This is a genomic window from Aquimarina hainanensis (assembly GCF_042684685.1).
GTDB lineage: Bacteria > Bacteroidota > Bacteroidia > Flavobacteriales > Flavobacteriaceae > Aquimarina > Aquimarina hainanensis.
The window spans coordinates 1-57,671 of sequence record NZ_JBHULX010000039.1; the positions used below are offsets into that span (position 1 = coordinate 1).

The 57,671-nt window shown below is 35.2% G+C and carries 52 protein-coding genes (1 of these 52 running past the window's edge); 32 read left to right on the forward strand and 20 right to left on the reverse strand.

Annotation, left to right across the window (positions count from 1 at the left end; translation table 11 throughout):
- A partial coding sequence (locus ACFSTE_RS16005; protein ID WP_378298289.1) for a PKD-like domain-containing protein occupies positions 1-3,671 on the reverse strand: 3,671 nt, incomplete at its 3' end.
- A gap of 450 nt (positions 3,672-4,121) precedes the next feature.
- Here ACFSTE_RS16005 and cobW point away from each other — a divergent pair.
- The 11 genes from cobW to ACFSTE_RS16060 all read left to right on the forward strand — a co-directional run bounded on the left by cobW (position 4,122) and on the right by ACFSTE_RS16060 (position 15,032).
- A complete protein-coding gene (gene cobW, locus ACFSTE_RS16010; protein WP_378254315.1) occupies positions 4,122-5,210 on the forward strand; it encodes a cobalamin biosynthesis protein CobW in 1,089 nt (362 codons plus the stop codon).
- A gap of 6 nt (positions 5,211-5,216) precedes the next feature.
- Positions 5,217-5,801: a cob(I)yrinic acid a,c-diamide adenosyltransferase gene (locus tag ACFSTE_RS16015; protein ID WP_176030647.1), complete on the forward strand. Its 585-nt coding sequence runs from the start codon at positions 5,217-5,219 to the stop codon at positions 5,799-5,801.
- Between the two features lie 5 nt (positions 5,802-5,806).
- A complete protein-coding gene (gene cobI, locus ACFSTE_RS16020; protein ID WP_378254317.1) occupies positions 5,807-6,499 on the forward strand; it encodes a precorrin-2 C(20)-methyltransferase in 693 nt (230 codons plus the stop codon).
- Positions 6,496-7,854, forward strand: coding sequence for a precorrin-3B C(17)-methyltransferase (gene cobJ, locus ACFSTE_RS16025; protein WP_378254319.1), 1,359 nt, complete (start codon positions 6,496-6,498; stop codon positions 7,852-7,854). The genes cobI and cobJ overlap by 4 nt, the downstream gene beginning before the upstream one ends.
- 1 nt (position 7,855) lies before the next feature.
- Positions 7,856-8,515 carry a 5,6-dimethylbenzimidazole synthase gene (gene bluB / locus ACFSTE_RS16030; RefSeq protein ID WP_378254321.1) on the forward strand — a complete coding sequence of 220 codons (660 nt, stop codon included), beginning with the start codon at positions 7,856-7,858 and terminating at the stop codon, positions 8,513-8,515.
- 30 nt (positions 8,516-8,545) lie between these two features.
- Complete coding sequence (locus ACFSTE_RS16035) at positions 8,546-9,196, forward strand: hypothetical protein (RefSeq protein ID WP_176030643.1); 651 nt, start codon at positions 8,546-8,548, stop codon at positions 9,194-9,196.
- A 53-nt stretch (positions 9,197-9,249) separates the two neighbouring features.
- On the forward strand, positions 9,250-10,431 hold the full coding sequence (cbiE, locus tag ACFSTE_RS16040) for a precorrin-6y C5,15-methyltransferase (decarboxylating) subunit CbiE (RefSeq protein WP_378254323.1): 1,182 nt from the start codon (positions 9,250-9,252) through the stop codon (positions 10,429-10,431).
- 100 nt (positions 10,432-10,531) lie between these two features.
- Positions 10,532-12,385, forward strand: coding sequence for a precorrin-4 C(11)-methyltransferase (gene cobM, locus ACFSTE_RS16045; RefSeq protein ID WP_254884049.1), 1,854 nt, complete (start codon positions 10,532-10,534; stop codon positions 12,383-12,385).
- A gap of 99 nt (positions 12,386-12,484) precedes the next feature.
- Positions 12,485-13,228: a precorrin-6A/cobalt-precorrin-6A reductase gene (locus ACFSTE_RS16050; RefSeq protein ID WP_378254325.1), complete on the forward strand. Its 744-nt coding sequence runs from the start codon at positions 12,485-12,487 to the stop codon at positions 13,226-13,228.
- A complete protein-coding gene (locus tag ACFSTE_RS16055; RefSeq protein ID WP_176030640.1) occupies positions 13,225-14,322 on the forward strand; it encodes a cobalt-precorrin-5B (C(1))-methyltransferase in 1,098 nt (365 codons plus the stop codon). The genes ACFSTE_RS16050 and ACFSTE_RS16055 overlap by 4 nt, the downstream gene beginning before the upstream one ends.
- The gene (locus tag ACFSTE_RS16060) at positions 14,319-15,032 is read left to right on the forward strand and encodes a hypothetical protein (RefSeq protein ID WP_176030639.1); all 714 of its coding nucleotides are present in this window, start codon (positions 14,319-14,321) and stop codon (positions 15,030-15,032) included. Before ACFSTE_RS16055 ends, ACFSTE_RS16060 begins: the two co-directional genes overlap by 4 nt.
- Positions 15,033-15,035: 3 nt before the next feature.
- On the opposite strand, the gene ACFSTE_RS16065 is transcribed toward ACFSTE_RS16060, so the two are convergent.
- The 3 genes from ACFSTE_RS16065 to ACFSTE_RS16075 all read right to left on the reverse strand — a co-directional run bounded on the left by ACFSTE_RS16065 (position 15,036) and on the right by ACFSTE_RS16075 (position 17,084).
- Positions 15,036-15,443, reverse strand: coding sequence for a DUF7079 family protein (locus ACFSTE_RS16065; RefSeq protein ID WP_176030638.1), 408 nt, complete (start codon positions 15,441-15,443; stop codon positions 15,036-15,038).
- 89 nt (positions 15,444-15,532) lie between these two features.
- A complete protein-coding gene (locus tag ACFSTE_RS16070) occupies positions 15,533-16,747 on the reverse strand; it encodes a DUF6596 domain-containing protein (RefSeq protein ID WP_378298291.1) in 1,215 nt (404 codons plus the stop codon).
- The gene (locus ACFSTE_RS16075) at positions 16,737-17,084 is read right to left on the reverse strand and encodes a YciI family protein (RefSeq protein WP_176030636.1); all 348 of its coding nucleotides are present in this window, start codon (positions 17,082-17,084) and stop codon (positions 16,737-16,739) included. Before ACFSTE_RS16075 ends, ACFSTE_RS16070 begins: the two co-directional genes overlap by 11 nt.
- Positions 17,085-17,392: 308 nt before the next feature.
- Here ACFSTE_RS16075 and ACFSTE_RS16080 point away from each other — a divergent pair, with 308 nt between their 5' ends.
- Both ACFSTE_RS16080 and ACFSTE_RS16085 read left to right on the forward strand, forming a co-directional pair.
- A complete protein-coding gene (locus ACFSTE_RS16080) occupies positions 17,393-17,950 on the forward strand; it encodes a hypothetical protein (protein ID WP_378254330.1) in 558 nt (185 codons plus the stop codon).
- Between the two features lie 150 nt (positions 17,951-18,100).
- A complete protein-coding gene (locus ACFSTE_RS16085; RefSeq protein ID WP_378298292.1) occupies positions 18,101-18,805 on the forward strand; it encodes a hypothetical protein in 705 nt (234 codons plus the stop codon).
- 4 nt (positions 18,806-18,809) lie between these two features.
- Here ACFSTE_RS16085 and ACFSTE_RS16090 read toward each other — a convergent pair whose 3' ends face one another.
- Positions 18,810-19,436 (reverse strand): LysE family translocator, encoded by a 627-nt coding sequence (locus tag ACFSTE_RS16090; protein WP_378254333.1) that lies wholly within the window; start codon positions 19,434-19,436, stop codon positions 18,810-18,812.
- Positions 19,437-19,465: 29 nt separating this feature from the next.
- Positions 19,466-20,617, reverse strand: a complete 1,152-nt coding sequence (locus tag ACFSTE_RS16095; protein WP_176030633.1) for a diaminopropionate ammonia-lyase — start codon at positions 20,615-20,617, stop codon at positions 19,466-19,468.
- A 104-nt stretch (positions 20,618-20,721) separates the two neighbouring features.
- On the opposite strand from ACFSTE_RS16095, the gene ACFSTE_RS16100 reads away from it, so the two are divergent.
- From ACFSTE_RS16100 to ACFSTE_RS16110, 3 genes are all read left to right on the forward strand, one after another.
- The gene (locus ACFSTE_RS16100; protein ID WP_176030632.1) at positions 20,722-21,183 is read left to right on the forward strand and encodes an Lrp/AsnC family transcriptional regulator; all 462 of its coding nucleotides are present in this window, start codon (positions 20,722-20,724) and stop codon (positions 21,181-21,183) included.
- Between the two features lie 147 nt (positions 21,184-21,330).
- Positions 21,331-21,702 (forward strand): VOC family protein, encoded by a 372-nt coding sequence (locus ACFSTE_RS16105; protein WP_176030631.1) that lies wholly within the window; start codon positions 21,331-21,333, stop codon positions 21,700-21,702.
- 61 nt (positions 21,703-21,763) lie between these two features.
- Positions 21,764-23,224 (forward strand): S41 family peptidase, encoded by a 1,461-nt coding sequence (locus ACFSTE_RS16110; RefSeq protein WP_378254335.1) that lies wholly within the window; start codon positions 21,764-21,766, stop codon positions 23,222-23,224.
- Positions 23,225-23,288: 64 nt separating this feature from the next.
- Here ACFSTE_RS16110 and ACFSTE_RS16115 read toward each other — a convergent pair whose 3' ends face one another.
- On the reverse strand, positions 23,289-25,676 hold the full coding sequence (locus ACFSTE_RS16115; protein ID WP_378254337.1) for a TonB-dependent receptor domain-containing protein: 2,388 nt from the start codon (positions 25,674-25,676) through the stop codon (positions 23,289-23,291).
- A gap of 149 nt (positions 25,677-25,825) precedes the next feature.
- Between ACFSTE_RS16115 and ACFSTE_RS16120 the strand changes: the two genes are divergently transcribed.
- Together ACFSTE_RS16120 and ACFSTE_RS16125 are read left to right on the forward strand one after the other, a co-directional pair.
- A complete protein-coding gene (locus tag ACFSTE_RS16120) occupies positions 25,826-27,505 on the forward strand; it encodes a histidine kinase (RefSeq protein ID WP_378254339.1) in 1,680 nt (559 codons plus the stop codon).
- A complete protein-coding gene (locus ACFSTE_RS16125) occupies positions 27,506-28,207 on the forward strand; it encodes a LytR/AlgR family response regulator transcription factor (RefSeq protein WP_378254341.1) in 702 nt (233 codons plus the stop codon).
- Positions 28,208-28,211: 4 nt separating this feature from the next.
- Here the strand turns inward: ACFSTE_RS16125 and ACFSTE_RS16130 are convergent, their stop codons facing one another.
- Positions 28,212-29,066, reverse strand: a complete 855-nt coding sequence (locus ACFSTE_RS16130) for a DNA alkylation repair protein (protein ID WP_378254343.1) — start codon at positions 29,064-29,066, stop codon at positions 28,212-28,214.
- Between the two features lie 124 nt (positions 29,067-29,190).
- Here ACFSTE_RS16130 and ACFSTE_RS16135 point away from each other — a divergent pair, with 124 nt between their 5' ends.
- Positions 29,191-29,535 (forward strand): winged helix-turn-helix transcriptional regulator, encoded by a 345-nt coding sequence (locus tag ACFSTE_RS16135; protein WP_378254345.1) that lies wholly within the window; start codon positions 29,191-29,193, stop codon positions 29,533-29,535.
- Positions 29,536-29,550: 15 nt separating this feature from the next.
- A complete protein-coding gene (locus ACFSTE_RS16140) occupies positions 29,551-30,114 on the forward strand; it encodes a GNAT family N-acetyltransferase (RefSeq protein ID WP_378254347.1) in 564 nt (187 codons plus the stop codon).
- Between the two features lie 13 nt (positions 30,115-30,127).
- On the opposite strand, the gene ACFSTE_RS16145 is transcribed toward ACFSTE_RS16140, so the two are convergent.
- On the reverse strand, positions 30,128-30,904 hold the full coding sequence (locus ACFSTE_RS16145; protein WP_176030623.1) for a hypothetical protein: 777 nt from the start codon (positions 30,902-30,904) through the stop codon (positions 30,128-30,130).
- A gap of 379 nt (positions 30,905-31,283) precedes the next feature.
- On the opposite strand from ACFSTE_RS16145, the gene ACFSTE_RS16150 reads away from it, so the two are divergent.
- Both ACFSTE_RS16150 and ACFSTE_RS16155 read left to right on the forward strand, forming a co-directional pair.
- The gene (locus tag ACFSTE_RS16150; RefSeq protein ID WP_176030622.1) at positions 31,284-32,414 is read left to right on the forward strand and encodes a vWA domain-containing protein; all 1,131 of its coding nucleotides are present in this window, start codon (positions 31,284-31,286) and stop codon (positions 32,412-32,414) included.
- 12 nt (positions 32,415-32,426) lie between these two features.
- Positions 32,427-33,890 (forward strand): sigma 54-interacting transcriptional regulator, encoded by a 1,464-nt coding sequence (locus ACFSTE_RS16155; protein WP_176030621.1) that lies wholly within the window; start codon positions 32,427-32,429, stop codon positions 33,888-33,890.
- Between the two features lie 153 nt (positions 33,891-34,043).
- Here the strand turns inward: ACFSTE_RS16155 and ACFSTE_RS16160 are convergent, their stop codons facing one another.
- The 5 genes from ACFSTE_RS16160 to ACFSTE_RS16180 form a co-directional block, all read right to left on the reverse strand.
- Positions 34,044-34,802, reverse strand: a complete 759-nt coding sequence (locus ACFSTE_RS16160; protein WP_378254350.1) for a LytR/AlgR family response regulator transcription factor — start codon at positions 34,800-34,802, stop codon at positions 34,044-34,046.
- Between the two features lie 142 nt (positions 34,803-34,944).
- Positions 34,945-35,253: a 2TM domain-containing protein gene (locus ACFSTE_RS16165; protein ID WP_176030619.1), complete on the reverse strand. Its 309-nt coding sequence runs from the start codon at positions 35,251-35,253 to the stop codon at positions 34,945-34,947.
- A gap of 13 nt (positions 35,254-35,266) precedes the next feature.
- A complete protein-coding gene (locus ACFSTE_RS16170; RefSeq protein WP_176030618.1) occupies positions 35,267-35,593 on the reverse strand; it encodes a 2TM domain-containing protein in 327 nt (108 codons plus the stop codon).
- The gene (locus ACFSTE_RS16175; protein WP_176030617.1) at positions 35,586-36,938 is read right to left on the reverse strand and encodes a 2TM domain-containing protein; all 1,353 of its coding nucleotides are present in this window, start codon (positions 36,936-36,938) and stop codon (positions 35,586-35,588) included. Before ACFSTE_RS16175 ends, ACFSTE_RS16170 begins: the two co-directional genes overlap by 8 nt.
- 157 nt (positions 36,939-37,095) lie before the next feature.
- The gene (locus ACFSTE_RS16180; RefSeq protein ID WP_176030616.1) at positions 37,096-37,731 is read right to left on the reverse strand and encodes a hypothetical protein; all 636 of its coding nucleotides are present in this window, start codon (positions 37,729-37,731) and stop codon (positions 37,096-37,098) included.
- Positions 37,732-38,515: 784 nt separating this feature from the next.
- On the opposite strand from ACFSTE_RS16180, the gene ACFSTE_RS16185 reads away from it, so the two are divergent.
- Positions 38,516-39,538 (forward strand): hypothetical protein, encoded by a 1,023-nt coding sequence (locus tag ACFSTE_RS16185; RefSeq protein WP_378254353.1) that lies wholly within the window; start codon positions 38,516-38,518, stop codon positions 39,536-39,538.
- A 122-nt stretch (positions 39,539-39,660) separates the two neighbouring features.
- Here ACFSTE_RS16185 and ACFSTE_RS16190 read toward each other — a convergent pair whose 3' ends face one another.
- The 3 genes from ACFSTE_RS16190 to ACFSTE_RS16200 all read right to left on the reverse strand — a co-directional run bounded on the left by ACFSTE_RS16190 (position 39,661) and on the right by ACFSTE_RS16200 (position 43,825).
- Complete coding sequence (locus ACFSTE_RS16190) at positions 39,661-40,083, reverse strand: DUF2141 domain-containing protein (protein ID WP_176030614.1); 423 nt, start codon at positions 40,081-40,083, stop codon at positions 39,661-39,663.
- Between the two features lie 76 nt (positions 40,084-40,159).
- Complete coding sequence (locus tag ACFSTE_RS16195; RefSeq protein ID WP_378254355.1) at positions 40,160-42,319, reverse strand: TonB-dependent receptor; 2,160 nt, start codon at positions 42,317-42,319, stop codon at positions 40,160-40,162.
- A 210-nt stretch (positions 42,320-42,529) separates the two neighbouring features.
- Entirely contained in the window at positions 42,530-43,825 is a 1,296-nt protein-coding gene (locus ACFSTE_RS16200; protein ID WP_378254357.1) for an NAD(P)/FAD-dependent oxidoreductase, read from the reverse strand.
- Between the two features lie 181 nt (positions 43,826-44,006).
- Between ACFSTE_RS16200 and ACFSTE_RS16205 the strand changes: the two genes are divergently transcribed.
- The 7 genes from ACFSTE_RS16205 (at position 44,007) to ACFSTE_RS16235 (ending at position 49,690) form a co-directional block, all read left to right on the forward strand.
- A complete protein-coding gene (locus ACFSTE_RS16205; protein ID WP_378254359.1) occupies positions 44,007-44,900 on the forward strand; it encodes a MerR family transcriptional regulator in 894 nt (297 codons plus the stop codon).
- Positions 44,901-44,946: 46 nt separating this feature from the next.
- A complete protein-coding gene (locus ACFSTE_RS16210) occupies positions 44,947-46,413 on the forward strand; it encodes a phytoene desaturase family protein (RefSeq protein WP_378254361.1) in 1,467 nt (488 codons plus the stop codon).
- Positions 46,414-46,416: 3 nt separating this feature from the next.
- Complete coding sequence (locus ACFSTE_RS16215) at positions 46,417-47,256, forward strand: phytoene/squalene synthase family protein (protein WP_378254363.1); 840 nt, start codon at positions 46,417-46,419, stop codon at positions 47,254-47,256.
- Positions 47,257-47,274: 18 nt separating this feature from the next.
- The gene (locus ACFSTE_RS16220) at positions 47,275-47,724 is read left to right on the forward strand and encodes a sterol desaturase family protein (RefSeq protein ID WP_378254365.1); all 450 of its coding nucleotides are present in this window, start codon (positions 47,275-47,277) and stop codon (positions 47,722-47,724) included.
- A gap of 4 nt (positions 47,725-47,728) precedes the next feature.
- Positions 47,729-48,409, forward strand: a complete 681-nt coding sequence (locus ACFSTE_RS16225) for a lycopene cyclase domain-containing protein (protein WP_378254367.1) — start codon at positions 47,729-47,731, stop codon at positions 48,407-48,409.
- Between the two features lie 157 nt (positions 48,410-48,566).
- Complete coding sequence (locus ACFSTE_RS16230; protein WP_176031179.1) at positions 48,567-49,061, forward strand: RNA polymerase sigma factor; 495 nt, start codon at positions 48,567-48,569, stop codon at positions 49,059-49,061.
- Between the two features lie 2 nt (positions 49,062-49,063).
- Positions 49,064-49,690, forward strand: coding sequence for a hypothetical protein (locus ACFSTE_RS16235; protein ID WP_378254369.1), 627 nt, complete (start codon positions 49,064-49,066; stop codon positions 49,688-49,690).
- 4 nt (positions 49,691-49,694) lie between these two features.
- On the opposite strand, the gene ACFSTE_RS16240 is transcribed toward ACFSTE_RS16235, so the two are convergent.
- Positions 49,695-50,879 carry an LETM1-related biofilm-associated protein gene (locus ACFSTE_RS16240; RefSeq protein ID WP_176030605.1) on the reverse strand — a complete coding sequence of 395 codons (1,185 nt, stop codon included), beginning with the start codon at positions 50,877-50,879 and terminating at the stop codon, positions 49,695-49,697.
- Between the two features lie 115 nt (positions 50,880-50,994).
- On the reverse strand, positions 50,995-51,747 hold the full coding sequence (locus ACFSTE_RS16245; protein WP_176030604.1) for a superoxide dismutase: 753 nt from the start codon (positions 51,745-51,747) through the stop codon (positions 50,995-50,997).
- A 462-nt stretch (positions 51,748-52,209) separates the two neighbouring features.
- Here ACFSTE_RS16245 and ACFSTE_RS16250 point away from each other — a divergent pair, with 462 nt between their 5' ends.
- Positions 52,210-55,614 carry a M36 family metallopeptidase gene (locus ACFSTE_RS16250; protein WP_378254372.1) on the forward strand — a complete coding sequence of 1,135 codons (3,405 nt, stop codon included), beginning with the start codon at positions 52,210-52,212 and terminating at the stop codon, positions 55,612-55,614.
- A 21-nt stretch (positions 55,615-55,635) separates the two neighbouring features.
- Here ACFSTE_RS16250 and ACFSTE_RS16255 read toward each other — a convergent pair whose 3' ends face one another.
- Positions 55,636-56,496 carry a hypothetical protein gene (locus ACFSTE_RS16255; protein ID WP_378254374.1) on the reverse strand — a complete coding sequence of 287 codons (861 nt, stop codon included), beginning with the start codon at positions 56,494-56,496 and terminating at the stop codon, positions 55,636-55,638.
- 195 nt (positions 56,497-56,691) lie between these two features.
- Here ACFSTE_RS16255 and ACFSTE_RS16260 point away from each other — a divergent pair, with 195 nt between their 5' ends.
- Positions 56,692-57,671: the start of an InlB B-repeat-containing protein gene (locus tag ACFSTE_RS16260; RefSeq protein ID WP_378254376.1), read on the forward strand. The gene runs 1,909 nt beyond the window's last position; 980 of the gene's 2,889 nt are visible here — the first part of the coding sequence; its start codon is at positions 56,692-56,694; the stop codon falls past the right edge of the window.

Below are 57,671 nucleotides of genomic sequence, written 5' to 3' on the forward strand. Positions count from 1 at the left end.
GTTGTTCCTGTTTCAGTCACATCAAGAGTCAGGTCTCTGCTAAGTGCTACATCACTACAGCTGGTGTTAGTTAGATCTGTTGCATCCAGAGTTGGTTCCGGTTGTACAGTTACTGTTACTGTATAGGCATCGGCAGTACATCCGTTACTTCCACTGGGAGTTACCGTATAGGTTACTGTCTGATCTGTTCCACTGGTATTGGTCAGTACATCATTAATGGTTGTTGTTGTTTGCAGGGAAGTTGATTCTCCTGTTACATTGGCATTATCCGCTGCAATCCATGTAAAGGTTGTTCCTGTTTCAGTCACATCAAGAGTCAGGTCTCTGCTAAGTGCGACATCACTACAGCTGGTGTTAGTTAGATCTGTTGCATCCAGAGTTGGTTTAGGTTTGACTTCTAAAGATGCTTCAGAGCTAGTTAAACTACTACACGAATTTTTAGTACTCGTAATGATACAACGATATTTGTTAGTAGAAGAGCTTAATGGAGGGCTTGTAAGGGTTAATGTAGCAGTTGTTGTATTACTATATATTCCGGTATCAGTTAAGTCATTCCAACTTCCTGATCCGCTTACTTGTTCTTGCCATAGGTATACTAAGCCTGAAGTAGTAGAGGTACTTCCACTATAATCAGGAGTTGTACTTGGAGCTGTTCCGGTATAGGACGTAGTGCTTAGAGAAGAGGCTATTATTGTGAATGTAGCATTATTATCTAAGCAGATACTTGAATTTTCAGGTTGTGTGTCTATTTGTATTTTGGTCGCTTCAGTTTCATTACCGGTGGTTTCCTGACCTTGATCATTTCCTACATCTGCAGCCCCTGATGAGTTAACTAAATTGGGAACTCCATCACTATCGATTCCTCCTTGTGCGGTAATATTAATTCGTCCATTCGCATCTAATTGGCTAGAGGTAACATTTTCGCTAGCTTCTAAGGCATCATAGCATCCATCATTATCAGAGTCTAGATCCAGATAGTTAGGAATACCATCTCCATCGGTATCATCACAAGTGAAGGAGAAGTCAACAATGAATCCATTGTCTTCCCATCCAAAGGTAAATGTTCCGGAACCGGTTAGCTCAATCTCTTTAATTCTAAATTGGGATACGTCTAATTTTCCAAATTTATTATTTTGACCTCCTCCGCCATTAGGGTAATTTGTACGAAGTCCAGTACCACTAACAATAAAATCAGTTTCAGCATCGCCGAGCCCGAAACCATCTTTATCTTTAAAACCAGACCATCCATTAGTATTATTATATTGTAAAGTACTTCCATCTTCAAGAGTTAATGTCAATCCGGTAATTGTTTCGGAACCTTCCCAATCTGAAAATGTAAAAACAAATCCCTGGAGCGATACCGGATTTGATGTTCCTGAATCAAAAAAGCGAATAGTTTGACTTCCTGAATTAGTCATTTGATGTACCCCGTCTAGAAGAAGATATCCTCCGGTACCTGACATTTGTACATCAAACTGCCCTCCATTTGTGGTGTCGAATGGTCCTTGAGTCGCTGTGCTACCGATCAATACTTCTCCGTTACTGGTGTTAGAAACATTTGATAACCTGAAACTTTGTATTTCTCCATATTCTACTTTTCCTCCACACTCATCAACGTCTAATATCCCGTCATTATCACTATCTAAATCAGCAACCCCTGTAATTCCATCTCCATCATTGTCAATAAATATAATTTCGAATGGATCATCAGTTGTCATATTCGAATCTATTTGATCCTGAGTATTAGAAACTGAATTAATAATAGTGTTTGATAAACCGGGACTATCTATTGTTGCCTGAATTGTCAATGTATGTTTTTCACCAGAATTAATTGTTCCAATAGTCCAATTAGGAGCACTCCAACTACCAAAAGAAGGAGTTGCACTGATTAATGTTAAACCATCAGGGAGGTTATCGGTGACTACCAGGTTGGTAACGGGATCTATTCCTAAACTTTCAGCAGTAATAGTAAATGTAACAGTATCTCCTTCGTTGAAAGTTGTAGCATTAGCAGTTTTGGTTAACACAATATCAGGATCACAACTATATACTGAAATAGGGTCAGAATCAAATGTACAGGATCCTTGGGTTACGCGTACAAATAATTCAGCAAATACAACAGTAGGAGGAGGAGTGTAGGTAGCGGAGGTAGCTCCAGCGATGGCTACTCCATCCATGAACCACTGATAAGCGTCGAAAGCTCCTGAGGTTTCTTGAACTGTTCCTCCAGGGAGGCACCCACCACCAGTTACTTGTAGATCAACAACAGGAGCAGTGTCAAATCCGGAAAAATAACCTGCGATTCCTGCTGAGGAATTAGCTCCTAAAAAACCAACAGAGATAGGTCCCGTAGATTGTACGGAAACATCTCCGGTTAGTCCCGCAATGAAAAATGTTTTCCAGTCTGAAGTTCCGGCAACGGGAGTTGATGCCGGTAATGTTACAGATCCTGTCCCGTCCGTTACTGTTATATTTGCATCTGGAGTACTAGTTGAAGCGATGATGGTTACACCTCCTGTAAAGTTTAATCCAGCTACGTTTCTGATATTAGGAATATTGTCAAGTATTTTTGGCATTAAACAGTTTACTGGAGCAACAAAATTGAGTCCTCCAGTCGCTTGAGATGAAGAACCTGCCAAGGCTTGGTATGCATATGCACTTTTAGAAGTTGTTACCAGCATATTGGCTCCTGCAGAAGTGCCAGAATAATTAGAAGAAGGAATATCAAAATAATCTCCATTGTTTAGAGTGGTTATTGGTGTTGCAGAGCCATTAACAAAAACCTCTGTATTATCCTGAGTAGCTATAATAATAGGTTTTTCCATTCCATCAACTCCATTTCCCCGTACAAATACATAATCTCTACCTACAATTTCTTCAGGAACTGGTTGATCTATTCCGGCATCTCTTGACGCAGATCCTGCTAAGACCATACATAATAACCCTCCGTTACTAATGACAATATCTTTATCAGATTCTACACTAGCACCGATCCACCCATCAAGGTTGACAGCTGCCTGAGCCAGAATAGCTTGGAGTACATAGGATTGTCCTGAGTTTAAGCTAATGGTAATACTGTCGTTAGTAATGCCATCAGGGTCACCTCCCAGTCTAAATTCACAAGCAGGGTCATATCCGGAAATTGTTACCGTAGTATTGTCTTCCGTGGCCATGATACCTAATGTAGCTGATTGAGATGCTGTATTTGTGGATCGCAAAGGCATCCCTCCCCATTTAAATTTCGTTCCCATGGCACTTCGTCCTTTAGAAGTTAAGGATGCGGCCTGAGCAGATTGACGTCCCCGGTAATTAACATAAAAAGACTGTCCCCCGGCAGACTCAAAACGAAGTCCGGCATTACTTAATACTACTCCTGTATTAGCGTCAGTAACTAATGTAATATTATTATCTCCATCGGCTAAGTCATATTTGATAGAGTTTGTATTGGATAAACCAGTAAGAGTCGTTAATGGAGTAGCGCTATTTCCCCTGTATACAGTTACATTAAATGCTGTTGTTTCTGGGGTGGATAAATAAACAGATTGCTTTTGAATTGCATTGTTGTTGCTGTATTGTTTTAAAGGTGGTAAGTAATGTAAATCACTTAATTGTGCCTGACTCGTATAGGAAAAGAATACTAAGAAAAGGTAGAATACGTATTTTTGTTTCATTTTTGATAAAATTGTTGATAAGGGGGCTTGTAAGTGTAAGATTACAAGTTGATTAGTTGTTTTTAAATGATTCATTTGGTCGATCTCCTAATTTAAGACAAAAAGTAATTGTTTTCATGTGGTTAAACCATACACTTTTAGAGGTTTAACGTCTTTTTTTGATGAAAAAACAATTCTTTTTGATTGGTAGTAAGAAACGTTATGTTTTTTTTAAAAAAAGAAAAACAAACTGTTAATAAATATGTATCCTTTTACGATTTTCGAAAAGCATATTTAAAGAGAAAGAAGGAAGCTGAAGGGTATGTAAAATATTCAGCTTTATGATGATACGTGAAAAAAGATTTTTTGAAAAGAATTGATATACGGGGTAATTGTTAAACTTCGCAAGATTTCCTTTTTCTTTTAAACTTTAATAGATAGCTTTGTTGGTAAACAAATTAGGAAAATACGATGGCATTAACAACTCAAAAAATACCCGTAACAATTATAACAGGTTTTCTCGGATCTGGGAAGACAACTTTAATCCACCAAATCGCAAAAAATGCAAATGGCAGAAGGATTGCTATAATTGTTAATGAGTTTGGAGAATTGGGAATGGATGGAGAAATATTAAAAGGAAATGATTGTGGATGTGAGGAAGAGAATATTTTAGAGCTGAGTAATGGTTGCTTATGTTGTACTGTACAAGAAGAATTTTTACCTACAATGTTGCAGTTGATGGAGCGAAAAGAAGATATAGATCATATCATTATAGAAACTTCTGGGTTGGCATTGCCTAAACCCTTGTTAAAAGCATTTAACTGGCCGGACTTGAAACCACAAATTACAGTAGATGCTGTAGTGACTGTAGTTGATAGTGTAGGGCAAGCTACCGGAGAAATATGTGATAGAGCAAGAGTTCAGGCACAGCGATTAGATGATGAGAATTTAGATCATGAATCTTCTATAGAGGAGTTGTTTGAAGATCAGCTGTCCTGTGCAGACTTGATTCTGATGACCAAATCAGATTTGATAGATAAAGAAGCTTTTGAAGAAGTCAGAAGTATTATCCAGAATAGAGTAGGAGCAGGAATAAAAATCATATCAGCAGTTAAGGGAGATGTTTCTGTAGATGTGTTATTGGGTGTAGGTGCTCAGGCAGAAGACCATGTAGATGAAAAACACTCTCATCATGAGACACATCACCACCACCATGATGAGGATGGACATCATCACCATGATCATGATCATGATGAGACAATTAATTCCATTGTTATTACGATTAGCGAACCACATACGCCAGCGGCATTGATTGCAGGATTAAAACAACTTGTTACTACTTATGAAATATATAGGGTTAAAGGAATTATTAACGTGGAAGGAAAGCCAATGCGTATGATTGTACAGGGAGTAGCCAGTAGGTTTGAAAACTATTTCGATAGAAGGTGGAACGCAGAAGATACACGTGCTACCCGTCTGGTAATTATTGGAGAGAAATTAGAGGAAAAAGTAGTATTGGAGACATTGGAATCCTATTTAAAAACAGCAGCCGTAGTATAGTCAACAATGAAAATTTACACCAGAAAAGGAGATACCGGAAAAACAGGAGTTTTTGGCGGAAAAAGAGAATTTAAAGATTCAGCTCGTATAGAGTGCAATGGAGCTATTGACGAAGCTAATTCAACGATAGGACTGTTAAGAGCTAAATTAGGGAATAGTCACGAATGGCAAACAAATTTACATCGAATTCAAAAAGATTTAATGGATATGATGTCTCATTTAGCCAGACCTTCGGATTCTAAAAAAGAAAACCCTAATCCCAAACCTGTTGACGGAGCTGATTTTTGCGAAAAATGGATGGATGAATTAGAAGATTCGATCAGCTCTCCTTCAGATTATTTTTTGTTACCAGGAGGGAATGAAATATCTGCTTTATGTCACATGTGTCGTACACAGATACGAAGAGGAGAAAGACGATTAGTAACATTGATGCATGAAGACCCTGAATCGGTAGAAGAATATGTGGTAGCCTATATCAATAGATTATCTGATTTGTTTTTTACGCTGGCACGTGCCGAAATGGATAAAGCAGGAGTCGCTGAAGAGAAATGGCAGCTATTTTTATATAAACGAAAAAAGAAAAAGAAGTAATAATTTTGCAAAAAATATATGGAGTAGCATTGGGCCCAGGAGACCCGGAACTCGTAACATTAAAGGGGCTTAGAATCTTACAGGAATCGGATGTCATTTTCTACCCAGGATCAATACATCAGGGAGTAAAAAAGAGTTATGTACATTCAATTTTGGAGTATCATCGATTAACAGATAAAGAAACTGTAGGTTTTTATCTGGAAATGTCTGATAACAGAACTTCTGCAGAAAAGGTGTATATAGACACAGCCCAGAAGATAGAACAGGCATATACCAAAGGAAAGAAAGTAGCTGTTGTATGCGAAGGAGATATCAGTTTATATGCTTCTTTTTCTTACATACTTACTATTCTGGAAGAACGTTCCTTACCAGTACGGTTAATTCCTGGAGTGAATTCATTTTCTCTTGGTGCTGCACAGCACAAAGTTCCCTTAAGCTTACTGAATGATAAATTAGTGATTATTCCCAGAGCAAAACATATTGAAGAGATCTCGCATTATTTCGAAAAATTTGACACCATTGTTTTAATGAAAATAAGATCGGGGTGGAAAAACTTTCATCAGCAAATACTTCAAAAACACTGGGAATGTTATTATTGCGAACGTTTAGGAACAGAGAAAGAGTTTATTACTACAGATTTGACAATACTAGAAAATAGGGTGATTCCATATTTTTCATTATTAATAATACGAAAATGATTAAAGTTGTAGGGCTTGGTCCCGGACACGTAGATTATATGATTCCTATGGCAACAAAGGCAATAACAGAAGCTACAGTTGTTATTGGGTATCATTATTATTTTCAATTTATAAATCATCTGATTCAGGAAGATGTTTTATGTATTGGGAAAGAACTAAGCGAGGAAGAAAAAAGAGCAGAAATAGCGATTAAGCATGCTTCAGAAGGAGAGAATGTTGTTGTGATAGGTTCTGGCGATGCAGGGATCTACGCCATGGCATCTATCGTATATCAAAAAGTAGCAGAACAAGAGTTGGATATTCCTGTAGAAACAGTTCCCGGAATCTCTGCTTTTGTGACAGCCGGCAGTAAACTAGGAGCTATTTTAGGACACGATTTTTGTTGCATTTCACTGTCTGATTTAATGACTCCCTGGACCACCATAGAGAAAAGAATTCATGCAGCAGCAGCAGGAGATTTTGTGACAGGACTATACAACCCCAAAAGCAAAAAAAGATATTGGCAATTACAGGCATTAAAAGACACCTATCTACAATACAGATCCCCGATGACACCTGTTGCTATCTGTAAGCAGTTAGGGCGTTCAGAAGAAACGATCAAGATAACTACATTAGGAACTCTGAATGTAGAAGATGTAGATATGTTTTGTGTCGTAATGATAGGAAATAGCCAAACATTCGAATACAAAAATAACCTCATTACACCTAGAGGATATTTAAATAGAAAACCAGAAACAGGGGAAGAAATTCAGCAGGCAAGTTTTAAGGAAATTCTACAAAATATTCCGTCGAATACATTGCCTAAAGATGCTTTATGGGCTGCGATACGATGTATTCATACCTCTGGAGACTTTGCGTATATTCATTATATCAAAACTTCGAACGATGCTATAACAAAGTGGCATAAGTATTTAAAGAATGGAGGTACGATAGTGACTGATGTAACAATGGTACAGGCAGGGATTACCAAAAGTTTTACAGCGAAATATGGAAATGAGGTAGTTTGTTTGTTGAATGATCCGGAGGCACTCTCAATAGCAGCTGCAGAAGGACTGACAAGATCTCAGGCAGGAATTAAATTGGCAGCAACAAAATACCCAGATGCTTTGTTTGTTATAGGTAATGCCCCAACGGCCTTGATAGAAATAGTAGACCAGGTATACGAAGGGAAACTAACCCCAGCAGGTATCGTAGGAGCTCCGGTAGGTTTTATAAATGTAATAGAATCCAAAGAACGATTAAAAATGATTTCAAAGACTCCATATGCTCTTATAACAGAAAAAAGAGGAGGAAGTAACTTTGCCGCAGCTATCGTTAATGCTGCATTTACATTAACAGAATCAGAAAAAATATAAGATGAAAGAAGAACATTCGCAGCGAATATTTATGCCTGAAGAGCAAGAACTGTTAGAAGAAATTATGTTGCATCGAAGAGATGTTCGAGGAAATCATTTTTTAGATAAACCCATTCCTTCTTTTGCTATAGATAAAATTATTCAGGCAGGTTTAAAAGCTCCATCTGTTGGTTTTTCTCAGCCATGGGAGTTCGTTCTTATAGAAAACAAAGAAACTAAAAAAGCGATAAAAGAAACCTTCTCAGAAGAAACTAAAAAGGCTGCTTTGCTTTTTGCAGATGAGAAACAAAAACAATATATCGCTTTAAAACTCGAAGGAATTACGGAAGCCCCCTTGAATATGGCAGTGTTTTATAAACCTAAAGACGGTCCTGTGTTAGGACAGACCAGTATGCCTAACATGGGAAAATACAGTGTGGTATGCGCTGTACAAAACATGTGGTTGATGGCAAGGACACTGAATATTGGTATGGGGTGGGTAAGCATTCTGGATCCTGAAAAGGTAAAAAAAGTACTTCATGCCCCGCAGGAAAATCAGCTGATAGCATACCTGTGTTTTGGGTATACGGATATGTTTTACAACAAACCGGAACTCGAAATCAAAAAATGGGAACAAAAGAAAATACAACAAGATGTAGTTATAAAAGAAAAGTATGGATAAATAAAAAAATTGCTGATAAACCCCTAATACATGAAATACCTTGGAATACCGCTATGTTTGCTGTTTCAATTTGGAATAGCACAGATAGATGAAAACTCGTTGCTAAACTTACCCATAGCATCAGCAACAGAAATTAATGCAATTAGCACAAGTGCTATTAAAGAAGGAGCATTGATTTTTAATAGTGATGATAAAGAAATTTACCAATTTGACAGCTCCCAATGGGTCCCAGTTTCCAAACACCTGAGCAGCACTATAATACTGAATAGAGAGGAAAGTACATCCAATACGCTGTTATCCAATGCAACTAATACTTATTATGATTTACCCATTAATGCGAGCCATATACAGTCAAATACCGGAAGCACTTATGCCGTAGTCGGAAATGGAAAAATACAGGTCAACACTGCAGGAACTTATATGATTTCTGCATCTTTATCCACTAGTAATATGCCGGCGGGAACAACCAAATATATTTTGGCCGCTTTTGTTAACAATACCTTGGTAGGATATCTTACCAGAGGTTTTGTATCTCTGCCTGGTACTGATTGGTGGGGAGGCAGTGGAGTATTGATGTATAGCTTGCAAAGCAATGATGTCATCAGTATACGATATGTATTAAATAATGGAGGTGTTCCACTAAGTGCCAGATACCTCAATATTGGAGTTACCAGAGTTTGAAAAATTAATTCAAAATAAAAATCTATTTACTATAAAATTATGTACACTTGTACATGCGTTTTAATATAATAGGTATTGGTAATAAAATTCCTGATTTCAATAACAGAGAAAAGGACCTGATCTCAAAAAACAGAGTTTTTAGTGGAGGAAAGAGACATTACAATTTGGTAAAAACATTTCTTCCGGAAGGTCATCATTGGATTTATATTCAGGGGGCTATGGCAAATGTATTTGAGCAATATGAAAAAGCAGAAAATACTATTGTAGTTTTTGCATCAGGTAATCCATTGTTCTACGGGTTTGCTAATACATTAAAAAATAGATATCCAACAGCACATTTCACGATCATATCTCATTATAGCGCTATCCAGTTGTTAGCAGACAAGATGGCTTTAAACTCGAATTCTCTTCAGACAGTGAGCGTACACGGAAGATCATGGGAAGCTCTTGATAATTGTATTATAAAACAACCCTCGCTTATAGGCGTATTAACGGATAAAAATAAAAGCCCGGATAAAATAGCAGCACGTCTTTTACGGTATGGTTATGATAATTATACAGTGATTGTAGGTGAAGAATTGGAAGGAGACAAAGAACGATTACGAACACTTAGTCTGGAGGAAACCTCTAAAGAAAGTTTTTATCCCCTCAATTGTGTAATTCTAGTAAAAAAGAAACATAGAAAGGTAGATTTTGGTTTAAAAGATCAATCTTTTAGAGGTTTAGCAGGAAGACCAGGAATGATTACCAAAATGCCTGTCCGTCTGACAAGCCTTCATTTATTAGAAGTTCTGCATAAAAAAGTATTATGGGATATCGGATTTTGTACTGGATCTATAAGTATTGAAGCACGATTAAAAAACCCCAACCTGAAAGTAATTGCTTTTGAAAAAAGAGAATCCTGCCAATTGATCATGCAAGAAAATGAAGAGAGGTTTGGAGTCTTCGAGATTGAAAAACGAATAGGTGACTTTTTTGAACAAGATATAGAAGAGCTTCCAGAACCGGATACTGTTTTTATCGGAGGGCATGGAGGAAGGTTAGCAGAATTGTTAGAACGATTAGTATCGATACTTCCCGATGAAGGAATTATCGTTTTTAATGCAGTACGGGAAGAAAGCAAAAAGACTTTTAGTACAGTATGTAGTCGATTAGGGTTGCTCCTTGTAGAGAATATGGCAATGACAATAGATAATCATAATACAATCCATTTATTCAAGGCAATAAAAAAATAGAAATACAAAAAACTGAATCAAGATTACTAATTAACTATTTTGTGAGGTATCTTTGTATGCTGTTATATGTACAACTAAATAGCTCTAAATAAAGAATGCCATGTCAGAATCCATACATAAAGTTGCGATAGTCAGTTTTACAGATCAGGGAGTTGCAATCGCTCAGAAATTGCAAAAAGAATTTTATAGAAGTAACGTTTTTACGACAAGGGATACAGTATTCTTTGGTGAGGTCACTCATGTAGAGAAGATTGGGGAAGTAATAGAAACATCTTTTCAGCAATATAATGTTTGGATATTTGTAGGGGCTTTGGGTATTTGTGTCAGGAGTATTGCTCCCTTTATAAAAAATAAGAATACTGATCCGGCAGTTATCAATGTAGATGATCAGGGAAAGTTTGTACAAGCCGTATTAAGCGGACATGTAGGAAAGGCAAATGAAATTACGAAACAAATAAGTAGAATTCTGACAGCTACTCCGGTAATTTCTACTTCCAGTGATTTACAGGAGTTATGGGCATTGGATCTACTAGGAAGTACCTATGGCTGGCAAATGAGAAGTTCAGTCCCATTAAATACGATTATTTCTTTATTCGTAAATAGAAAAAAAACAGCCTTGATTCTAAAGGTTAAAAATAAAGGAACCGAATTTTTAGAAAAGACATTACCCAATTTTGTGGATGTTTATTATACAGAACAAGGATGGGATATGCATGCATATAAACTTGTTATTTATGTAGGATATCAGGTACTACAAACTGGTATTCCAACCATATCGTATTACCCTCCTTGTTTGGCGATGGGTACAGGCTGTGCCAAAGATATAGAACCTTCTCTGTTTATAGAAGGGATAAAACAAGCACTAAAAGAGCACGGGATAGCGATAGAAAGCTTATATGCGTTTGGTTCTGCATCAATAAAAGAAAAAGAACAAGCCTATTTGGATTTTTCTGCTCACTATGGAATCCCATTTGTAACATTTAGCGGAGAGGAGTTAAATACAATAGAAGTACCAAACCCCTCCGAGGTAGTGAAGAAAAAAGTAGGAGTATATGGAGTATCTGAAGCTTCTGCAGCCTTAATTTCCGGGCAAGAATCCTGGATTGTAGAAAAAACAAAAGCTGTCACTGTTTCAGGAAAGAAATTTACGTATGCGCTCAGTTTGTCGAATCGGTATGAGCGCAGATCTGCAATTGCTATTGTAGGAGCAGGATCTGGAGATCCGGAACTGCTTACGATAAAAGGACAGTACCTGTTAGAGCAGGCAGATTGCATTTTGTATGCAGGAAGCCTGGTACCAGAGGCACTGACGCATATGGCAAAGGAAGGAGCGTTGGTTAGGAACTCTGCGGCAATGACATTGGAAGAACAAATAGCTATTATAGATCAATATTACAGTCAGGGGAAACTTATTGTTCGCTTACATTCTGGAGATCCATCTATTTATGGTGCTATTCAGGAACAAATGACCATTTTTGACGAAAAAGGGTACGATTACTATATTGTTCCAGGGATTTCCTCGTTTCAGGCAGCAGCAGCATATCTGAAATCAGAATTTACCATTCCAGAGGTAGCTCAGACTATTATACTAACCAGAGGAGAAGGAAATACTCCGATGCCGGAACATGAGAAGATTGCAGATATGGCAAAACTTCGAGCTACAATGTGTATCTTTTTAAGTGCTGGAATAGCTAAGAAAGTACAGGCACAATTATTAGAATATTACCCGGATAACACCCCTTTAGCCGTATTGTATAGAGTAAGTTGGGAAGATGAAGCTGTATGGACTGGAACCTTAGGAGAACTGACAGCTATTATAAAAGAGAATAAACTGACTCGTACAGTGCTGATTGTTGTAGGAGAAGCTATAGGAGCTCGTAAAAACAGATCTTGGTTATACGATGAAAAGTGGCATCATATTTTTAGAAAAAAAGAGAAGAAGATTGTAAAGTAAACACCTTAGTTTTGAGGAGCTAGATATTACGATTGAAAATAAAATTTTAATTTCGAGGAGAATCTCAAAATGTTTAAACCTCGATTGTAGAGTAATAACATGATATTAGTTTTTGGGGGTACGACAGAAGGAAAGATAGTTTCAGGGGTATTAGATGACCTGAATATTCCGTATTACTATACTACAAAAACAAAAGTGCCTTTTACGGGAAAAGGTACTGCTATATATGGAGCAATGGATCAAAAACTATTAAGAGAGTTTTGTGAAAGAGAAAAGATAGATATAATTCTTAATGCGGCTCATCCATTTGCAGAACAGCTTCATAAAACCATTGTTACAGTTCCTGAGGAAATACAATTGTATCGATGGGAGCGGCATTTCGAACCAAGAGAGAAACACCCGGAGGTATTCTATGTTGCAGCATATAATCAGGTATTACAGTTGTTAGAAAACCTAGGATATACATCCATGCTGGCATTATCAGGAGTACAAACGATTTCCCATTTGAAGAGATATTGGGAAGAGAATAAAACCTGGTTTCGTATTTTAGACAGGGATTCTTCCAGGAATATAGCCCTGGCTTCAGGGTTTCCTGAAACCCAATTAATATATGGATATCCGCAATCTGCAATAGAAGAAAAGAAGTTATTTCGGGATATAAATCCTGAAGTAATATTTACAAAAGAAAGTGGTAGTTCAGGAAAGTTATACGATAAAATTAAAGCAGCTGTTGAGTGTGCAATTCCTATTGTAATTCTGGAGCGCCCAATACTATCAGATCGATATATTCGTATAACCAAAAAACAGGAACTAATAAAGTTAATGAGTAAGCAGTACAGTTGAGTGAATTACGAGACATACCAGACCGGCCTCTCCGAAGAGGGTATACCACAGGAGCATGTGCTACTGCCTGTACCAAAGCAGCTTTATTAGGACTGGTTACACAACAGCCCGTAGAGAAAATTACTATTGAATTACCGGTAGGGGAAGTAGCAGCTTTTTATCTTACGAATTTTACTATTGATAAAGCGCAGGCTTCTTGTAGTACGATAAAAGATGCAGGAGATGATCCGGATGTAACTCATTTAGCGACAATTCAGGTAACAGTCGAATTAAACGAAGAAAGAGAGATCATTTTCAGAAGAGGAGAAGGTGTTGGGATTGTGACATTACCAGGTTTGGAAATCGCAATCGGAGAACCGGCAATTAATCCAGTTCCTCGGAGAATGATGGAAACTGTCTGTAAAAAAATCTTATCGGATTATCAGTTAACAGCATATGGAGTAACCATTACAGTAGGTGTTAAAGATGGAGAAAAAATAGCCAAGAGAACACTGAATAGCCGATTGGGAATCCTAAAAGGAATTTCTATTCTAGGGACTTCAGGAATTGTTACTCCTTTTTCAGCATCCTCCTATATTGCCAGTATAGAACAGGGGATTGATGTTGCAGTAGCAAATAATGCAACCACTTTATTAATTAACTCAGGAGCAAGAAGTGAAAAAATGTTAAAATCAATTTTTCCAACTATAGAAAGTTATGCTTGTATCCATTATGGAAACTGGATAAGAGAAACTTTTGAAAAAATCAATTCGTCACCTGAAATAAAGACTGTTTATATGGGGATTATGCTTGGAAAAGCGGCAAAATTAGCTCAGGGACAACTCAATACACATAGTGGGAAAACCTCCTGGGACAAAAAATTCATCTACGAATTGGCTATAGAAGCAGCATATGAGGAAGAAATTGCAAAAAAAGTTTTAATGTTAAATATGGCAGGTCGTCTACAGGAAATTTTTACTTTTACGAGCTGTGAAAAATTTTATCAATTATTATTACAAAAGTGTTATAACCATTGCATACAACTGGCACCAAATATAAAGTTGTCGATCTACCTGATCAATGCAGAGGGAACACACATACCGTATAGTATATGAATATAATGAACCTGACACGCCCACTTATAGCGGGTATTTTACACTCTTTCGAACCTGATCATATGTCGGCAGTATCAGTATTGGCGGCAGAAAATGCAATCCAAAAAAAGAAAGTCACTTTTAAAACTGTGATGACGGCCTCTCAGTGGGCGATGGGACATTCAGTTACCTTATTATTATTTGGAGGAATAGCTTTGTTGTTTCGCTCGGCATTATTAGCCTTTGTAGAAAATATTTCTTTTTGGGCAGAGGTCTCAGTAGGTCCGATTATGATATGGCTGGGAATAATGGCTATCCGTAGAAATCATAAAATTAATGATATGATGGCGGATCATAAGAAAATAGAAGCCCATGACCATGTAGCAGGAAACCCAATCCACCTTCATGGAAAATCAGGAGAAGAGATAGCTATGAACCCAATCAACCGATCTTTCTGGGTAGGAATGTTGCATGGATTAGCTGGTACTGGAGGAGCATTGACTTCTGCTCTTATTATTGGAGCAGAAACGATATCAGATGCAATATTAATCTTAATTGTAGAATCTGTCGGAGTGATTTTGGCAATGGGAGTATATAGTTATGTATTAATTTTTGCAATGAGCCGATTTATCGAACGAAATATCTCTATTTTTAAATGGATGAATGGAGTTATAGGAATTATTTCGATACTGGCAGGTTTATTAGTAATGTATAATGTGATGTCACATTAAATATTAATGGATGTGCTCTTCTAATCTTGTCCAGAATTTTTTTCGGAAATGCTTGTAAAAAAAGAAGTTATAAGTACCGGTTTTTAACCGATGTGACCAATGATTTCTTTTTGTGTACATCTTATGACATTCTTTAAAAAGCCACTCTTTATCAAAATCAGTCCATACTCCGGCAGGAGAAATCAGATTGTATTTTAATACAGGAAGGACCTCATAACGGTCAATGTCTCTTATTTGGGAAATCGAAAGATTACTTTTAGCCAGTTCATTTCCCATATATATAATATCAGAAATGTCAATAGCCGTATCCAGATAACTCTGAGATAAGATATACCATACGTGCTTTCTTACCGCAAGTATATGATCCCCCTTTGTATGTAATTGTTTTGTTTTAATGAGCTTTTTTTGCAAATATCACAAAAATACTTCAGGATTTCACATTTTTATTCAAAGGGTTTAGCGTAACAAAATAAAAAATGAGAATTGTCGAGAATTTATTTTTACTCAGACAGTAGCTGCTCCAGAATATATTTTTTTCTAAATGATTGCGGAAGTGTTTCCAGTAATGTATCTAATAAAGAAGAGGTAGTTTTAGGAGATGTGTCTTTGACCAATTCTGCATAAACCAAAGTGTAATAAAGGTGATTTTCGGGGAGCTGATGTTTGATGTTGTTAAGTATTTGTATAGCTTCCTCCGTTTTATTGATTTTATGAAGACAATAACATAGGTTGATTTTAGGGATAGGAGAAGTTGTGATATCGGTAAGTAATCGATAGTAATACGTAATGTCTTCCCAATATGCATGATCAAAACGGGGAGTGGTCATATGATTACTGATCATTACGGCCTCTATATAAAACTTGGTGAGTTTTTGAGGTTTATTGAGGTATTGAAACCCCAAGTGAATAAAACGTTGATCCCATTGACTTCGTTCTTGTTTAAAAAAAGGAATAGGTATATTATTGGCCTGTTTTGTTTGTAAGCGAGCAATGTGAAAACAGAATAAACTAAACAGGTTTCTGGTAGAAGTTTCTTTCGTTTTTTCTAGTAGTTTTTTTAATAGAGCCATCGCATCTAAACATATGTCTTCATTAACCAGTTCTTCGTTTTTTTCATGTATGGAGTCAAAGCCTAGATTAAATACCGCGTATAATATCTCTTCTGTGACAGCAAGTGTTTCTGGAGTAAGACGAACAACAGTTAAAGGATTTTGCAATTTTTGTTGCTGAATTTTCTTTTTAGTTCTGCTAATACGCTTGTATATGGTCTCCTGCTCAATTAATGTACAGGAACTAATTTCTTTTACATGCAACCCAAAAAGATTTTTGAGAATAAACAGCAACTTGGATTCAGGAGAAATGAAAGGTAGAGAAGCAAAATATAATAAGGTTTCTAAGCGGAGATCTTTGGTCGTTTCAATTTCTTGTTCTGTATCTGTAGAAAGAGTTTTATCAGCAATCGCATAGGTAGTTTTTTTTAGTTGATTTAATAAATCGTTTTTGGCGACGATAAAAAACCAATTCTCCGGTTGTTTAGGTATTGCATTGTGTTTCCAGCTTTTTAATGCTTTGTAAAACGCATTCTGAATCGCCTCCTCGATGTAATAAACAGGAATCGTATTAAATTGTTTATAAAGGGAAGCGAAAAGCTTCCCGTACAATGTTCTGAAATTAATTGCTATAGTACTATAATGTATGTTTTTTTTAGGCATCATAGTCCATAATGGGTCTGATTTCTGTTGTGCCTCCCCATAGGTGACACGGACATTCTTTAGCAATTTCAATAATCTCTTCCAACGTTTCTGCTTGTAATAAATAATACCCGCCTATCATCTCTTTGGATTCTATATAAGGACCATCTTTGATAATACAATCTTTGCCCTGAATGAGGACTCCTTTTTCTTCTAATCCATCTCCAGAGATTAAGAATTTCTTTTCTTCTAATTTTTGTGCCCATTCCATATGTGATTGTACCAGGTTCTCTATTTCTTTAGGAGATAATTGTTGTAAGGTTTCTAACTCATCTCGTAATAATAAAATAAATTTTTTCATCTGTTATTTTTTTAATTGATTTCTAACTATCAGATGAAATTCACCCGTAATCATTTTGGTGGATACCAATATGTTTTCGATAGCTCATTTCATTTGTAGTTTATTATAAAGACAATCTACTCCTTAGTTTTTGGACACTACTGTATATTTTTTTTTTAATTTCTTTTAAAGAAAAGGATATTGAAGCGTAGCAATATTCAAAATACAAAAGATATTTTATACAATATGAATAGAAGGAATAATTAATAAAATAAGTAATAGATATACAGAGATATGCGTATCTTTCAAGCAGTATAATAATCTTGGATATGGACTATACATTGATTTCGGATGATTTACTTACAAAAACAATTACTAGTCAAGGAGTACTTTCCTGGAATGCATTACTTCATTATGTTAGCGCATTACCATATGGTAGAAATAAGAATAGGAAGAATCCAGATTTAGTACTGCTAGAAAAAAAAGGAACATGTAGTTCTAAACATGCGTTTTTAAAAAAAATGGCGGATCTAAATAATATTCCTGATGTAACCTTGTTGTTGGGGATGTATAAAATGAATCAAACGAATACTCCTGGTATAGGAACGGTTCTGACAGATCATTCATTGAATTTTATTCCTGAAGCACATTGTTATTTAAAAATAGGAACAGCTCGTTTTGACGGAACCACTATAAAATCGGATATTACTAAAATAGAAAAGGATATATTAATAGAAAAAGAAATCCGCCCCGAACAGGTTGCTACTTATAAAGTAGCGTATCACAAGACATTTCTAAAAGACTGGATTGAAGAAAACAATATGGAACTCGATTTTGAAACAATTTGGATGTTACGAGAAAAATGTATTAAAAACCTGACGGGATAATTTCTAAAATAAGATTGTTTTTCTATTTATATTTATAACCCATTTTTATAAAGTTATGAAAGGTTTATTACTTTTATAGAAGTGCTTATACAATACTCTTAAAACCAACAGGGCAAAAATATATTTATGGACTTCAGTATTGCAATCTATTTGTTAGAGTTATTAGCTGCTATTATAGGAACTTGTTATATAAAAAAACATGTTGTAAATAAAGGGATAATATATTTTGTTTATTTTTTATGGGTGACAGTTTTTTTGGAAGTTTTTATATCAAATATTCCCTTTCTTTTATTAGAATTAGGAATTTTCGATGATAGATATATGCTTTTAAAAAAGAGCGTATTATTAAAAGGTAACATATGGATTTATAACATTTATTGCGTTTTTAGTGATCTTTTATATACCTATGTATTTCTAAGTTATATTGTAAATAATACCAATAGATTAATTGTTAAAGCTTTGATGCTGCTTCATGCGATTTCCTATTGCTGTTTTTTTATTTTTTCAGAAGGATTTTTTGATAGTTTTTATACAATTCCATACTTTTTGGGGGTACTCAATATAATTGTTGCTTTCGGGATTTATTTGAATGAAATTTTGAGAATAGATAAAAGTATTTCATCTGTTTATCTTCCTGTTTTTATAGGGTTTGGTATTATTACGTTTAGTGTTGTAATGGGACCATTTTTTACTTTTTTTTATAAAACTATAAATTATAAGGTTCATTTTTTTTATGGATTATTACTATTGATTTCTAATGCCTTTTTGTATGGTTTGATTACTATTGGTTTTTTGATTGAGATGAATATGGATCGATGGATAGTAAAACATAAAATAATTTATAGAGTAGAATAAAATATTATTTCTTCATCAAAACAATTTTTAGTCCCATAATAATATATGTAATACCAGATATTTTATTTAAATAATTATAAAACGATGTGTTCTGTTGTAATTTAACAGAGATCCATGCTGCTATAATTGTTAAAAGTAAATACCAAAGCGTACTAATTAATATATAAATTACACCTAAAATGATAAATGGGATAGGAGAGTCGATTTCATTTTTAGTAATAAATTGAGGAAAAAAAGCCATAAAAAATAAAGCGACTTTTGGGTTTAATAGATTTGTCATAACTCCAGAAATAAAGTGTTTGTCATTGGTGTTTATTTTTTTACTTTTTTTTAAAGGTAGTTTGTTCTTTGCTAGGAGATTATTGATTCCTATATAAGATAGGTATAATGCACCAGCATATTTTATAAAAAGAAATAGAACATCAGATTGTGAAATAAGTATAGAAAGACCTAGGCTGGCTAGAAGCGTATGTAATAATGCCCCAATATTAATTCCGAAAGTAGCAAAATAACCGGCTTTTCTACCCTTAGAGATGGACTTATTTAGTATAAATATAGTATCAATTCCAGGAGTAATCATGAAAATTAAGGTCATGATTATAAATAAGTTAAAGTTTTGAATAGCTTCCATGATATATGTTATTTATGATTATATTCTTATTAGAAAGGTGTACCCCCATCATTTTTACGAATTATTTGCTGGAATGAATTGTAATCAGTTATTCCTTCTGTATTAATAAAAAGAATAGATGATGAAGAGGTGATAGTAAGTATCTCTTGTAGGTGACGTAGCTTAGGATCATTCATTATAGCAATAAAACCAGCAAGACCTGCTGCACCAGATTCTCCAGCATAAATCCTAGGGTCCGATCCTGTTGGGTAATATAGCTCTCTTATAGCTTTTTCAGTATAATAATCTTCAATAGATATAGAAGCATCGATCCCGTTTTTTAATAGATTCCAGGCACCTAATGAAGGCGTACCACAATTGAGTCCTGCCATAATAGTTTCACTATTACCATTAGAGGTTTTGATTTTTCCATTTTGTAGTGAAGTGAGAATTGCATCAGCTTCTATAGGTTCTACAATAATAATTTTTGGGCGATTTTCTCCATACATATCTAAGTAATAATTAATTCCGGCTCCGGCAAAGCTACCCACACCTGCCTGTAAGAAAACGATATCTATGGAAGAAGAGAGAGAAGCTAATTCGGCGGTTATTTCACGAAAAAGAGTCGTATATCCAGCCATGATATGAGCAGGAATTGTTTCGTATCCTTTCCATGCCATATCTTGTACTAATTCCCAATTGTTTTCGATACTGATATGTGCTGCAAATTGACATGCATAATCATATGTTCCATCCACTTGTATTACCGTAGCTCCTTCTTGCTCAATCGCATGTATACGCAAGGGAGTCGTATCTCTGGGAACAATGACTACGGCTTTTTTATCAAATAATTTAGCCGCCCACGCTACTGCCCGTCCATGATTGCCATCTGTAGCTGTACAAAAAGTAGAAATCGATGGTTTTTCTTCGAGTAGTATATGAATGGCATAAGAAGCTCCAAGTACTTTAAAAGCAGTTAAATCAAAACGATATGATTCGTCTTTTATATACAGATTTCCAATATTGTATTTTTTAGCTAATAGAGGTAATTGAATTAATGGGGTTGCCTTATAATTAGGAAGAGTTGTATGAAACCGGAATGCATCGTGAGCAGCAAGTGTGATCTCTTTATCTGTGTTTGTACGTCTATTCATTGGTGTATTGATATAGAAAGAAGCCTTTTTTATGGATTTTTTATTCATGTTTTTGTATTTGATGCAAATTTAATTCGTTGTAATGGTATTTTTTCTTCTATTATTGCAGGTAAAATGAAATTTTATTGCATATTGTGTGGTAAATATGAAAAATGGAAGCACTGGATACGTTTGATATAGAAATTTTAAAAATTATACAAAAGAATAACACAACTATACAGAAAGAAATAGGAGAAAAAGTACATTTATCTGCAGCTGCTGTACAGAGGAGAATAAAAAAAATGACAGCAGCAGGTGTTATTCAATCGAATATTGCAGTAATTGATCCTCTAAAAGTAGGACTAGCAGTAACATTATTTGTGATTGTCACCTTGGAGCACGAGCGTTTAGAATTGGTAGATGAAGCCAAAGAAAAGTTTAAAAACTGTCCAGAAGTACAGCAATGTTATTATGTAACAGGCAAAGGCGATTTTGTACTAACTATAGTCGTTCCTACCATGGGAGATTATGAACGGTTAACTCGTGAATTGTTTTTTGCTAATAATAATGTGAAACGTTTCGAAACCTATGTTACATTAGAACGGGTAAAAACAGGTTTAGATATTACTCTATAAAGAGGTAATAACTAGTTTATAATTCAGCGTGTTTTTATTGTTTTATTATTGAGTATCTTACCACTGAAGCAATCTTATGGTATATTTTTATATGTAATAGATACCAGAGATCAAAAACAAAAAGTAATAATAACTAAAAACAACACAATGAAATTAGGCGCTTTTTCAATAAGTCTGAATGTAAAAGATATTCAGGTCTCCAAAACGTTTTATGAAAAATTAGGGTTTTCAGTTTTTGCTGGATCCATAGAAAAACACTATCTCATCATGAAAAATGAGAAAGCATTAGTAGGGTTGTTTCAGGGAATGTTCGAAAAAAATATCCTGACATTTAACCCTGGTTGGGATGAAAATGCCACTCCATTACAGGACTTTGAGGATGTAAGAACTATTCAGCAACGTTTAATTGCTTATGGGATATCACCAGAAACCAAAGCAGATGAAAATACTACCGGACCTGCCAGTTTAGTCTTGATTGACCCTGATGGAAATCCTATACTCATCGATCAACACGTATAAATAATACATCAGAATAAACATGCACAAACATAAAATAGATTGTATATAAAACTAATAACCTATGAACAATAAATTATCAGTTATAATGGGGTGCCTTCTTTTGCTATTTGTTATTTCTTGTCAAGAGAAGAAGAAAGAGAAAGAACAGGAAGCATCATTAGATGGTATATGGGAATCGATTGGATATGGTCGCTTAGCCCACATCAAAAAAGATCATATAACCCTTTATGAAACAAGTGCGATTTCATGCTATCCGATTATGGAAGAGGAAATTACGGGGTTAGGAGATGAGTTACGAATCAAAGATGATACATTGCAACTCAAAGATGGGATTAATATATATCAGTTTGTAAGAAGAGATGAATTTCCTCAACAGTGTGTTGCCATGGATGAAACCAAAAAACAAGATGCACTTTATAATTTCGAAGTATTAGCTAGTATTTTCAAAGAACATTATGCGTATTTTGAAATGAGAAATATCAAATGGGACAGCCTATATACACAAACTAAAAGTAAGATAACAACACAAACTTCCGCTCCTGAATTATTTATGATTATGGAAGAGATGCTGGATCAGTTTAATGACGGCCATATAGATATCGAAGCACCTGAGGAAATAGAAGATCAAGCAGATAGTTTACGTGAGCCATCTCAGCCTGTAGATACATCAATAACGAGATACAGTGATTTTTCGGTAGCAAAACTAGTGGGAGATCATTACCTGAAAGACAAAGAACTAACTAAAAATAGCCGGGTAATGAGATGGGGAAAGCTCAATGATTCATTAGGCTATCTACAGATAAACTTAATGATGGGACATGTTTATTTTCCAAAATTAGACAGTGTACAGGGAGAAGACTATTGGAATGCCTATTTTGAAGCTTTTGAAGAAATGTCTTCAGCAGCACATACAAAAAAAGAAGTAGCAGGGATTAACAAAACATTAGATCAGGTGTTTTCAGATCTCAATACTGCGGATGCATTAGTATTGGATGTTCGTTTTAATGGAGGAGGAAAAGATGAAGTCGCATTAAGTATTATGAAACGTTTTAATCAGAAGCGACAACATGTTTTTACTAAAAAAGCAAAACATAAACAGGCATATACTAAACCGAATAAAATTTATCTAGAAGCTGCCGAGCAAGCATATCTAAAACCGGTTTACTTATTAACTTCGGGACAATCTGCCAGTGCTACAGAAATTATGGTATTAAGTTCACTAAACTTGCCTCATGTTACGAGAATAGGAACGAATACAGAAGGAATTTTTTCGGATGTATTAGATAAAATACTGCCTAATGGATGGGAGATAGGATTGTCTAATGAGGTGTATCTGGATACCAAAGAGAATAATTACGAAGGAAAGGGAATCCCTCCTCATATTGATTTAAAGTATCCCAGAGAAACACAGGCATTTTTCAAGAGTATTATCGATGCGATGTCCGATGATGAAATAAAAATAAACAAAGCGATAACTGATGTAAGGGAAGGGAAAGTATCCAAGCATGTTGTAGGGAGATAAGGATATTCAAAGAAAAACAAATACCCCACCATGACAAATTAAAAGGTGATGGTGGGGGTTTTAGTTAGTTTCTGTTACTTCGTTTGGCCCTTCTGTTTTTATATTCGCTATTTCCATTAAACTTATAGACGAAACTCAGTGACCATCTGGCAGCATTACGACTAGCTATTTGATTGACAAAGAAATCAGTACCTCTGGTTTCTTCTTTATACTTTCTGCTGTCAAATACATTTGTCACATTAAAAAGTAGTACGGCTCGGTTTTTAAACATTTTTTTACTTACTCCCATATTGATATATGCCATAGGTTTTACTGTAGATTGAGCATTTTCTATGCGACCTCTGTAATGAAATCTACTTTGTAATGTAATACGTCCAGGAATTTTGAATCGACTACTGATATTGGTGTACCAGGTCATATTTGAAGCTGTTAAGTCTTGATCATTGATCCTACCTTTGGTTGTAAAATGATAGGCATTCATATCCCCGGATAAAGAAAGCCATTTTAGGGGTGAGTAAGACAGAGACAGTTCCGCCCCGTAGCGATCTTCAGAAGTCAGGTTGATAATTCGTGTTTCAAAAATACCAGAAGGGTTTTGTGAAGTATACCAAAAAGTATTATCCGTTGTATGTGAATAATAAAGACTGGGAGAGAGTGTCAGTTTTGCACTCTTTCGAACAGCAGATATTTCTATTATGTCTGTATAAGAAGGTTGTAGGGTTGGGTTTCCATAAAAACGAGTATTAAAATCTTCCAGTGTAGAAAAAGGGTTTAAAGAAAAAAGACGCGGTCTGTTAATTCGTTTACTATAACTACTCCCCAAACGTGTTTGTTCATTAAGCGTATAATCTAAGGTAATACTTGGGAAAAAGTTGGTATACCTATTTGTTGCATTAAAATTCCCCAGATCATCCTTGATTCCGATATGTGTATCTTCTATTCGTAATCCGGTTAGTATATGAAAAGCTTTCAAGGTCGTGCTATATTGTACATATCCTCCAGTAATACGCTCATCATAGGTTAGAGAATTATCAAGATTGTCAATTAGCTGATATGTATCATCTTTGAATTCCTCTGCGAGAAATCCATCCCGTACATGTCTGTTCTCGAATTTAGCACCTATTTCCAGTTTAGAAGAAACTCCTATGGGGGTTATGTAATCGGATTGTATAACAATATCATTATTTTTATCGGAGTCAGTTGTTCTGAAATTAATGATGTCTATAGTATCGGGAAATTCTTTTTCGGTGATAACATTCCATTTTTTTGTACTATCCCAAAAATCATACTGAAGATCTACAGTTAGTTTTTGCCCTTCTTTTTTGAATGATTTGGTGTAATTCATTTCTAATTGGTTGTAAGATCTATTTTCTTTAGAATTTCCCTTTGATACAAGGGTACTATCAACGATTGCGGCTGTATCACTACTATAGTCATATATAAAAGTAGTCGCATCGGTATCTTCGATTTGATTTCTTTGAAAAGCGGTGGTAAACGTATTGGTTGGATTAATAAAGTAATCAAACCCAAGATATAGATGTTTTCCTCCATCATGACGATTCTCATCTTGTCGCTGATTCAGTGTTACTGTACCATTGTCATCCGAAGTTTGCTGAAACCTGGAATAGACTCCAATATAATCCGTAGATCGCACTCCGATAGTACTAAAAAAATTGATCTTATCAGTTTTGTAATTAAGACTTCCTGAGATTCTAAAATCCTGAGGAATTCCTCCGCGAAGCCGGACTTGTCCTGTAAATCCATTTTTTGTGTTCTTTTTCAGGATAATATTGATAATTCCGGCAGTACCTGATGCATCATATCTAGAAGAAGGAGCTGTAATAACTTCTATTCTGGCAACATTGTCAGAAGGAATTTGTTCTAAAGCCTGAGAAGACGTAAGTCCAGAACGACGCCCGTTAATCAGGATTGTAACATTGGCATTTCCTCTTAGATTAATAGCTCCACCAGGATCTACTGTAACAGAAGGGACATTATCCAATACATCCGTTACAGAACCACTTTGAGATAAAACATCCTTTCCGACAGTAAATACTTTCTTATCTAATTTTAAGGATACCTCAGAAGTTTCTCCGGTCACTACCACCTCATCTAATTGGGTGGTATCCTGTACCAAAGCAATAACAGGGAATTTCTGATGTTTTGGAAGTTCGACGGTTGCTGTATACGTTGTAAACCCATTATAAGAAACTTCCATAAAATAGGTTCCGATAGGAATATCAGGAATGATATAAATACCCTGTTCATTCGTAATCACCCCCTCTATTATTTTCTGTTGTTGATTTTTTATAACGACTGAGGCAAATGGAAGAGGAGTTCCTGTTGCCTGTTCAATTACCGTTCCACTAATTTCTCCGGTTTTGACTTGTTGTGCAGCTAAGGTTGCTTGAAATCCCCATAAGAATAACAAGAACATAATGATTCGATTCATATCTGTTGTTTTTTGATTTGACAGGATAAAAATCGTAGCCAATGATATGTTTCACAAGGATTATTATGTCAACTGCTCTATAGATTTATGAACTGCTCATACTTCCTGTTTTTTTGCCTTAATTTTATCATATCAAAAAATCATATGCTATGAAGGCGAATTTGTTCAGAATCTTTTTCCTTTTGATGGGACTTTTCCTAAACATGTCATGTACGATCGATAATATCCATGAAAGAGGAGAAACACGATATATGATTGGAGATCAGGAAGAGTGGGCTGCTACTCATTTTGATGATCGATTATGGAAGAAAGAGATCAATATAGAAGGAGGAGAAATTTTTTGGGCAAGAACAGTAATCGATATTAAGAAGGCACCTGCTCCTTTGACTACTTATGGGATGCAGTTTAATAGTTTTGGAGAGTATGAGGTGTATTGGGACGGACAGCTAGTTGGTAGAAATGGGAATCCAGGGAAAGAGGCTGTATCAGAACCATCAGGCAGAATGTGGGCGATTTTTGCCATCCCTAAAGAACTTACAACCGAAGGGAAGCATGTATTGGCTATCCGAAAAAGTTTATTGTACTATCCTAAGCATGCTTATGGTTTTAAGGTATGGCTTCACGATTTTGAATACCTGGTTAAGTTTCCTTTGATTAATACTGCTTTTATGCACATTTTTGCCGGAGCTTTTTTATTAGCAGCCTTATATTTTTTCTTTCTTTACCTGGGAAACAAAAAAGAATATCCTGTGTTGATTTTTGGAGGTAGCTGTTTCCTGTTTTTTGCATTGATTATAATGGAGTTTATCAGAACCTATATTCCCATACATTATAGCCAGCATCATATTCGATTAGAGATTATAGGGTTTCTAACTTTCTTTATTGCTATATTGGTTCCCTTGTATTTTACCTTACAGTTTCCATATCCCAAACAAAAAAACATTTTTATAGCCTACCTGGTAGTGTTGCTTATCGTATTCTGGGTAGATCATACCAGTTATGACTATACAGCCTATCAACTAGGAATATGTATGTGGGTTTTTTCGCTGGGGATTGTACTATTCGGAATATATAGAAAACAAAAAGGAAGTTTTATTGTACTACTGGCATTGTTGCTATGTTGGTTGATTAATTCAATAACCCATTATGATACCAGTCTTTTTGCAGGTTTTGGGGTAATTGTTTTAGGGATGTTTTATATTTTGTCTGTAAAAACGAAAGATCAACGAGTCGCTTATGAAAAATCACTGTTGCAATCTACCAGACTTCGGTTGGCATTGCTCAAAAAAAATATCCAACCTCATTTTATTATGAACAGTCTTACCTCTTTGATGGATTGGGTAGAAGAATCCCCTAAAAAAGGAGTAGAGTTTATTGAAGCTCTGGCAGCTGAGTTTGATTTACTGAATCAAATAGAAAATAAAACACTTATTCCGATTCATCAAGAGATTGCATTGTGCAAAACACACCTGGAGGTGATGGAATATAGAAAAGAAATCACTTATATCTGGGAAGAAGAAGGGATTCAGGAAGAGGAAGAAATTCCTCCAGCCATATTACATACATTGTTAGAAAATGGAGTTACACATTGTACTCCTTTAGCAGATAATCGAATTGGATTTAAGTTGTTATATGAAGAACACAACACACATATCTGCTATACTTTTCTTACCATAGCCAAAGTGAGAAATCCATTAAAAAAAATAAAAGAAGGAACGGGGATCCGTTATATAAAAGCGCGATTAAAAGAAAGTTACGGCACTAATTGGCATTTCTCTTCAGAAGCAGTATCCGAGGGATGGAAAAATAAAATTTGTATAAACCGATAAATGATGAATATTCTTATAGTAGAAGATGAAACCCGAATTGCTAAAAGAATCGAGCGGATGACTAAAGATTTTTTTAAGAACACTTCTTATTCATTACATCGTGTAGATGAGTTACAAGAAGCTCTGGAGTACATAAAACAATATCCGCTGGATTTAGTTTTATTAGACCTGAATCTCAATGGAGATAATGGTTTCGATATATTAGGTACTGCGATTTCAGAATCGTTCCATACGGTTATTATCTCTGCTTATAAAGATCGAGCAATAGAGGCATTCGAATATGGAGTATTGGATTTTATTCCCAAACCATTTAATCAACATCGGTTAGAGCAGGCATTTGAGAGAGTATTGACCAAAGAAAAAGCCAGTAATGGACACATGAAGTTTTTAGGGATAAAAAAGCGAGGGAGTATTCAGTTAATTCCTGTCGAAGAGGTTGTGTTTATAAAAGGGGCAGGTACATATACTGAGATTTTTTTGAAAAACGGGAGAAAAGAATTACATGATAAATCCCTGGAAAAACTCGAACAATTGTTACCAGAGACTTTTGAAAGAATTCATAAGTCATATTTGGTAAAGATTGCGGAGGTAAAAGAAATTTTGGTAAAACCAGGAAGTAAGTACGAAGCTGAACTTAAAGATGGAACCTTATTACCCATAGGAAGAACCAGGTACAAAGAAATAAAGGCAAAATGGGTATAGCTAATTATTTCTTTTGAAGCGTTCGTAAAGCTTTTTTTATGATTCTTTTTGTTTCTTTAGTAGGAGATGTTTGGTTCCACTCGTTGCATAATTGAAGTACAAAATCAGGAGCAGATTTACTCGCATCATTTAACCAGTTTCCTACACTGTCTTGGACATAAATAGAAGTGTCAGATTTTAATAGAGAGAGAATAGGAAGTCCTTGTTCAGGGTGTTCTTTAAGAGTTGTAATATGAGTACACCAAACACCTCGGGGACGCGTAATTTCAGTTGTAAACCGCCTGATATACTCATGTTGATCCTTTGCCCAATGACTTAAGAAAGGAATTGCTATATCGATATGAAGTATTAACTCGGGACGTAATGCCATCCATACGACTTCTCTAACTCCAAAATGTGGATCTTTGATAAGAGGTCTGGCGAGATCCAGCTTCTCTTCAAAGCGCAGTGTGGAATATAAAGCGATAATATATGGGGTATAACAGCGAATGCTATCCGAAGGATGATTGGATAACTTATCAATAAAGTAATCTGTCTCATTAGTAGCTTCAGTATAAGTATATATTGCCTCTCCGATAGTACGTATTGTATTCATTGTAGAAGGCTTTTTTAATGCTTCCAGCTTTTGTAGGCAAGTATTGAGTACCTGTTGTGGTATTCCCAAACTAGGGAAATTAGAAGTAATTAGCTCGATGTGATTTACAGCGAGCCATTCGGTTAGGTTTACAGATGCTATGATTCCCTTATTCAATAGTTCCAGCACTTTCTTAGGGATATCTTCTTTTTTTCTGGGACCTTTTCTGTTTCGGATGGCATCCGGGAGTGTTTTTTTTAAAGAATGAGAACAATCATCGTGCATAATGTTGTATATTTTTGGAGGTATAGCTCGATTATCAAATAATTGATAGAACAAAGCTATATAAGAATGATAGAAATAGCAATACCGCATAAGGAAGTCCCTATGGGATAAAAAAGTCAATCTTATGAAAAAAGAGGGGAATTCAGAGAAAAATAAAAACTGCCCATTAGAAACAGCTGTGCATACGATCAGCGGAAAATGGAAAATACCTATTATCTGGCAGATTCATGAAGGAAAAAAACGCCCCAGTGAATTTCTTAGAGGAATCGAAAAAGTTGATAGAAGAGTGCTCAATCAGCAACTCAGCGAAATGGTTAATGATGGGCTTTTAGAGAAAACATCCTTTCATGAGTTACCTCCCAGAGTAGAGTATACCTTAACGGAAATAGGGAAGAAGTTGGTCACCGTTTTATGGAAATTAAATGAATGGGGAAAGTTACTACCTGCTTATCAGGAGTTAGAAAATTAATATAGAAGACACCAAATGATTAATGAACAATATTTTGAAGACTTTCCGGTTTTGGAAACAACACGATTAACCCTGAGGTCCCTGGTTTTGACCGATGCTTCGGAAATATATTCAATTCGATCCAACGTCAAAGCAATGCAGTATATGGATACTGTTTTGCATCATACAATAGCAGACACTGAAAAATTTGTAACTCTTAATTTGAAAACATATCAAAAAAAAGAAGGACTTTTTTGGGTGCTGATAGAAAAAAACACGGATCAATTTATAGGGGATTTTTCTTTTTGGAAAGTAAACAGGCGAAATTCGAGGGCAGAAATCGGATATTCTTTGCATCCTGATTTTTGGGGGAAAGGATACATGAAAGAAGCGATGAAAACAATTCTGCATTTTGGGTTTACCAAACTAAAGCTACATAGTATTGAAGCAAATATTAACCCAGACAATAATAATTCCAGAAAAGTATTAAAAGGAATTGGGTTTCAAAAAGAAGCCTATTTTAGAGAACATTATTATTATAATGGCGAATACCTGGATAGCGAGATTTATTCTCTGTTAGAAAACGACCTGATCAGATAACCAGAATCCCAAATTATGGCTGTTTTTGTATGATTTTTTCTATAGCAAAAACAGCTTCTGAACTTTTATTCTTCATAGCTGTCAGGGTATATAAAGGGACCGTTTTATATGTTTTAGAGATTTGAATCAAGTCATCTTTAGAAAGCGATACCATTTTTTTCAACAGGAGATCCGCAGTAAGTGTTCCGCGAGATTTAACAAAGGTTAATTCGATGGTATTTTCTGATACTTTGGATACAAGATACTCCAGTTCTTCTCGTTCTCCTTTTGTGAATCCACTGTTTTTCCCATTTACATCAGCATGAGGGATCATTTCGATCATTTTGATATGGTAGATATCCCCTTTCTGAGTATGTTTGATTTTCTCAATAGTTGCTGAGTTAGCCTGATTGTGTTCTTTTCTTTTTTCTATGGTCTGAATTCCTTTTTCGACGGAGTTTTTTAGTTCGGAGGAGAGATTGGCAATGAATAACCATAGTAAAAAACCGACAATAAGAAGGAAGGGAGTAAGAATTACAAAAGTACCCAAGTATGTCCATAGAGGTTCTTTCTTTTTTGCTTCTATAGCATCTAAGTGAGCATAAATTTCAGCATCAGCACCTACCTCTTCTCGAGTTGAGGTATGTATTGCTTTCCAATATCGATATGTAGGAAATACCGGAATAAAAAAGATAAAGAAGAATGTCTGATACAATTGAAATGTCAGATGACTATATGAATCATCCACTCCAATATCTCTATGTGTATATGTTTTTATGCGGATGGAATGCGTACCAAAAAATAAAATCATGAGTTGATTAATGTTATAGCGATATAAGAAAGAATCAGTATCGTTTGGATACTGCTTTTTTCAATCACTAAGATTCCCTTTTTGTATAAATATAAAAAAATAAACAAAAGAAATTGATTACCATACTAACAGCAAATAATCTATCTAAACAGTAACACTATAATTATTATTTAGAGAATAGGTTTATACGTTCATCCAGATATAAATGCTATTCATTTAGTTTTGAATTAACTCTCATTTCCTATAGCATACCTCGTGTGCTTGTACAGAAGAGGTGTATTGTTATAACAAAATAAAAAAATCTTACATTTATAGGGCTATTAATTTTGATAGTAAACTCATCAATTACTGATGGGATACCAGTAAAAGAATTAGCGATATGAAAAAGAAAAAAAACAAATTTATAAATGGGTTTCACTTTACACCTTATCAGGCTCCGGAACAATCTCCTTTTGAGAAGCTGTTTGAAATCTTTCAGGAGGTGATTACTCATACCTCAGGGGATTTTGATGAGGCACTGGATTGGTTACGGGAATTAGATAAAGAATACCAGCTAACCGATGCGTCATATACTTTGGATGATTTTATAGAAGACCTAAAGAAAAAAGGATATCTGAGAGAAGAGCTGCAACCGGACGGGAAAGGAAAACTATCCATTACTGCTAAAACAGAACAAGCCATACGAAAGCGTGCATTGGATCAGATTTTCGGGAAATTAAAGCGAAGTGGACGGGGTAATCACCGTACCCAGTATATCGGGACTGGTGATGAGCAAGCTGGAGAGTTTAGAAGCTATCAATATGGGGATGCTTTGGAGCATATTTCTATGACGGAGAGTTTAAAAAATGCACAAATCAATCACGGGATAGGAGAGCTACATCTAACAGAAAATGATCTGGTGGTGGAAGAGACCCGTTTTCAGGCACAGATGAGTACGGTGTTGATGATTGATATTAGTCATAGTATGATTTTATACGGAGAAGACAGAATCACTCCGGCTAAGAAAGTAGCAATGGCACTAGCCGAATTGATAACTACCCGATATCCCAAGGATACCTTGGATATATTAGTATTCGGAAACGATGCTTGGCCGATTGCTATTAAAGACTTGCCATATTTGCAAGTAGGTCCCTATCATACCAATACAGTAGCAGGGTTGCAATTAGCAATGGATATATTAAGGCGTAAGAGAAATACCAATAAACAGATCTTTATGGTTACCGATGGAAAGCCCAGTTGCTTAAAACTGCCTAATGGAGAATATTATAAAAACAGTAATGGATTGGATAGGCATATTGTAAGCAAGTGTTATATGATGGCACAGCAAGCCAGAAAATTACATATACCGATTACTACCTTTATGATCGCTAAAGACCCTTATCTTATGCAGTTTGTCCGGGAATTTACTTATGCTAATCAAGGAAAAGCCTTTTATACCGGATTAAAAGGACTGGGGGAGATGATTTTCGAAGATTATGAATCCAATAGAAAAAAAAGAATAAAAAGCTGAAAAAGAAATCGAATGAATATTAAAGAAATAAAAACGTTGGGAGCCCTAAAAAAATCAGGGTACCTTCCTGTATCTATAAAAGATGAATTACGCAATAACCTACGAACCAGAATTAGGGAGAATATTCCCACTTTTGAAGGGATTCATGGGTATGAGCATACTGTAATACCTGAATTGGAACGAGCCATTTTATCTAGGCATAACATTAATCTGTTAGGTCTTAGAGGTCAGGCAAAAACCCGATTAGCAAGACAGATGATTGCACTATTAGACGAATGGGTTCCGATCGTTGCAGGTTCAGAGATTAATGATGACCCATTGCAACCTATTTCCAGATATGCAACGAACCTGATAGCCGAAAAAGGAGAGGATACTCCTATTGAATGGTTACATCGTTCAGCACGTTTTGCAGAAAAGTTAGCAACACCAGATGTAACAGTAGCGGATATCATAGGTGATGTAGATCCTATCAAAGCAGCCAACCTAAAACTGAGTTATGCTGATGATCGCGTTATTCATTTTGGAATGATCCCCCGAGCTAACAGAAGTATTTTTGTTATTAATGAATTACCAGATCTGCAAGCAAGAATCCAGGTAGCTTTATTTAATATTCTACAAGAAGGAGATATTCAGATTCGGGGATTCAAATTGCGTTTGCCATTGGATGTACAGTTTGTTTTTACAGCTAATCCAGAAGATTATACCAACAGAGGAAGTATTGTTACCCCGTTGAAAGACCGTATAGGGTCACAGATATTAACTCATTATCCAGAAACCGTTGCCATAGCGAAAACAATCACTGCTCAGGAAGCCAGATTGGATAAGCGACAAGAAGAAACGGTCTATGTCCCGGAAATTGCTAAGGACATTCTGGAACAATTGAGTTTCCAAGCCAGAACCAGTGAATTTATAGATCATAAAAGTGGAGTCAGTGCCCGGATGAGTATCACTGCTTATGAAAATTTATTGAGTACAGCCGAGTACAGAGCTTTGCAATTGGGAATTGAAAAAACGACAGTTCGCTTAAGTGATTTTCTTGGAGTAGTACCTGCTATTACAGGAAAAGTAGAATTAGTATATGAAGGAGAGCAGGAGGGAGCAGCAGCGGTTGCTCATTCCTTACTTTCGGAGAGTATAAAGACGCTTTTTCCCACTTTTTTTCCAAAAATTGAACGATTGGAAAAACAAGATTATAAGAGCCCTTATCAGGAGTTAATCGATTGGTTTTTTGAACAGAGTAGCTTAGAACTGCTAGAAGAAACTACCGATGAAGCTTATAAAAAAGCATTGGATGCTATTCCTCCTCTGAATGCGTTAATTGAAGCCTATCAGGGAGAGGTTGCTCCGGAGGATCGCTATTTTATGATGGAATTTGTATTATGGGGATTGGTGGAGTACAAAAAGCTAAGTAAACATCGGTTATCAGAAGGATTTCAGTTTAAGGATGTGTACGGAGGATATATCAGTGGATTATAAATAAAAGAGAAAGGAGGGGAGTCTGCAAAGGATTCCCCTTTTACTAGATAATCGGGATTAAAACGCCCTGGTTTCTCCCTAAACATAGATACTACTCTTTATAAAATATCAGTTAAGTAATGAGATAGATGTTTATCTTTTATCTCGAGTGGATTATTTTTCTAACCAGTTTTTAAAATCTTTTACCCGTTCTCTGCTAACGATAATTTCTGCTTCATCAAAGTGCGCTAACTTGACCTGTAATCGGGAATTGGTATAGGCAATAATATCCTTGATAGCATTGATGTTGATATAAAACTTGCGACTCACTCTATAGAATTGTTTAGGGTTTAATTCCTCTTCCAATGATTCGAGAGTACTATCGATCAGGTAGTTTCTATTGTCTGTGGTATGAAGATAGGTTCCTTTGTTTTCAGAATAAAAACATTCAATATCCTCTACTGTAAAAATTTTGAGGTGTTGTCCTACCTTCGCTGTAAATCGTTTTTTATAAACCCTGTCCATCGGATTGACCAGTAGCTTTTTTATATCTTCAAAATCTACCTGAATCGGTTGTTGTTCGGGTAAGTATTGCTGATATTTTTGTATAGCTGCTTCTAATTCATCGTCATCAATTGGTTTTAGCAGATAGTCAATACTATTTAATTTAAATGCTTTGAGCGCATATTCATCATAGGCAGTAGTAAAGATAATAGCACTATTAATAGTTACTTCATCAAAGATCTCGAAAGAAAGACCATCACTCAATTGAATATCGAGAAAGATCACATCCGGATGAGGATTATTAGAGAACCATTCGATGGCTTCTGCTACTGAATGTAACATAGTTTCAGCCTGAATTCCTAAATCATCAAGCATTCTGTTTAATCGTCTGGCTGCGGGTTTTTCATCTTCTATAATTATGACATTCATCGGGTGGTATTTTTTATCTGATGTACTTGTTTTATGTAGTTATTAGCTAGTTTAGGGGTAACTCCTGCCAGACATGTTTACTCGAAACGAGAGTTATACATGTTTTAGGATGAATTCCGAAATTAATATTTCTTTCGGGCTGTTATTCCCATCGTTGTTGTTTCTGTGTTTGTTCTTCCTCCATATATTTTCTTATTTTTCGTTCTTCCCATTCTTTATTAAAAACAGGATTAAAACGGTAGGCTTTAATAGCATGGAATACTACGCCGATTCCCCATCCCATAGCTGGCCATAAGAACCATGCGTATCTCCATTGGTTTTGAAAATAATTTAATCCGGCAAGAAAACCAATAATTACAATATAAGAAAATAGATTGCTGTAAAACTTTTTTATTTCTTCGACACGCTCCTTAGCACGGTCATATGAATGTTGTTCATTAAAATCTTTCATCTGTTCTAGTTTTTTAGTAATGATTCTGTTTAGAAGCTCGTTCTTCTTCCTCCATAAGCTCCTTTATTTTTCTTTCTTCCCATTTTTTTCCATACAAAGAAAACTTTCCAAAAACGCCAATTGCGTGAAAAAGTAATCCGATTCCCCATAATACGGGAGTAACCAATAGATTCCAGTTTAGCCAATCTTCTGCCCCATCAAAGTTAAATCTAAAATTGACATTAACGATCAGAATCACAATGTTAATAACTATATATACTGTCAGATGGGAGTAGAAGCCTTTCTCCTTTTCTACACGGGCTTTGGCTCTTTTATAGGCATCGTAATCATTATTATTCATGGCGACTTCTTTTCTCTTGATTCATATATTTTCTGATCTTTTTTTCTTCCCAGTTTTTTCCCATAAAAGGGTGATATTCATAGGCGTCCATTCCATGAAAGAGCAATCCCAATCCCCATCCAAACAGCGGGAAAATAAACCATGGTATACTGAACCCTGTGGTTACATAATTGAGAATTGCCAATCCGGGAATTACGACACTGTAAGAGATGAGATTATATTGAAACTCTTTGATCTTTTGTACTTTTTTGCGAATACGTTCGTATTTTATTTCATCATTACTAGCTGTTGGTGTTACTATATCCATATCGATAGTTGTTATTTGTTTCGTAAGCAGTGGCAGTTTAGCGATAAAAGCATCTTCTGTTTTATATACAGAGAAGGCTCTTTTAGTCAATAAAGCATATCGCTGTTTGACATTGACCAGTCCGACACCGCTACGTTGTTTTACAATTTGTTTAGGTTGTAGATTATTTTCTACAAATAGAAACCCATCTTTTTCATATATACTTATTTTCAGAGGTTTCTCAGGCATTACTACATTGTGCTTAATCGTATTTTCTAATAAGATCTGTAGTGATAAAGGCACAATTTTAGCATTTGGATTACTCAACTGTGTTGGCATTTCGAATATGATACTGTCTTCAAACCTAAGTTTGAGTAGTGTCATATAGGTTTTGGCAAACTTTAATTCTTCTTCAATACTTACTAATTCTTTGTCTTTCTGTTCCAGTACATAGCGATATACCTTGGATAGTGAAGTGGTGAATTTCTGTGCCATCCTTGGATTCTCATCGATTAAGGAAGTCAATACATTGAGACTGTTGAATAAAAAATGAGGGTCCAACTGATTCTTTAAGGCATCAAACTTCGCAGAGGCTGTTCCCGCAATGATCTTTTGTTCTGCAACTTTCTTTTCTTGTAATGCCTTGTAAAAATGCATAGTATGAAAGAATAAGGAAGCAATCACAGTAATAAACAAAGGCATTAAGTAATCTTCGAATTTTTGATCTTTAAGAAACTCAATCGAAGTTTGCTTCTGATAGATTATAACAGCAATTACATACCCGCAGAACATATAGCCAAGAATTGTTAAGACGATCGATCCTCCGGCACTGACTAATATTCTTTGTAATCCTTTATTTTTCCATTCGAACCGATAGTTGATGAACTTAAAATAATAAGCATTAATCAATGTAAGAAATACACTATAAAACGTAAGAATTCCGATCCATTCCACCGTTAGTACCCGTTGATAATTAAATTCATTAGATAATAAATGAATTGCCAGGACTACAATCATTAGGGTTAGTGAAACGACGATAATATCTTTTATATCTTTCATAGTCTTTTTTGGTTTACTCGATCCTCGAGGATTACATAGGCAGGGGACTTGTCTCAGAAATTAATACTCATTGGTATTAAATCCATCATTTTCCTTACGGAATACCTGCTTAAGAAATACTTTTCGTATTCTGTTCTTAAGTCAGGGGATTGACCTGTTATGAATTACAGTTTCTTTGCACCCGTTTTATCTGATCTTTTCCCCACTTAGGATAAAAAGGGATTTCCTTTTTTTGTTCCTTATCAAAGTACAAGATAGCTTTTTCTACTTCAGAACAAAAAGTTTTTGGGTCTTTGCCAAAGAATCTTGCGGCTCCCATTTTCCACTCGGCATGATACAACATTGCTCGGGGGTTTTCAGGTTCTAATTGTTTAGCAGCCTGATAAGATTGTTCCACTTTTGTAGAATGCGTCATCCCGAATACTGAGGGCTTGTACGCAACCCAGGCAGTGTTTAATAGTGCTTCCATAATGTGTATTTCTGCATTGTCTTTAGAGAAGGTCTTTGCGTCGTTAATAAAATTCTGCGCTTTTTTTAATCGGGATTCGATCTCAGTAGCCTCTTTTAGTCCAAAAGTGGTGAGGATATTAATTTGAGCTACATAATAATAAGGAATCCAGTTATCTTGTTCGGCACGACCAATTCGCTCAAACAAATTTGCTGCTTCATCAGCTTTGTTTTCCTTCCATAAGGAAAAGGCTTTGGTCATTCCTTTTTCATAAGAAGATTGTGCAGTGATTTCTGAAGTAAAAGAAGCACTTACTGCCAGTACTAAAAGAAGAATATATTTCATAAGTATTGTTATTTATTAACTCATATCAATGGATGATGAGTTTGTTATTGATGAGGTAAAGATGCTTAGAAACAACAGTCTTTCTAATTATATATGACCGAATTGTCATTTTAGTTGGATGAAGTGTAATCAAGAAAAAAGAAGGAGGATGGTACCAGATATAAAGTCCCGGAGATGCGAGTACTGTATCCGCAAGCGCAGGGAAGGAGGTATTGATCCTATATTGAGATAAGGCTAAAAACCTTTCATATAATTTTATATCACCACAAAAAAAAAGGGACTACCTAAAATAGTTAGACAGTCTCTCTTACCGTTTTAATTGTACGAATCTTTATGGTTGTCTTCTGAAAATATATTGTAATGTTTTATTATTTGTGCGATTAAATTACTATAAAAACAGGTTTAAAATACTACCAGATAGCTTTGATTCAAGCCTACGATATGATTATACCACAACAGTATATTATTATCAGAAGTAAAATTCATGTCCTTAAATTTCAAAACCTTGCGCTATATGGCTAGCCTTATAAGTTTGGTAATTGCTCAACTTGACTAAAATATGAACTAAAGTTTGATGTTACTGTTTAGATTTACGAGGTAAAACAAATAGTCAATAAACAATGGTTGACGACTATTTTATAGAAAAGAAGCGTATGTGTATTCCATATCGAACTGATATTAATAAGCAGTATAAAAAGGGAGAATATTTTTTATCTTTAGCACAGAACTTTTAGGGAGGGGTATAAAAACAATGGAAAAATCATAAGTTATTAAAATCATACGTATGGGAAAATTAAGTAAGATCGAAAAGTATGTAGAAATACCAATTCATATAGAAGAGCCAAAGGAGACAATAGAACATGATGTAGAAAGAGATTTTGGCAAAACAATACATATTAATAATACACTCATTACTCGTCATTCCAATAGGTTCAAAATATGGGATATAACAAAGCTGTCGGTTATTTCTTTAATTTCTACAACAGATATTGGTTGGGGGGGAGCTGGTCAAATGCAGCTAGAAGAAAATTTTCTTTATATATCGTATCAGGAACGATCAGCACTAGATAAAATTTTGATGTTTGATATTTCTGATTTGAGTAATCCGGTCCATATTAGAACAATTGAAACTCCTGAATATAGTCACTTTTTTATAAAATCAGGGATAGTATACTTAATTTCGAGTATCGAACAAGGCGTTGTTACAGTTGATGCAAATGATAAAAAGACCAAAATAATTGATCTGTCAGGTGAGAACCAGACTATGTTTTTTGATACACTTACCAATATAAGTAAAAGTGGTAATATAATATGTGTCGTATCCAGGCATCAGGGAATTTATATCTATTCCCAATCGGAAGATGGTACATATGAATTCCGAAGCAAACATCAACCAGCTAATGGTTATTCACCTACATCCATGCAATGGCTTATTCCGGGTCAACAATTATTATTGATAGGAAACGATAATGTAGTACAATATGATATACGAGATCTTCAAAAACCTAAAAGATATAAAGCAGCAAAAATAAAAACTAAAAGTGTTTATGGAACCCTTATAGAAAGGGAGCAGGAATTTTTAGTAGCAGGAAATACGGGGGCAAAGGATAAATTCACGATGGCGGTGCTGGCGCCAAGTGATAAAGGAGTCATAGTAACTCATAAGCCAAAGATCGAATATAAATTAAGAACGTCTTTTGGAGGTACTATAAAAACAGGAGAACCAATAGAAGGTGTAATTCTTAACGATGATTTAGTATTGATAATAGGTAAATATACAGGTTTTTTTCTGCTAAAAGCGGAATGAGCATGTATTTCATTAATGTACTAGTTAAAAGGTTTGTTGGATATATGAGATCTCTAAGAAGACAAGCTGTTCATACCAGATAAACAGCTTGCCTTATTTCTAAGGAGTGTACTACTTGTTTCTTACAAATCAATCGATAGCTTGATATCCTTGTCGATAATATCGAATTTGGCATCCTGCCATTTAGGAGGACCAAAGTTTCCTTTGGCATTATTACTGGTGCCGTAAGGTTCAGATGGAATCATAAGAAAAGTATTGAGTTTACCATTGTCATCCTCGTCATGGATTAAAGAGATAGCATAGGTCCCCTTGGGAATCTCCTCAAAAGAAACAGTCATACTGCCTTTTTGAGCTTTGATTGATTTCCCTTTTATAAACTTCTTTAAGAAATCTTTTTTCTTGTCACAGAGACCGATTTTAATAGATCCGTCATCAGAGGCTATATTGTTAATGGTTACTTCTATTGTATAAGTCTGTTCCTGTGCCTGCCCGGATAAGATAGCAGCAAACACAACGACAATTAATGTTATAATTTTTTGTTTCATTTTGATAAAATTAAGTTATTATAGTTTTTTAAATGGATTCATTGTTGTTTTTTTAAAAAATATGCAGGGAGCTTATTTACAAATTGTCTAATTGGTTATCATTTTTACGATCGCTGATGGTCCAGAAGAAACCAACGATAAAAAAACGATCCGCAGAAGGAGTAATAGCTCTTCGAGGAAAAGTTCCTTGTGGGGTAGGGGTATCAGCATATTGATAATTAAATATATTTTTAGTACCTAGTATATTTGAGACAGATACATACAGTATTTTTTGCTGACTGATCAGATAAGCCCAATTCATATTAAGCGAATTGTATGCTTTTGTTTTTTCTGAAAGAAAAGAGTTGGTATTAGGATCTGTATACGGACGTCCTGAGGCAAAATTATAGGTTGCTCCAATCATAGATTTCCACTTGTCTACCCATAGTTTTCCTACCAGAGAAATATTGTGGGTAGCCGCAAAATTAGGCGTGGCAGCAGTTGGATAGTTTTTATAAGTACGTTCTGTATCCAGATATGAATAACTCAGCCAGTATTCAAAATTTTTGATTGATGAATTATCCCTCCAATAAAGGTCAATTCCCTGTGCATAGCCATTCCCATTATTAGTATATAGGCTGTTATAGGCAGGCATTTCTGTATCATAAGTAAGTAGGTTGTCGTATTGTTTGTAATACGCTTCTGCGCGTAGGGTTCTTCCTTCTTTTTGATATAGGTAGTTAAGGATGTAGTGAGATGATTTTTCGGGTTCTATATCCATGGTATATTTTAGAACTTCGTGTTGTGGAGTTTGATAGAAATCTCCATAAGCAAGTGATAATTGAGCGTTAGATGATATTTTATAAGCCAGGGATGCTCTGGGGGTTATACGATAGGTATCTAATAGATTGTTATAGGTACCTCTGACCCCCACCTGCATGGCTAATTTTTTACTAAAAAAGATATTGGTCTCAGCAAAGGTAGCAGTACTGTTGTTTTGGTGGTGGGTGTCGAAATTTCCAATATTAGGAACTGCTGTAAGTTCTTCATGAGAATTCAGGAATTGTTCTGCACCTATATGCAGTTTTACCCGATTGCTGAATCGTTTTCTGAGACTCAGTTTTAGGTGAGCTGTATAATCATCATTGGCGATATCGGTATCTTGTACACGAATATCATTATGGTCATTGGCAAAACTTAATCCAGATGTGATACTCCAGTCATTTCCCAGGCTTCCTTTATACGAAGTATTGAGGTAAAGGTTTCTGTTTTTCATTGAAAAATCAATTCCCGAAGGAATATTAATGTCTTCTTGTATTAATCGGAAACGTGTGTAGTTCACTCCTCCATATACTTTTAATAAACCATTAGTAAACTGATGACGATATACGGCTTCTCCTGCCAGAGATTCATACGGTTTTTTCCAATCAAAATCCTGTGATATAATTTCCTGATAAGGTTTTAGGTTGAGATAAAAAGCATTAAAACTTAGTGAATTGTTATCATTCCATTTCTGTGTATTTCCGGCACCAACACCAACATTGATAATCTGTATGTCTGTTTTTTCCTGATCGGGTTGATCGATCGTATTCATTAAGAGTACACTGGATAAGGCATCTCCGTATTCTGCAGAATATCCTCCGGTAGAGAAATTTGTACCACTAAATAGAAAAGGAGAAAAGCGCCCTCTGGTAGGAATGTTATTGGTTCTGGCAGTAAATGGCTGAAATACGCGAAGACCATCGATGTATACATTGGCTTCATTGGCGTCTCCTCCCCGAACAAAAAGGCGACCATCTTCTGCCACGGTAGAAGTACCGGGTAAGGTCTGAAAAGCAGCAATATAATCTCCTGCAGCTCCTGCTGTAGTGACAATATCCATAGGGGATAAGACAGAAGCTTTGCTATTATCTCCTGCAGCAAATGTCCCTGCTGTCAGAATAACACTATCCAGTGAATTCACATCTTCTTTCAGTTTAATATGCAGGTTGTTCATCGTTGTTACTTCTTCGAATGAAAAATAGGTTTCGAAAGAAATAGAGGATACGACTAAGGTCTGACTCCCGGTTTCTGATGTGGTAAAGGAAAAAGCTCCCTGATCGTTAGAAGAGCTACCGTCATAAGTGCCATCGATATAGATATTTGCTCCTATAATTGGCACGCCCTTAGGGTCGGTGACAGTTCCGCTGATCGTAGTTTGCGCATACGAGAAAGAGCTAAGAAATACAGTTAATAAGGCAATAAGTAAAGATTTCATGTTGTAGTATATCTGTTTTGATTGATGCCTCAAAAGTCATATTTGTCTGCAAAAACTAAAATAGATCTTTACTCAACTGTCATTTTTATAGGATCAGTTGTTAGGATGTTTTGAAAAGAGAAGTACTGATGATTATATTCTGTATATATAAAACCCCATAAACTGATATAATGAATAGTCTATGGGGAAGTTTTTTAGTGTAAAGAGGAATTACACTTGTTCTGTAACATTCGTTTTATTCTTAAAAGGTCGAACGATTAGTCGCGCCGCTTTGTCATAGTTGATATAATTATAAGACCAGTTGAAGAAAGTGACAAATCTGTTTCTAAAACCTACCAGAAACCACAGGTGGATAAACATCCATATAAACCAAGCAAAGAATCCCCCAAATTTAAAAGAGCCGATATCTACCACAGCTTTGTTTCTCCCTATGGTAGCCATAGATCCTTTGTCAAAATAAGTAAATGGTGTCATCGGTTTCTCTTTGAGAAGTTTTTTTAGGTTTTTAGCCAGATGTGCTCCTTGTTGTATAGCAGGCTGTGCTACCATAGGATGCCCTTTAGGAAATTTCTCAGTAGGCATTACAGCAATGTCTCCAAGGGCAAAAATTGTATCATACCCATCTACCTGACTAAATCTGTTAACCTTATAACGGTTTGCTCTTGGGATTATAGCACTAGCATTAATTCCTTCTACCGGAGCTCCTGTAACTCCTGCCGACCAAATGAAGGTCGCTGTGTGCAAGCTAATTCCGGTATTAGTAGTCACAATATTATGCTCATAATTGGTGACCAGGGTATTCACATGAATATGTACCCCCATTTTTTTTAGAAAAGAAGCCGCTTTTTCAGATGCATTGGTACTCATAGGGGGTAGTACTCTGTCTGCCCCTTCAATTAGGTGAATCTCCATTTCACTGAAATCCATATCCGGATAGTCCAGTGGCAGTACATTCAATTTTAGTTCAGCAATTCCTCCAGCGAGCTCTACTCCGGTAGGTCCCGCTCCAGCAAGAACAAATCGCAATAATTCTTTTCTTTTTTCAGGATCCTTAGTGATGACTGCCTGTTCCAGGTTTTCAAGCAGTAAACTTCGTAGGTTTAATGCCTGCGGTAAGTTTTTCATGCGCATGGCATTCGTAGCAATGGTTTGATTTCCAAAAAAATTAGTTTTGGCACCTGTAGCAATAACCAGATAATCATAGGAGATATTCCCAATGGGAGTAAAAACAGTTTTAGAATCAGGGTCAATGTGAGTTACTTCCGTCATCCTGAAAAAGGTATTTTTCCCTTTTTTTACAATTTTCCGTAACGGATAGGCTATGGAATCCGGTTCTAAGGAGGCTGTAGAAACTTGATATAATAAAGGTTGAAAAGTATGATAGTTCTGACGGTCTAAAAGGACGAGCTGTACCTTTTCTTTAACCATCTTTCTAGCCAGAGATACTCCGGCAAATCCACCGCCTATAATGACAAGACGAGGTAAATCGGATTGTGGTATATTCATATGTGTTGCATTGTACTACAAAGATAAAATGAAGCGTTCTTTATTACTAGAAATTCCTCTTTTTTATTCCCTCTTTTAAAAGGTTTTAATATAGTATAACGAAGGGGATTATAGCTTTTGTTACCTCAAAAACAGACAAGTTGTTTAGTTATTGTTTATTTTTGTTAAACAAAGTTATGCTATGGAAGCTATTAAAAAACATTTTAGTATAAAAGATCTGGAGAATTTATCGGGTATTAAGGCGCATACGATCCGGATCTGGGAGAAAAGATATGGACTACTTTCTCCGTTGCGTACCAAAAGTAATATCAGATATTATGATCTGGAGAGTTTACAAAAATTATTGAATATCGTATTACTGTATAACAATGGGGTTAAAATATCCAAAATAGCGAAATTAGACTTTGAAGAAATAGCAAAAGAAGCAGAAAAAGTAGTAAATGATCAGTCAGACCATTCCCCGGTTATTAGTGCTATGAAAGTGAGCATGCTTAATTTTGATCAGCGATTGTTTTTTTCGACCTATGATTCTCTGTCAAAAGAGAAAACATTTTCTGAAATATTTAAAGAAGTGTTTATTCCCCTGTTGAATGAAATCGGATTTTTATGGCAGGTAGATACTATTACGCCTTCTCATGAACATTTTATTTGCAACCTGATTAAACAAAAAATATATATTCATTCTGAAGCCTTATTAAAAAATACCCTCTCTGAATCAATCGGTAGTAAGACTTTTGTATTGTACTTGCCAGAAAAAGAAATTCATGAACTGGGATTACTTTATGTAAACTACGAGCTACTAGCAAAGGGATATCACGTGATTTATCTGGGACAGTCAGTCCCTATAGAAAGTCTGAAAGACCTAGTGAAATTTTATGATGATATCACATTTGTAAGTTATTTTACAGTAGCTCCAGTAAAAGATGATATCGATCAGTATCTACAAGAATTTTTAGAAGAAATCAATTGTCCGTTATGGATTTTAGGTCAAATGGTAACCCATATAACCCCTTCTAAAATAAAGGATAATGTTCGTTTGTTTACCAGCATAAAAGATATTGTGACTGCTATTTAACATACTTTTGGTATTTTTGTTTAACTTTTTTGTATTTTTGTTAAACATGTATTTAAAAGCAATTGTTATCGGATCAGGTTTTTCTTCTTTGGCAGCTTCTTGCTATTTAGCCCAAAAAGGATTTGAGGTCATTGTATTGGAGAAAAACGAAACTGTCGGAGGCAGAGCACGCCAGTTAAAGAAAGAAGGTTTTACATTTGATATAGGACCAACCTGGTATTGGATGCCGGATGTTTTCGAGCGTTTCTTTGGAGACTTTGGAAAAAAGCCATCAGATTATTACAGCCTTCAAAAATTAAACCCTGCATATTATGTGTATTTCGGAGAGAATGACTTTGTCGAAATTGGTGATAGTTTAGAAAAAATAACAGCTACTTTCGAAAAAGAAGAAGCAGGAAGTTCTGAAAAGCTTTTTGCTTTTATCGATAAAGCCAGAGATAATTATGAGGTAGCGATTAAAGACCTGGTGTATCGTCCGGGGGTTTCTCCACTGGAATTAATAACTCCTGCGACAATAAAGCGATTAGGACAGTTCATAAGTACCATTAAAAAGGATGTGCGAAAGGAATTTGACAATAATCGTTTAGCGCAGATTCTCGAGTTTCCAGTGTTATTTCTTGGAGCAAAACCAAGCAATACTCCTTCATTTTATAACTTTATGAATTATGCTGATTTTGGATTAGGAACCTGGCATCCCCAAAAAGGAATGTATAGTGTTATTGAGGCAATGAAGGAATTAGCAAGTTCATTAGGTGTTACTTTTTATACCGATACGGCGGTAGAAAAAATACTGGTGGAAAATCAGAAAGCGATAGGGGTGGTAGCTAATGGAGAAGAATATAGGGCAGATGTCGTTATTAGTGGAGCAGATTATCACCATTCAGAAACACTATTAGATCAGAAGTATAGGGTGTATTCCGAAAATTATTGGGATAAAAAAACATTTGCTCCTTCATCTTTATTGTTTTATGTAGGGTTTGATAAAAAATTAGCGAATGTAGCGCATCATACGTTATTTTTTGATGTGGATTTTGATGAACATGCAAAGACTATCTATGATGACCCTGCATGGCCGGATAAACCGCTTTTTTATGCGAGCTTTCCTTCTATAACCGATCGCAGTGCAGCTCCAGTGGGAAAAGAGGCAGGAATTTTTCTGATTCCAATAGCTCCAGGAATAGAAGATACTCCAGAAATACGAACGGAATATTTTGATATAGTTATAGATAGATTTGAGCAATTAACTTCGCAAAAGATCAAAAATAAAATTATCTTTAAAGAAAGCTATTGTGTGAATGATTTTATAAATGATTATAACTCATATAAAGGAAATGCCTATGGGATGGCTAATACACTACTCCAAACAGCTTTTCTACGACCCAAATTGAAAAGCAATAAGGTAGATAATCTTTTTTTTACGGGACAGTTGACTGTTCCGGGACCAGGAGTTCCTCCTTCCTTAATATCAGGTAAGCTGGTTGCAGAACTAGTATGTAAAACGCTAAAAAAATAACAGATGAAAGCACTTTTTGATTCGGTTTCTAACCAATGCAGTATTATTACGACTAAATATTACAGTACTTCTTTTTCATTGGCAGTAAAAATGTTAGCACCATCTATCCGACAGGATATCTACAATATTTATGGGTTTGTTCGTTTCGCAGATGAGATAGTGGACACTTTTCATGAATATGATAAGGAGACTTTATTTGTTGATTTTAAAAAAGACCTAAAAAAGTCATTAGATAGAAAAATTAGTTTAAATCCTATTCTAAATAGCTTTCAACATACAGCTCATAAACATCAAATCGATGATTCCTTAATCGATGCATTTATGAAAAGCATGGAGCAAGATCTCTATAAAAAAGAATATCATACAATAGAGGAGTATAAAGAATACATCTATGGATCAGCAGATGTAGTTGGGTTAATGTGTCTCAAGGTTTTTGTACAAGGAAATGAAGTGCAATACGAAAGACTCAAAGATTCGGCAATGGCTTTAGGGTCTGCATTTCAAAAGGTAAATTTTTTGAGAGATCTCAAAGCAGATTATGAAGAGCTAAACAGAACCTATTTTCCTCATATTGATTTAACTAACTTGGATGAATATACGAAAATGAATATTATACAGGAGATAGAAGAAGATTTTAGGAAAGGGTATGAAGGGATCTTATTACTTCCTCCCGAAGCTAAATTTGGAGTGTATACAGCTTATAGATATTATAAAAGTTTGCTTCAAAAGCTAAAGAATACAGCTCCTTTAGAAATTAAAAATGCTAGAATTCGGGTGCCGGATCATCAAAAAATAGGATTATTAGCACAATCATATATAAATTATAGATTAAATTTAATCTAAAGAAACTATTAGAAAGTTATGATCGTCTTATTTTGGATATTAATTTTTCTTGGAACTTTTTTCTTTATGGAGTTTATGGCATGGTTTACCCATAAGTATATCATGCATGGTTTTCTATGGAGTCTTCATAAAGATCATCACAAAAAAGATCATGATTCCTGGTTTGAGAGAAATGATGCATTTTTTATTTTTTATGCCGTGGTAAGCATTGTATTATTTCTATTATGGCAGTACGATATTTTTTGGCCAGGACTTCCTATAGGGGTTGGTATTTTTGCATATGGAGTGGCATATTTCTTAGTCCATGATATTTTTATTCATCAACGTTTTAAGATGTTTAGAAGAATCAATAACCGATATGCCAGAGGAGTGAGAAGAGCACATAAAATGCACCATAAAAAAATAGGAAAAGGAGGAGGAGAGTGTTTTGGGATGTTGGTAGTGCCATTTAAATATTTTAAAAAATAGGGTTGTGAATTGGCTGTATTTTTGGTTAGATATTGGCTCGCTTAGCATTCCTTTTATAGCGAGTTTTCATCCCAAACTCAGGTTTTATAAAAAATGGCCACAGCTTTTTATAGGGATTGTGGCAATGATGCTATTTTTTATTCCATGGGATATTTTGTTTACCAAATATGGAATATGGGGATTTAATCCCTTTTATTTAACAGGAGTATACCTCTGGAAACTTCCGATAGAAGAGTGGTTGTTTTTTATATGTATTCCTTATGCCTGTACATTTACATACCATGCATTTCACATCTTAGCTCCAAAACTTATTCTCAAAGAAAAGTATACAAAGATACTTAGTCTAGGACTTATCATCTTGTCCGTTGTGATAGCTATTATTCATTATAACAAGTGGTATACTGTGATTAACTATGGCTATGCTACAATTCTTCTTATTTTTTCAGTTCGATATGCAATACCTACTTTGCAGCGATTCTACATCGTATTTATAGTTATTTTAGTTCCCTTTTTTTTAATTAACGGTCTCCTTACAGGAAGTTTTATAGAAGATCAGGTAGTGTGGTATAATAATTATGAAAATCTTCAGTTCAGAATTGGTACGATTCCTGTAGAGGATACGATGTATGCGTTTACGATGCTTTTGACCGTTTTACTGTTTATTACTGATAAAAGTCGGGAATAAAAACATTGTTTTTGTAACAAATGCTATAAAAAGAAAGAACAGATATGCTTGATGTATAGGTTGTTATAACTATATTAGAGTATAGGACTTAATTTTATAAACAGTAATTTGTAACAGAAATGTTTTTTTAACTACATATATATTGTAATTGACTACAGTGGATAAAGATTTAGAACATAGTTTTGTAACACATTTAGATCAGAATCAGAATATTGTGCATAAAGTATGTCGTTTGTATACAAATGACAGAGAATCACACAATGATTTGTTTCAGGAGATTACCATTCAGCTCTGGAAAGCGTATCCAAAATTTAGGGGAGATGCTAAATTTAGTACCTGGATGTATAGAGTAGCGTTGAATACAGCAATTACACTCTATAGAAAATCCAAAAAAAGCATTAAAACAGCTGATTTTGACGCGATGGATTTTAAAATTAAAGCTGAAGAATACGACGATGAAGTCGAAGAACAGCTGAAATTAATGTACAAAGCAGTAAAAGAACTTAATGATATAGAAAAAGCATTGGTATTTTTATATCTGGAAGATAAATCATATAGGGAAATTGCAGATACAATGGGGATAACAGAAGTAAATGCAAGAGTAAAAATGAATCGAGTGAAAACGAAGTTGAAAAAAATATTAAATCCTTAAATATGGATGGATTAGAACTACTAAAGAAAGACTGGAAAAAACAGGACGATTCCCTTCCTAAGCTTTCTTATAATGATATATATAGCATGATTTTGAAAAAATCGTCTTCGATTGTGCGGTCGATTTTTATCATCAGTGTCCTGGAATTTGTTTTATGGGCCTCATTAGAAGTGATCCTTCGTATGAGTGATACTTATGGACGAATCAAAATGGTAGGAATGGAAACAATTTCTATCATAGCCTCTGTACTGTCTTATAGCATCTTGATCTATTATATGGTATTGTTCTATAAAAATTATAAAAAAATACAAGCGACAGATTCTACAAAGGTTTTAATGGAAAATATCCTGAAAACCAGAAAAGCCGTTAGACAATACGTATTGGTTATTCTTGGATTTATGAGTGTTTTTATGATTCTTGTATTCTCATATATGATTTTTATCGATTCTGATGCTAATCAACATTTTATGAAGGATAAAGAACTTCCCAAAGCTGTTTTATTTGTTATGGTTCTTATATTTACAGGGATTATACTTGGTACTTTTGCATTGTTCTACAGATTAATTTATGGGGTATTAACCAGAAAATTGAAGAAGAATTATTCCGAGTTAGAACGCTTAGAAGTATAAGTGGCTATTGCTTATTTTCATTAAAAGCAGAGGGAAGCAATTGTGGAATAAATTTAATGAGTAATGGGAGAAGTAGGCTTCCGCCAGGAAGAATAAAGATAGCCAGAGAAGGAATGGTTTTGCAAATATCTAATAATTGACGTTTTACTTTTTGCTTCTCTGATGAAGAGAGTTCGCGAGTGGTAGACTGACCTAATAAGATCATAAGCTCTTTACTCTGTGTTATTTCATTAATCAATCGTTTTTTATTTCGTAAAATAGCGATACTAACAGTTCTGGAGGTTTGTTTATAAAAATGATGTGCCGGGTTAGAATAGTTAAAGAACGAAATATCCTCCTTATGTGCGTTGATAAAAGACTGCACTGTAGATAAAGAGTTGTTAATTTCCAGATCAGATACATTCAATTGATTTCCTAATGATAGGATAAAAGAATGTTGAGAAGCCTGATTTTCATTCCAGTTGGCTAAACTGGTCAAATCCAGAATGTATTTTTTCTCTAGAGAGTCGGCATACATAGCTACATTGATATCTTTGAGAGAAATGTACTCAGTATCATGTATTTTATTATAACGAACAGAAGATGCGAATAGTTTCAATACCAATTCATCATAAGAATCTTTTTTAGGTTTTGAATGAAGAGATAAAAAAACAATTTGAGTAATAGTTTCTTCTAATTTAGAAGCGTAATCAAACGGGTTCTTATTGTGAATCAGAAAATACTCAAAAGCCAGTACGTCAATAAATAACAAGGCATTAGTTAACAGGTGGCTAAAGTTTTTCTTGAAAATAGATTCATTGGTCTGAATACGCGTATGTAATATCCGCTCTAATCGATCCGTATTTTTGGATGAAATGGATTGAAGAAAAGAAAAATATGACTTTTTAGTATCCATATATTCATAGAACTGAATAAGTGCATCAATACAGTCATGATCAGTACCGTCTTCTATGGTGTCATAATATGAAATTATCAGGGCACCTAATAAGTTGATCTTGGTTTTTTCTTCTTCAGAATATACAATCTTAGAAGAAGTATTTATAAAGGTTTGGATCGATGTACCGTAGATAAAACCTGCTTGCCTAAGAGAAGGATATGCCATATCTAATGTAGGAAGGGAACCAGCGGTAGTATGTTTGTGATGGTCTGTTAAGAACTTTTCTATCCAGCCTGTAGCAGAAGGATTCATAGATAAGCGATATCTGGTTGAATTAATATATAATCATCTGGTAAAATCAAAAAACACTGACATACTATTCTTACCTTATATACTTGGTAAGAATAGTATGCAAAAGTAGTTTAGTTTAAATCATACGATCTTCTACCTTAGTCCAGTTTATTTTATTGATAATATTTTGAAGGTATTCTCCTCTTTTATTTTGGTATTTTAAATAATATGCATGCTCCCAAACATCAATTCCCAAAATTGGATGCCCTTGTTTATCCGCAACGTGCATTAATGGATTGTCTTGATTAGGAGTTGAGGTGATAAATAAGTTTTTGTCCGCACTCTGACAAAGCCATGCCCATCCGGAACCAAATCGTTTTTTACCTGCTGTGGCAAGCTCCTCTTTAAAAGCTTCAATAGAATTAAAGCTTTTTACAATAGCAGCTTTTAGTGTATCAGACATTGCACCACCTGGAGTAAGAATATCCCAGTAGAGAGAATGATTAAAATGACCTCCTCCATTATTTCTAACCTGGATAGGAAGCGCTTCATTCTTCAGGATATCTTCAATTGTATTTCCAGAAACAGGAGTGTCTTTCAGTGCTTTATTTAGTTTGTTTACATACCCTTGATGGTGTTTAGAATGATGGATTTCCATGGTTTGTGCATCGATTACATCAGTAAATGCATCATATCCATATACCAAAGGAGGCAGACTAAATAAAGGACTGGAAGAAGATGTTTCCTTTTTAACATCTTTTTCATTGATCTCTGGTGTGGTTTTTTCCTTTTTCTCAGAAGAATTACAAGAAGATAATACCAGAGAAGGGGCTGCGGCAATTCCGGTAGAGGCTAATATCGTAGTTTTTAGAAATTTACGTTTATCCATTTTTGATATGAGATTTGTTGAATATTTAAAATTACGCTTATCCTATAGAACATCAAAATTAATTATCGAACCTCATTACTGAATTGGAAGATTTTAACTTTTCTAAGATCATTTTTATGATAAAAAAATAGATGATAATCTATAAAATCATTCTGTTTTTTAAATTCTATTTGTGAAAATTTTGTTAAAAAACAGAAAGGTAAAACCATAAATTTTTTATGGTTGAATTCTTTTGTAGGACAGGATTATTGTATTGTTAATCAGGTTTTTATTTGTGTTTTTGCTTTGTTTATGGGAGATGAAGAGGTTTTTTTTATTTTTTTTAGTGATTAAGCAATAAATTTTGTCTATGTGTCAATTTTTCCTATGTAAAACATATGTTTTGTGTGAATATTTTAATGAATAATGAAAATAAGTGGTTTTTTTTTAAATTTGAAGTACACAAACTCAAAATTTATAAAAATGAAAAAAAATGTAACATTTTTAATTTTAACACTTTTTTTAGGGCAGATGATGATCGCCCAAAACATGGAATCGATTGTTAGAGATTATTTCAATGTTTCCACTACAAAATCCGCACTAAACAAACAAGATGTAGCTGAATGGAAAATTAAAGACATAGTCCCTTCTTTAAACCCTGACATCAAACATGTTTATATTAATCAATATTATCAGGGGATAGAAATACAGGATGGTACATATAAGCTAACTGTAAAGAATGATCAGGTAACCTGGGAGATTAATCAATTTATTACTGATATTAAGTCCAAAATCAATTCTTCAAAAGCATTTACTTCTCCAGAGAGTGCAATTATGAAGGTAGTACAAGCACATAATTTACGAACTCCGAATGCATTAAACAGAAGTGCTAATAAGTCTGCAAAAGGAGATTTGGTATATAATAATACCGGAATTAGTGAAGAACCTGTAAAAGTACGACAAGTATATGTACTGGATGAAGGACAACTAAAATTGTCTTGGTTAGTAAATTTATATGAAGAGAGTGGACATCACTGGTGGAATGTAAATGTAGATGCAGGTACAGGAAAAATTCTTAAAGAATACGATTGGGTAATAAGCTGTAATTTTGATGACCCACATACACATGGAGAAAAAGGAGAAATGCATTTTTCTAAGGTGATAAAAAAGAAAGAATTTATCGGTCCTCAGAATTTAGCCGAAAATATGGCAGGAGAGCGCTACAATGTATATGCAATGCCTGTTGAAAATCCGAATGATGGAAATCGTTCTATTGTAACAGATCCGGCTTTATTAGCGGCATCTCCTTATGGATGGCATGATACCAATGGAGCAGCAGGAGCAGAGTATACGATTACCAGAGGAAACAATGTATGGGCACAAGAGGATAGAAACGGGAATAATGGTACAGGAGCTGCTGCTGATGGAGGAAGTAATCTTTCGTTTGATTTTTCCTTAAATCTAAATCAAGAGCCAACTCAGTATCAGGATGCTGCAATTACAAACTTGTTCTACTGGAATAATATTATGCACGATGTTTGGTATGTATATGGATTTAATGAAGCAAGTGGTAATTTTCAGGAAAACAACTACGGAAAAGGAGGACGAGGTAGCGATTCTGTAAATGCAGACGCACAAGACGGAAGTGGTACTAATAATGCTAATTTTGGAACGCCTCCGGATGGAAGTAATCCTAGAATGCAGATGTTTTTATGGAATAGAACCAATCCGGGAAGAGATGGAGATTTGGATAACCTGATTATAGCACATGAATATGGTCATGGGATTTCTACTCGGTTAGTAGGAGGACCTTCAACTAATGCTTTAGGAGGATCAGAGCAAATGGGAGAAGGATGGTCTGATTGGTTTGGATTAGTATTGACGATGAAAGCAGGAGATGTAGGAACAACAGGAAGAGGAGTAGGAACCTATGTATTAGGACAAGGACAAGATGGGTTAGGAATTCGCCCTACTAGATATTCTACAGATACTGCAATTAACGGAACAGACTATGGAGATATTAATAACCTGAGAGTACCGCACGGTGTAGGATATGCTTTTGCGACGATCTTATGGGATATGACATGGGCATTGGTTAAAGAAGAAGGCTTTGATCCTGATTTCTATAATGGTACAGGAGGTAATAATATCGCAATGGCACTGGTTATCGAAGGACTTAAAAATACAGCAAATAATCCAGGGTTTGTATCTGGTAGAGATGGAATTTTACAAGCAGACAGAGACTTATATAATGGGAAATATAATTGTTTAATATGGACCGTATTCTCTGCAAGAGGAGTAGGAAAAGATGCAGTAGAAAATAATAATGGAGGAAGCAATAGTAATACTGATCAGACTGTATCATTCGTCAATGGATGTGATGGCGGTGGCGGTGGAGATGAATGTACAGGAAATATTGCAGCTTTCCCATACAAACAAAGCTTCGAAGGTACATTAGGCGGATGGGTACAGGCAACCAATGATGATCTAGACTGGACGATAGACGCTAATGGAACTCCTTCTAATGGAACAGGACCAGGTGCAGCGGTAGATGGTGATTCTTATATTTATGTAGAAGCTTCAGGAAATGGAACGGGATTCCCTAATAAAAGAGCTATCCTTAATTCTCCATGTATTGATATGACTAATTTGACCTCCGCTTTCCTTAAGTTCAAATACCATATGATAGGATCAGCAATAGGAACATTAACAGTAGAAGCCAGAACAGGAAATGAAGGACAGTGGGCTAGTATATTTACAAGAACCGGAGCACAAGGAACAGACTGGAACGATGCAAGTATCGATTTATCTTCCTATTTAGGAAATGCAAAAGTACAGTTACGTCTTAATGTAGTAACAGGTAGTAGCTGGCAAGGTGATATAACAATTGATGATCTTAATATAACTTCCGATGGAGGAGGAGGTGGAAATGGATGTACCAGTGGTATTTCTTCTTTCCCATATTCAGAAGGTTTTGAAAATAATTTAGGAGCCTGGACACAATCGTCTAACGATAACCTGGACTGGACAGTAGATGCTAATGGAACACCATCTAATGGAACAGGACCTTCTTCTGCTAGTGAAGGAGCTAATTATATTTATGTAGAAGCTTCTGGGAATGGAACAGGTTTCCCTAATAAAAGAGCGATATTAAACTCTCCATGCTTTGATTTAAGTTCTGTAACAACGGCTAATTTTAGTTTTAAATATCATATGTTAGGAAGTGCCATCGGAAGGTTAGATGTAGAAGCGAGTACTGATGATGGAACTTCATGGACAAGTATCTTTAATAAGACAGGAGAACAAGGATCTAGCTGGAATACGGCAAATATTGATCTGGCGACTTACGTAGGTGGTTCTGTACAATTGAGATTTAATACTGTGACCGGTAGTAGCTGGCAGGCAGATGTAGCTATTGATGATGTAAAATTAACAGAAGGAGCAGTGTCTACCGATATTTGTGAGGGAGTAGCTCCTTATGATCCGAATCGTTCGTATAGTCCGGGAGAGAGAGTTACTTTCCAAGGAAGTCTGTATGAAAGAACAGCTACGAGTTGGACCAATTTAGGTAGATGTGGAACAACAGCAGTGGATTCTTTTGCAGGAGATGATGTAGCTTCTAAAACAATTCCTCAAGAATTGTTACAGAAAGGACTTTCTATAACTTTGACTCCAAATCCAATCACTAAAGGAGGAGTGCTAAACGTTTCTATGTACAATGCGGCGCAAGGAACAGAAACGTTTAGAATACTAAATATATTAGGTCAGACCGTAAAGCAGGGGATAATCAATAATAATACAGCTAATGTAATATCAACGGAATCCCTTACTGTTGGAATGTATATCCTCAATGTAGGAAAACAGAATAAAAAGTTTATAATAAACTAATTTATTTCTGACAAGATGATATCAGGAAAAGGCTGTCTGAAAAGACAGTCTTTTTTTTGCTAATTTTAATACCAGTAAAGGAGTTAGTCCGTGTGGAATTCTATAGACAACTTCGTATAGATTTTGATGAACAGATTGCCAGAAGAAATCAAAGTACACATTAGCAACAATTCTGGCTAAAGCAGTTAATAATCCCCAAAAAACTGCATACCATAATGCATACTGTGCTACTCTGGGGATAAAAATGAGTACGGCAAGAATAAAATCTAGAATGCCAGCAATATATAAGAAAATAACGGCTGTTCGCTCTGAACAGTGAAAAATCTGAATCACCATATCTACAAATTTTCCGGGAACTGGATAAAAACCAAAAGCATATAACCCATGAGAGAAAAAAGTAACAGCAATAAGAATCTTCAGGATAAAAGATAACTGTCTTTTTTGTCCATTATTTTTTAGAAAATAAAGTAAAACAAATGGGAGACCAAACTGAATGCTATGCTCGAAAAATTGAGCACTGTGATAGAACTTTTCTTTGTATAATAACAAAGATAATATTACTAAAAACACACCTCCTATTATAATAGGAATCTGTAACCATTTTTTATTCGAAAAATTAATAAATAAGGCACTAATTGCAGCTAGTAAGTATATAATACCATTCGCGAGTATAATATTCTGGATAAGTTGATCCGTAGAAGCACTGGTAACATAAGCTTGCCAGCTCATGTCTGTCAGGCTTTCGATTAGAGGTTTTAACATTGCTTCATCCCAAAAGAAAGACCGATACGGAGCATCCCAAAATAAATGTTGCCAGGCTCTTCCAATGAAAATCAGGGATACGAGGATTTTAAGAAAGAAAAGGATTTTTTTTTGTGACATAAAGTTGATTTTTAGAGCAATAATAACGCGAACAAACGTTAATTAATTGTATATATATTGTTAATTTGGCTTAAGCAATGTAGCACAATATGAAATAAATGTTAAGATCAATATAGGGGAGAAGGTAGCTACAAAAGGATAAGTAGGTTTGTAAAAATGTTAACTATTACCAATTAAATATAAACTTAATTTCACATGAAAAAAATCATCTTAATAGCACTGTGTATTCTTACATGGGGCTCATATGGGAACAATGGGAGGTATCGTTTGTCCCTTAGGGATAATCCTGCAACATCCATTGTAGTAGGGTGGGATCAGCTATCAGGTACGAACCCTACGGTATATTATGGAACTACTGATTATGGTACAGATTATACGAGGTATCCTAATACTAAAACAGCTGATAGAGTTGTATCTTATAAAGGAATGAATAATCACTTTGCACGATTAACAGGATTGATACCTAATACGGCATATTATTTTGTGATTAGAGATAGTCAGGGAACAAGTGCCCGGTTTTGGTTCAAAACGGCTCCCTCTGATAATAGTAGATTATCATTTATTGCAGGAGGAGATTCGAGAAATAATAGAACTCCCAGAAAAAATGCCAATAGATTAGTAGCCAAACTAAAACCTCATGCAGTGTTATTTGGAGGAGATATGACCAATGGAGATAGTAGTGGAGAATGGAGAGATTGGTTTGATGATTGGCAGTTGACAATAGCAGGAGATAACCGAATGTTTCCTATAGTAGCAGCCAGAGGAAATCATGAAGATAGTAATAATAGTATCTATAACCTATTTGATGTTCCTTCTACCAGTGTATATTATGCCCTTACTTTTGGAAAGAATCTCGTACGAGCTTATACCTTAAATACAGAGATCTCAATTTCCGGAAATCAAACAAATTGGTTAAAAAATGATTTAAATGCACATCCAAACGTACTGTGGAAAATGGCACAATATCATAAACCGATGAGACCTCATGTCTCTTCTAAAAGAGAAGGAAACAGTCAATATTCTAATTGGGCACAGCTTTTTTATGATAAAGAAGTAAAGTTAGTGGTAGAATGTGATTCTCATACCGTAAAATCTACTTGGCCTGTTCGTCCGACAACCGGAAGCGGAAATGATGAAGGTTTTATCAGAGAAGATCAGAATGGAACTGTTTATGT

Excerpts from the sequence above, each read along its gene's own strand:
- cobW (WP_378254315.1), top strand. The coding sequence starts at position 4,122 with ATGGCATTAACAACTCAAAAAATACCCGTAACAATTATAACAGGTTTT.
- ACFSTE_RS16015 (WP_176030647.1), top strand. The coding sequence starts at position 5,217 with ATGAAAATTTACACCAGAAAAGGAGATACCGGAAAAACAGGAGTTTTT.
- cobJ (WP_378254319.1), top strand. The coding sequence starts at position 6,496 with ATGATTAAAGTTGTAGGGCTTGGTCCCGGACACGTAGATTATATGATT.
- bluB (WP_378254321.1), top strand. The coding sequence starts at position 7,856 with ATGAAAGAAGAACATTCGCAGCGAATATTTATGCCTGAAGAGCAAGAA.
- ACFSTE_RS16035 (WP_176030643.1), top strand. The coding sequence starts at position 8,546 with ATGAAATACCTTGGAATACCGCTATGTTTGCTGTTTCAATTTGGAATA.
- cbiE (WP_378254323.1), top strand. The coding sequence starts at position 9,250 with ATGCGTTTTAATATAATAGGTATTGGTAATAAAATTCCTGATTTCAAT.
- cobM (WP_254884049.1), top strand. The coding sequence starts at position 10,532 with ATGTCAGAATCCATACATAAAGTTGCGATAGTCAGTTTTACAGATCAG.
- ACFSTE_RS16050 (WP_378254325.1), top strand. The coding sequence starts at position 12,485 with ATGATATTAGTTTTTGGGGGTACGACAGAAGGAAAGATAGTTTCAGGG.
- ACFSTE_RS16060 (WP_176030639.1), top strand. The coding sequence starts at position 14,319 with ATGAATATAATGAACCTGACACGCCCACTTATAGCGGGTATTTTACAC.
- ACFSTE_RS16070 (WP_378298291.1), bottom strand. The coding sequence starts at position 16,747 with ATGATGCCTAAAAAAAACATACATTATAGTACTATAGCAATTAATTTC.
- ACFSTE_RS16075 (WP_176030636.1), bottom strand. The coding sequence starts at position 17,084 with ATGAAAAAATTTATTTTATTATTACGAGATGAGTTAGAAACCTTACAA.
- ACFSTE_RS16080 (WP_378254330.1), top strand. The coding sequence starts at position 17,393 with ATGGACTATACATTGATTTCGGATGATTTACTTACAAAAACAATTACT.
- ACFSTE_RS16090 (WP_378254333.1), bottom strand. The coding sequence starts at position 19,436 with ATGGAAGCTATTCAAAACTTTAACTTATTTATAATCATGACCTTAATT.
- ACFSTE_RS16095 (WP_176030633.1), bottom strand. The coding sequence starts at position 20,617 with ATGAATAAAAAATCCATAAAAAAGGCTTCTTTCTATATCAATACACCA.
- ACFSTE_RS16100 (WP_176030632.1), top strand. The coding sequence starts at position 20,722 with ATGGAAGCACTGGATACGTTTGATATAGAAATTTTAAAAATTATACAA.
- ACFSTE_RS16105 (WP_176030631.1), top strand. The coding sequence starts at position 21,331 with ATGAAATTAGGCGCTTTTTCAATAAGTCTGAATGTAAAAGATATTCAG.
- ACFSTE_RS16110 (WP_378254335.1), top strand. The coding sequence starts at position 21,764 with ATGAACAATAAATTATCAGTTATAATGGGGTGCCTTCTTTTGCTATTT.
- ACFSTE_RS16115 (WP_378254337.1), bottom strand. The coding sequence starts at position 25,676 with ATGAATCGAATCATTATGTTCTTGTTATTCTTATGGGGATTTCAAGCA.
- ACFSTE_RS16120 (WP_378254339.1), top strand. The coding sequence starts at position 25,826 with ATGAAGGCGAATTTGTTCAGAATCTTTTTCCTTTTGATGGGACTTTTC.
- ACFSTE_RS16125 (WP_378254341.1), top strand. The coding sequence starts at position 27,506 with ATGATGAATATTCTTATAGTAGAAGATGAAACCCGAATTGCTAAAAGA.
- ACFSTE_RS16130 (WP_378254343.1), bottom strand. The coding sequence starts at position 29,066 with ATGCACGATGATTGTTCTCATTCTTTAAAAAAAACACTCCCGGATGCC.
- ACFSTE_RS16135 (WP_378254345.1), top strand. The coding sequence starts at position 29,191 with ATGAAAAAAGAGGGGAATTCAGAGAAAAATAAAAACTGCCCATTAGAA.
- ACFSTE_RS16140 (WP_378254347.1), top strand. The coding sequence starts at position 29,551 with ATGATTAATGAACAATATTTTGAAGACTTTCCGGTTTTGGAAACAACA.
- ACFSTE_RS16145 (WP_176030623.1), bottom strand. The coding sequence starts at position 30,904 with ATGATTTTATTTTTTGGTACGCATTCCATCCGCATAAAAACATATACA.
- ACFSTE_RS16150 (WP_176030622.1), top strand. The coding sequence starts at position 31,284 with ATGAAAAAGAAAAAAAACAAATTTATAAATGGGTTTCACTTTACACCT.
- ACFSTE_RS16155 (WP_176030621.1), top strand. The coding sequence starts at position 32,427 with ATGAATATTAAAGAAATAAAAACGTTGGGAGCCCTAAAAAAATCAGGG.
- ACFSTE_RS16160 (WP_378254350.1), bottom strand. The coding sequence starts at position 34,802 with ATGAATGTCATAATTATAGAAGATGAAAAACCCGCAGCCAGACGATTA.
- ACFSTE_RS16165 (WP_176030619.1), bottom strand. The coding sequence starts at position 35,253 with ATGAAAGATTTTAATGAACAACATTCATATGACCGTGCTAAGGAGCGT.
- ACFSTE_RS16170 (WP_176030618.1), bottom strand. The coding sequence starts at position 35,593 with ATGAATAATAATGATTACGATGCCTATAAAAGAGCCAAAGCCCGTGTA.
- ACFSTE_RS16175 (WP_176030617.1), bottom strand. The coding sequence starts at position 36,938 with ATGAAAGATATAAAAGATATTATCGTCGTTTCACTAACCCTAATGATT.
- ACFSTE_RS16180 (WP_176030616.1), bottom strand. The coding sequence starts at position 37,731 with ATGAAATATATTCTTCTTTTAGTACTGGCAGTAAGTGCTTCTTTTACT.
- ACFSTE_RS16185 (WP_378254353.1), top strand. The coding sequence starts at position 38,516 with ATGGGAAAATTAAGTAAGATCGAAAAGTATGTAGAAATACCAATTCAT.
- ACFSTE_RS16190 (WP_176030614.1), bottom strand. The coding sequence starts at position 40,083 with ATGAAACAAAAAATTATAACATTAATTGTCGTTGTGTTTGCTGCTATC.
- ACFSTE_RS16195 (WP_378254355.1), bottom strand. The coding sequence starts at position 42,319 with ATGAAATCTTTACTTATTGCCTTATTAACTGTATTTCTTAGCTCTTTC.
- ACFSTE_RS16200 (WP_378254357.1), bottom strand. The coding sequence starts at position 43,825 with ATGAATATACCACAATCCGATTTACCTCGTCTTGTCATTATAGGCGGT.
- ACFSTE_RS16205 (WP_378254359.1), top strand. The coding sequence starts at position 44,007 with ATGGAAGCTATTAAAAAACATTTTAGTATAAAAGATCTGGAGAATTTA.
- ACFSTE_RS16210 (WP_378254361.1), top strand. The coding sequence starts at position 44,947 with ATGTATTTAAAAGCAATTGTTATCGGATCAGGTTTTTCTTCTTTGGCA.
- ACFSTE_RS16215 (WP_378254363.1), top strand. The coding sequence starts at position 46,417 with ATGAAAGCACTTTTTGATTCGGTTTCTAACCAATGCAGTATTATTACG.
- ACFSTE_RS16220 (WP_378254365.1), top strand. The coding sequence starts at position 47,275 with ATGATCGTCTTATTTTGGATATTAATTTTTCTTGGAACTTTTTTCTTT.
- ACFSTE_RS16235 (WP_378254369.1), top strand. The coding sequence starts at position 49,064 with ATGGATGGATTAGAACTACTAAAGAAAGACTGGAAAAAACAGGACGAT.
- ACFSTE_RS16240 (WP_176030605.1), bottom strand. The coding sequence starts at position 50,879 with ATGAATCCTTCTGCTACAGGCTGGATAGAAAAGTTCTTAACAGACCAT.
- ACFSTE_RS16245 (WP_176030604.1), bottom strand. The coding sequence starts at position 51,747 with ATGGATAAACGTAAATTTCTAAAAACTACGATATTAGCCTCTACCGGA.
- ACFSTE_RS16250 (WP_378254372.1), top strand. The coding sequence starts at position 52,210 with ATGAAAAAAAATGTAACATTTTTAATTTTAACACTTTTTTTAGGGCAG.
- ACFSTE_RS16255 (WP_378254374.1), bottom strand. The coding sequence starts at position 56,496 with ATGTCACAAAAAAAAATCCTTTTCTTTCTTAAAATCCTCGTATCCCTG.